Annotated in this window: 47 protein-coding genes and 1 pseudogene (2 of these 48 only partly in view); 10 read left to right on the forward strand and 38 right to left on the reverse strand. The window is 51.8% G+C overall.

Going from position 1 to position 57,671, the window contains the following annotated elements; all coding sequences use genetic code 11:
- The 5 genes from FRY98_RS26455 to azlC all read right to left on the reverse strand — a co-directional run.
- Nucleotides 1–379, reverse strand: partial view of a helix-turn-helix domain-containing GNAT family N-acetyltransferase gene (locus tag FRY98_RS26455; RefSeq protein ID WP_148457704.1) — the start only. The gene continues 557 nt to the left of window position 1, outside the view; 379 of the gene's 936 nt are visible here — the first part of the coding sequence; the start codon lies at nt 377–379; the stop codon falls past the left edge of the window.
- Between the two features lie 747 nt (nt 380–1,126).
- Complete coding sequence (gene tnpA, locus FRY98_RS26460) at nt 1,127–1,600, reverse strand: IS200/IS605 family transposase (protein ID WP_148450401.1); 474 nt, start codon at nt 1,598–1,600, stop codon at nt 1,127–1,129.
- A gap of 173 nt (nt 1,601–1,773) precedes the next feature.
- A complete protein-coding gene (locus FRY98_RS26465) occupies nt 1,774–2,304 on the reverse strand; it encodes a hypothetical protein (RefSeq protein ID WP_148457705.1) in 531 nt (176 codons plus the stop codon).
- Nucleotides 2,305–2,364: 60 nt separating this feature from the next.
- A complete protein-coding gene (locus tag FRY98_RS26470; protein ID WP_148457706.1) occupies nt 2,365–2,697 on the reverse strand; it encodes a branched-chain amino acid transporter permease in 333 nt (110 codons plus the stop codon).
- Nucleotides 2,694–3,407 (reverse strand): azaleucine resistance protein AzlC, encoded by a 714-nt coding sequence (azlC, locus tag FRY98_RS26475; RefSeq protein WP_148457707.1) that lies wholly within the window; start codon nt 3,405–3,407, stop codon nt 2,694–2,696. The genes FRY98_RS26470 and azlC overlap by 4 nt, the downstream gene beginning before the upstream one ends.
- 112 nt (nt 3,408–3,519) lie before the next feature.
- Between azlC and FRY98_RS26480 the strand changes: the two genes are divergently transcribed.
- Nucleotides 3,520–4,911: an aminotransferase-like domain-containing protein gene (locus FRY98_RS26480; RefSeq protein ID WP_148457708.1), complete on the forward strand. Its 1,392-nt coding sequence runs from the start codon at nt 3,520–3,522 to the stop codon at nt 4,909–4,911.
- A 31-nt stretch (nt 4,912–4,942) separates the two neighbouring features.
- Here FRY98_RS26480 and FRY98_RS26485 read toward each other — a convergent pair.
- From FRY98_RS26485 to FRY98_RS26500, 4 genes and pseudogenes are all read right to left on the reverse strand, one after another.
- Nucleotides 4,943–5,736, reverse strand: a pseudogene (locus FRY98_RS26485) (SDR family NAD(P)-dependent oxidoreductase).
- A gap of 115 nt (nt 5,737–5,851) precedes the next feature.
- The gene (locus FRY98_RS26490; protein WP_148457710.1) at nt 5,852–6,862 is read right to left on the reverse strand and encodes a helix-turn-helix transcriptional regulator; all 1,011 of its coding nucleotides are present in this window, start codon (nt 6,860–6,862) and stop codon (nt 5,852–5,854) included.
- Between the two features lie 21 nt (nt 6,863–6,883).
- Nucleotides 6,884–8,239, reverse strand: a complete 1,356-nt coding sequence (locus tag FRY98_RS26495) for a sensor histidine kinase (protein ID WP_148457711.1) — start codon at nt 8,237–8,239, stop codon at nt 6,884–6,886.
- 1 nt (nt 8,240) lies between these two features.
- Complete coding sequence (locus FRY98_RS26500) at nt 8,241–8,930, reverse strand: response regulator transcription factor (RefSeq protein WP_148457712.1); 690 nt, start codon at nt 8,928–8,930, stop codon at nt 8,241–8,243.
- A 187-nt stretch (nt 8,931–9,117) separates the two neighbouring features.
- Here FRY98_RS26500 and FRY98_RS26505 point away from each other — a divergent pair, with 187 nt between their 5' ends.
- Together FRY98_RS26505 and FRY98_RS26510 are read left to right on the forward strand one after the other, a co-directional pair.
- On the forward strand, nt 9,118–10,161 hold the full coding sequence (locus FRY98_RS26505) for a DJ-1/PfpI family protein (protein WP_148457713.1): 1,044 nt from the start codon (nt 9,118–9,120) through the stop codon (nt 10,159–10,161).
- Nucleotides 10,158–10,838 (forward strand): DUF2306 domain-containing protein, encoded by a 681-nt coding sequence (locus FRY98_RS26510; protein WP_148457714.1) that lies wholly within the window; start codon nt 10,158–10,160, stop codon nt 10,836–10,838. Before FRY98_RS26505 ends, FRY98_RS26510 begins: the two co-directional genes overlap by 4 nt.
- A gap of 211 nt (nt 10,839–11,049) precedes the next feature.
- On the opposite strand, the gene FRY98_RS26515 is transcribed toward FRY98_RS26510, so the two are convergent.
- From FRY98_RS26515 to FRY98_RS26540, 6 genes are all read right to left on the reverse strand, one after another.
- Nucleotides 11,050–12,297, reverse strand: coding sequence for a cytochrome P450 family protein (locus FRY98_RS26515; protein WP_148457715.1), 1,248 nt, complete (start codon nt 12,295–12,297; stop codon nt 11,050–11,052).
- Nucleotides 12,298–12,339: 42 nt separating this feature from the next.
- A complete protein-coding gene (locus FRY98_RS26520; protein ID WP_148457716.1) occupies nt 12,340–13,101 on the reverse strand; it encodes an SDR family oxidoreductase in 762 nt (253 codons plus the stop codon).
- A 177-nt stretch (nt 13,102–13,278) separates the two neighbouring features.
- Nucleotides 13,279–14,193 (reverse strand): TetR/AcrR family transcriptional regulator, encoded by a 915-nt coding sequence (locus tag FRY98_RS26525; protein ID WP_148457717.1) that lies wholly within the window; start codon nt 14,191–14,193, stop codon nt 13,279–13,281.
- A gap of 120 nt (nt 14,194–14,313) precedes the next feature.
- Nucleotides 14,314–14,781 (reverse strand): cupin domain-containing protein, encoded by a 468-nt coding sequence (locus FRY98_RS26530; RefSeq protein WP_148457718.1) that lies wholly within the window; start codon nt 14,779–14,781, stop codon nt 14,314–14,316.
- A 206-nt stretch (nt 14,782–14,987) separates the two neighbouring features.
- Nucleotides 14,988–15,458, reverse strand: coding sequence for an IS200/IS605 family transposase (gene tnpA, locus FRY98_RS26535; RefSeq protein WP_148457719.1), 471 nt, complete (start codon nt 15,456–15,458; stop codon nt 14,988–14,990).
- Nucleotides 15,459–15,645: 187 nt separating this feature from the next.
- The gene (locus tag FRY98_RS26540) at nt 15,646–17,340 is read right to left on the reverse strand and encodes a M3 family oligoendopeptidase (RefSeq protein WP_148457720.1); all 1,695 of its coding nucleotides are present in this window, start codon (nt 17,338–17,340) and stop codon (nt 15,646–15,648) included.
- Between the two features lie 384 nt (nt 17,341–17,724).
- On the opposite strand from FRY98_RS26540, the gene FRY98_RS26545 reads away from it, so the two are divergent.
- Both FRY98_RS26545 and FRY98_RS26550 read left to right on the forward strand, forming a co-directional pair.
- Nucleotides 17,725–18,021, forward strand: coding sequence for an ArsR/SmtB family transcription factor (locus FRY98_RS26545; protein ID WP_148457721.1), 297 nt, complete (start codon nt 17,725–17,727; stop codon nt 18,019–18,021).
- Nucleotides 18,014–20,494, forward strand: coding sequence for a DsrE/DsrF/DrsH-like family protein (locus FRY98_RS26550; RefSeq protein ID WP_148457722.1), 2,481 nt, complete (start codon nt 18,014–18,016; stop codon nt 20,492–20,494). The genes FRY98_RS26545 and FRY98_RS26550 overlap by 8 nt, the downstream gene beginning before the upstream one ends.
- Nucleotides 20,495–20,623: 129 nt before the next feature.
- On the opposite strand, the gene FRY98_RS26555 is transcribed toward FRY98_RS26550, so the two are convergent.
- The 5 genes from FRY98_RS26555 to FRY98_RS26580 form a co-directional block, all read right to left on the reverse strand.
- Nucleotides 20,624–21,643, reverse strand: a complete 1,020-nt coding sequence (locus FRY98_RS26555; RefSeq protein ID WP_148457723.1) for a cytochrome d ubiquinol oxidase subunit II — start codon at nt 21,641–21,643, stop codon at nt 20,624–20,626.
- A gap of 22 nt (nt 21,644–21,665) precedes the next feature.
- The gene (locus FRY98_RS26560) at nt 21,666–22,991 is read right to left on the reverse strand and encodes a cytochrome ubiquinol oxidase subunit I (protein WP_148457724.1); all 1,326 of its coding nucleotides are present in this window, start codon (nt 22,989–22,991) and stop codon (nt 21,666–21,668) included.
- Between the two features lie 126 nt (nt 22,992–23,117).
- Complete coding sequence (locus FRY98_RS26565) at nt 23,118–24,020, reverse strand: alpha/beta fold hydrolase (protein ID WP_148457725.1); 903 nt, start codon at nt 24,018–24,020, stop codon at nt 23,118–23,120.
- A 301-nt stretch (nt 24,021–24,321) separates the two neighbouring features.
- Nucleotides 24,322–25,203, reverse strand: a complete 882-nt coding sequence (locus FRY98_RS26575; RefSeq protein ID WP_148457727.1) for a choline/ethanolamine kinase family protein — start codon at nt 25,201–25,203, stop codon at nt 24,322–24,324.
- A gap of 927 nt (nt 25,204–26,130) precedes the next feature.
- Nucleotides 26,131–26,868: an SDR family oxidoreductase gene (locus tag FRY98_RS26580; RefSeq protein ID WP_148457728.1), complete on the reverse strand. Its 738-nt coding sequence runs from the start codon at nt 26,866–26,868 to the stop codon at nt 26,131–26,133.
- 180 nt (nt 26,869–27,048) lie between these two features.
- Here FRY98_RS26580 and FRY98_RS26585 point away from each other — a divergent pair, with 180 nt between their 5' ends.
- Entirely contained in the window at nt 27,049–27,972 is a 924-nt protein-coding gene (locus FRY98_RS26585) for an AraC family transcriptional regulator (RefSeq protein WP_148457729.1), read from the forward strand.
- Nucleotides 27,973–28,115: 143 nt separating this feature from the next.
- On the opposite strand, the gene FRY98_RS26590 is transcribed toward FRY98_RS26585, so the two are convergent.
- Complete coding sequence (locus tag FRY98_RS26590; protein ID WP_148457730.1) at nt 28,116–29,042, reverse strand: GNAT family N-acetyltransferase; 927 nt, start codon at nt 29,040–29,042, stop codon at nt 28,116–28,118.
- 250 nt (nt 29,043–29,292) lie between these two features.
- Between FRY98_RS26590 and FRY98_RS26595 the strand changes: the two genes are divergently transcribed.
- Nucleotides 29,293–31,185, forward strand: coding sequence for an Ig-like domain-containing protein (locus FRY98_RS26595; RefSeq protein WP_170287198.1), 1,893 nt, complete (start codon nt 29,293–29,295; stop codon nt 31,183–31,185).
- Between the two features lie 62 nt (nt 31,186–31,247).
- Here FRY98_RS26595 and FRY98_RS26600 read toward each other — a convergent pair whose 3' ends face one another.
- The 7 genes from FRY98_RS26600 to FRY98_RS26630 all read right to left on the reverse strand — a co-directional run bounded on the left by FRY98_RS26600 (nt 31,248) and on the right by FRY98_RS26630 (nt 37,357).
- On the reverse strand, nt 31,248–31,844 hold the full coding sequence (locus FRY98_RS26600) for a DUF1349 domain-containing protein (RefSeq protein ID WP_148457732.1): 597 nt from the start codon (nt 31,842–31,844) through the stop codon (nt 31,248–31,250).
- A gap of 136 nt (nt 31,845–31,980) precedes the next feature.
- A complete protein-coding gene (locus FRY98_RS26605) occupies nt 31,981–32,739 on the reverse strand; it encodes a lantibiotic immunity ABC transporter MutG family permease subunit (protein WP_148457733.1) in 759 nt (252 codons plus the stop codon).
- Between the two features lies 1 nt (nt 32,740).
- Nucleotides 32,741–33,481: a lantibiotic immunity ABC transporter MutE/EpiE family permease subunit gene (locus tag FRY98_RS26610; protein ID WP_148457734.1), complete on the reverse strand. Its 741-nt coding sequence runs from the start codon at nt 33,479–33,481 to the stop codon at nt 32,741–32,743.
- A 3-nt stretch (nt 33,482–33,484) separates the two neighbouring features.
- Nucleotides 33,485–34,192: a lantibiotic protection ABC transporter ATP-binding protein gene (locus FRY98_RS26615; RefSeq protein WP_148457735.1), complete on the reverse strand. Its 708-nt coding sequence runs from the start codon at nt 34,190–34,192 to the stop codon at nt 33,485–33,487.
- Between the two features lie 266 nt (nt 34,193–34,458).
- Nucleotides 34,459–34,842 carry a winged helix-turn-helix transcriptional regulator gene (locus tag FRY98_RS26620; protein WP_148457736.1) on the reverse strand — a complete coding sequence of 128 codons (384 nt, stop codon included), beginning with the start codon at nt 34,840–34,842 and terminating at the stop codon, nt 34,459–34,461.
- Nucleotides 34,843–34,867: 25 nt separating this feature from the next.
- Nucleotides 34,868–35,899, reverse strand: a complete 1,032-nt coding sequence (locus FRY98_RS26625) for a zinc-binding alcohol dehydrogenase family protein (protein ID WP_148457737.1) — start codon at nt 35,897–35,899, stop codon at nt 34,868–34,870.
- 723 nt (nt 35,900–36,622) lie between these two features.
- Complete coding sequence (locus FRY98_RS26630) at nt 36,623–37,357, reverse strand: carbonic anhydrase (protein WP_148457738.1); 735 nt, start codon at nt 37,355–37,357, stop codon at nt 36,623–36,625.
- A gap of 225 nt (nt 37,358–37,582) precedes the next feature.
- On the opposite strand from FRY98_RS26630, the gene FRY98_RS26635 reads away from it, so the two are divergent.
- A complete protein-coding gene (locus FRY98_RS26635; protein ID WP_148457739.1) occupies nt 37,583–38,554 on the forward strand; it encodes an aldo/keto reductase in 972 nt (323 codons plus the stop codon).
- Nucleotides 38,555–38,565: 11 nt separating this feature from the next.
- Here the strand turns inward: FRY98_RS26635 and FRY98_RS26640 are convergent, their stop codons facing one another.
- Nucleotides 38,566–39,519 (reverse strand): DMT family transporter, encoded by a 954-nt coding sequence (locus FRY98_RS26640; RefSeq protein WP_148457740.1) that lies wholly within the window; start codon nt 39,517–39,519, stop codon nt 38,566–38,568.
- Nucleotides 39,516–40,370, reverse strand: coding sequence for an AraC family ligand binding domain-containing protein (locus tag FRY98_RS26645; protein WP_148457978.1), 855 nt, complete (start codon nt 40,368–40,370; stop codon nt 39,516–39,518). The genes FRY98_RS26640 and FRY98_RS26645 overlap by 4 nt, the downstream gene beginning before the upstream one ends.
- A 269-nt stretch (nt 40,371–40,639) precedes the next feature.
- On the opposite strand from FRY98_RS26645, the gene FRY98_RS26650 reads away from it, so the two are divergent.
- Nucleotides 40,640–42,922: a metallophosphoesterase gene (locus FRY98_RS26650; protein ID WP_170287199.1), complete on the forward strand. Its 2,283-nt coding sequence runs from the start codon at nt 40,640–40,642 to the stop codon at nt 42,920–42,922.
- Between the two features lie 80 nt (nt 42,923–43,002).
- Here the strand turns inward: FRY98_RS26650 and FRY98_RS26655 are convergent, their stop codons facing one another.
- Nucleotides 43,003–44,139: an NAD(P)/FAD-dependent oxidoreductase gene (locus FRY98_RS26655; RefSeq protein ID WP_148457980.1), complete on the reverse strand. Its 1,137-nt coding sequence runs from the start codon at nt 44,137–44,139 to the stop codon at nt 43,003–43,005.
- A 152-nt stretch (nt 44,140–44,291) separates the two neighbouring features.
- Here FRY98_RS26655 and FRY98_RS26660 point away from each other — a divergent pair, with 152 nt between their 5' ends.
- Nucleotides 44,292–44,471, forward strand: coding sequence for a small acid-soluble spore protein H (locus FRY98_RS26660; protein ID WP_148457741.1), 180 nt, complete (start codon nt 44,292–44,294; stop codon nt 44,469–44,471).
- A 77-nt stretch (nt 44,472–44,548) separates the two neighbouring features.
- Here the strand turns inward: FRY98_RS26660 and FRY98_RS26665 are convergent, their stop codons facing one another.
- The 7 genes from FRY98_RS26665 to FRY98_RS26695 all read right to left on the reverse strand — a co-directional run.
- The gene (locus tag FRY98_RS26665) at nt 44,549–45,772 is read right to left on the reverse strand and encodes a VWA domain-containing protein (protein WP_148457742.1); all 1,224 of its coding nucleotides are present in this window, start codon (nt 45,770–45,772) and stop codon (nt 44,549–44,551) included.
- A gap of 3 nt (nt 45,773–45,775) precedes the next feature.
- A complete protein-coding gene (locus FRY98_RS26670) occupies nt 45,776–48,169 on the reverse strand; it encodes a DUF5682 family protein (RefSeq protein WP_148457743.1) in 2,394 nt (797 codons plus the stop codon).
- Complete coding sequence (locus FRY98_RS26675) at nt 48,166–49,269, reverse strand: ATP-binding protein (RefSeq protein WP_148457744.1); 1,104 nt, start codon at nt 49,267–49,269, stop codon at nt 48,166–48,168. The genes FRY98_RS26670 and FRY98_RS26675 overlap by 4 nt, the downstream gene beginning before the upstream one ends.
- Nucleotides 49,270–49,313: 44 nt before the next feature.
- The gene (locus tag FRY98_RS26680) at nt 49,314–51,158 is read right to left on the reverse strand and encodes a HEAT repeat domain-containing protein (RefSeq protein ID WP_148457745.1); all 1,845 of its coding nucleotides are present in this window, start codon (nt 51,156–51,158) and stop codon (nt 49,314–49,316) included.
- A 27-nt stretch (nt 51,159–51,185) separates the two neighbouring features.
- Nucleotides 51,186–52,619 (reverse strand): SWIM zinc finger family protein, encoded by a 1,434-nt coding sequence (locus FRY98_RS26685; RefSeq protein WP_148457746.1) that lies wholly within the window; start codon nt 52,617–52,619, stop codon nt 51,186–51,188.
- Between the two features lie 933 nt (nt 52,620–53,552).
- Nucleotides 53,553–54,188: a copper amine oxidase N-terminal domain-containing protein gene (locus tag FRY98_RS26690; RefSeq protein ID WP_148457747.1), complete on the reverse strand. Its 636-nt coding sequence runs from the start codon at nt 54,186–54,188 to the stop codon at nt 53,553–53,555.
- Nucleotides 54,189–54,448: 260 nt separating this feature from the next.
- Nucleotides 54,449–57,671, reverse strand: the final stretch of a protein-coding gene (locus FRY98_RS26695; RefSeq protein ID WP_148457748.1) for an invasin domain 3-containing protein. Its footprint extends 3,605 nt past the window's final position; the window shows 3,223 of its 6,828 coding nt (coding positions 3,606–6,828); the start codon falls outside the window, past its right edge; it ends in the stop codon at nt 54,449–54,451.

Below are 57,671 nucleotides of genomic sequence, written 5' to 3' on the forward strand. Positions count from 1 at the left end.
CCTGCATCGGCAGGCCGCTGATGAGCTGATGAATCTGGCCGTCGGACAGCGCGTCCAAACGGACCAGCGTCTCTTCTCCCTTATCGGTCAGATATAAGTAGAACAGACGCCCATCCTCTTCGGACTGTTCCCTGCGGGTCAGGCCCTTTTTCTCAAAACGTTTGATCATCCGACTCAGGTATCCCGGATCAATACTCAGTTCCTCAATCAGCCGTTTGGCAGTACATAACTCCGTATGTCCGATTTCATACAGCACGCGGGCTTCCGATAAGGAAAATTCGCTGTTCAGCATATGCTGGTCCAGCAAACCGAGGATATTCGTATAAAATCGGTTAAACCTGCGGACGGCATGGATGGTAGGTTTATAAACGGAATTCATAAGTTTCTCCTCCAGAAAAACAACGATAATTTTTCTTAAATGATATTCCATTTACTTGACTTAGTCAACTAATTGAGGGCTTAATCAAAACCACACGTGTGAACGGGTAGTTTGCTCTGCGGCTGAAAGCCTTTATTACCGGCTCGCGTCTAAAGGCGCTAGCTTTCATTTCGTTCAAGCTACTAAGTTTGCCTACCCTGAAAGGGTGCGTTTATTACTAGTACCCCTTTAGACAACCTTGATAATACAGAATTCCTGCATATCTGCATGCTTTTATCCTGTTTGGACTCAAAATTTCAAAATTCCTGCAAATCTGCAGGAATTTTTGACGAAACCGGCCCGTTTCTCAAAAATCGCTGGAAATTCCTGCAGATTTGCATCTTTTTTCGCAATCCCCTCGGGGATCGGCCTAAATACCTGCAGATTTGCATCTTTTTGGAGTTGGAAGTTTGGAAGCACTCTAGGCGCCTCTTTGTATGTGATAAATCACTTCGATTAGCCATTAACCCCCTTTAGCTTTCGTAATATGAACACTCCTATGATCACGACCCCATTAGCTGGTTTTTTGTTTCACACGCTTCGCGTGCTCAACTGGCTAAATCCACTAATCATAACCACCCGTCCAACGGGTGGTTTGCTCTTGGGGTATAACCCCCTGTTGCCAAACTGCGCCTAAAGACGCTAGCCTGACAATAAAATTGTTCAGGCTCAGTGTTTTTGTCACTTTCACTTACCAGTTAAACTGGTTTACTTCTTTTTGCTACTGTTTCTGCTGAATGGATCTTCATACTCTTTTACGCTCAGTTTATCAATTGCTTGGTCATGTGCTTCCTGCTCACGTATATATTTAGCGACGGTGGCCTCATTTAAGCCCACAGTGCTGACGTAGTACCCCTCCGCCCAAAATTTCCGATTTCCATACTTATACTTCAAGCTGGCATGCTTCTCAAATATCATTAGCGAACTCTTTCCCTTTAGATATCCCATAAACGATGATACAGAGATTTTTGGAGGTATCGCCACTAACATGTGTACATGATCTGGCATCATGTGACCTTCTATGATCTCCACTCCCTTGTATTTACATAACCGCTTGAATATTTCGATTAAGTCTTTCCTCACTTGATTATAGATCTCTTTCCGTCTATACTTCGGGGTGAACACGATGTGGTATTTGCACATCCATTTCGTGTGGGCTAGACTATAGCTCTTGTTTGCCATCTAAGACCATTCCTTTCATTATTGAGCCTGAACATCTCAATTTTATGGGAATGGTCTTGTTGGTCAAACCCTAGATCCCTCCACCCGCATAGCGGGTGGTTTTTTGTTTCGCGCGTTTCACGCACTCAACTGGCTAAAGCCGTAATAAAAAAGCCGCGTCATTTCGCGGCTTCTTAAGCGTGTACATCCAGTGATCGAAGTTGCTGACTCAACTCACAGGTCAGGCCTGTGATCTTAAACAGATCACTTAGTAAATTCGAGTTCACTTTTTGTTTATTCGATTTTAAATAGTTTAGCAGCATATGCGCCTTTGCTTGCCGGCCCATAAGATCATAAGCTATATACCACACTTCGGGACTCGATACCCGGATCCCGTCCCAATTTTCCATGGGACTCACGGGCAAATGGACGACACCGGCTTCCGAACGCAAAGCAAAGCAACCTATAAAGTCTATTTTTAGAGAACGTAAACTTATTCGATACTCGCTGGCAAACAGGCCGTCCCCGCTTGGCTGTTCAATCCATTCATACTCCGAAATAGCCTTAAGCAAAGCTTCTTTTGGACAATCGACCGTGATGTCCCAGTCATTCACCGAATCCGTCAAGCCGAGAAAATACAGTAATCCGCTGCCGCCTAGCGCATATTTGATCCGATGTTCCTCTAACTTCTCTACAATTGGGAAAAGCTCTTGGTGGTTTATCATAAATCCCCCCCATTTATCCCCTGACTCTTCACGTTGGCCCCTCTCCGTTCTAACAATACCTCAAAAAACAAACTGAATCAAAAACATATACAACACGGTCCCGCTAGCGATCGACAACAGCATGTTTCTTTTCCATAAATGCAGGAAAGCCACGATAGCCATGGCCAGGAGTTCAGGAACTCCATGGCTGCCCGCCGTAAAGTTTACGTCTTTAACACTGAAGATGACCAGTAGCCCCAAGGTCGCCGAGGGCAGCACTTTACCCAGGTACTGTATGTAACGGGGAGTGGGGCGGCCCGGAGGAAAAACGATAAACGGAATATACCGGGTCAGCATCGTTCCGGCCACGATCACGCCAATCGTGATTACTTGTTCAACTATACTCATGGTCATGCCGTTTCACCCGCTTTCTTTTCCAATGGCTTTCTGGTCAACGTGAGTACGAAAAGAATCAATGCCATGGCGGGAATAATAAAGTTGCCCTTCCCGAAGAGGATCAGACATACGATGGACGCCGCCAAGCCTATGATAGCGCTGTAATGAACCGGCTCGTTCTTCCACTGCTCCAAAAAGATGACGATAAAAAGAGCGGTCATTACAAACTCAAGGCCCTCCATATTGATTTGTACGATGGAGCCGAACAGCCCGCCGATCGAAGCCCCTATTACCCAGTAGCTGTGATTCAGCAAGGTTACGAAGAACATATACCACCCTTTGTCCACGCCCTGCGGGATCTTAGCCGTGTAGTTGATGGTAAAGGATTCATCGCACAAACCGAAGATAAGATATAACTTTTTAAGCCCCGTCCCCTTGTACTTTTCGAGCATGGAGATCCCGTAGAAAAGATGGCGCGCGTTGACCATCAAAGTCAGGAACAAAGCGCCGAGCGGATTAAACCCGCCGAGTAAAAGATTGACCGCCACAAACTCCATCGAACCGGCAAAAATAAGCAGGCTCATTAAAATCGCGTACACGGGACCAAAACCCGAGACGTTCATAAAAATCCCGTAGGCGATCCCGAGAAATAAAAAACCGGCAAGGATCGGAAGGGTAACGGGAAAGGCGGCGCGAAACGCCGTCGCAACCTCGTTTCTGTCGTTCATGGTGCTTGCAACTCCTTGGTAGATGACTTATCCAGGTCATTTTAACAGCTAAAATCCATACAATCAATGTTATAATTGTATGGATTACAATTTTAAGAGGTGTCTCTATCCTATGCCGATCAATTCATTTACCGATTATCCTATGTCTTGGAAACCGGAGCGAACAGCGCTTTCACGCCCGCTTTACCTGTCGCTTGCCTCTTTACTGGAACACGATATTACGAACGGCTTGCTGGCCCCAGGCACAAGACTCCCGCCCCAAAGGGAACTGGCGGATTTTTTGGACGTCAACTTTACGACGATTACGCGCGCGTACAAACTATGCGAATTGAAAGGTTTAATTTATGCCGTTACCGGAAGCGGTACGTTTGTCTCCCCCAATGCCGCACGCTCCATCACCATTTCCAAAGAGATGTCACATGAGTGCATCGAATTGGGTTTTGTCGAATCGTTTGAACTAACCAACAGCTTTGTTGCCGAAGCCGCCAAAAAAGTGATGGAGAAAGGTTATTTGGAGCAGCTTTTCAATTATAATCACCCTACGGGAATGCCGCACCAAAAAGCGGCCGCGCTGAATTGGATGAAGAGCTTTGGTATGGAGGCGGACATCGAACAGGTGTGCATTGTATCCGGAGCGCAGAACGCTTTGGCCGTCACGTTGTTGGGTCTGTTTGAACCCGGACAAAGAGTCGCGGTAGACATGTACACCTATGCGAACTTTATCGAAATTTCGAAATCGCTGCGTGTCAAGCTGGTTCCGATTCCCGGAGATGAGCACGGCATGCTGCCTCACGCCCTGGAATATCAGTGTCAACAATCGGATATCCACGGCGTGTTTGTCATGCCTTCCTGTAGTAACCCGACAGCGGTTGTGATGCCGGAATACCGGAAGAAGGAATTGGCCGCTTTGATTCGGAAACATCATTTGATCGTGATCGAGGATGATCCCCACGCCTTTTTGTCGGTTCAAACTCCCGACCTCTATAGTCCGCCGATCTATCGGCATGTCCCGGAACAAACGATTTATATTTGCAGCACCTCCAAGTCCATTTGTTCGGGGCTGAGAGTGGCTTATCTTGTTTTCGGCGATGTTTTTCAAAAGAGGATACACGAGGCGATTTTTAGTATGAATGTTAAAACCTCATCCCTGGATGCCGAAATCGTGACCGAGCTGATTTTATCCGGAAAGGCCAGCGCCATGGCGGATAAGAAAAAACAGTTGGCTCTATCCGCCAACCGTTTATTCGACGAGCTGTTCCCCCACTCTCCGCGCACGGGCCACCCGCTAAGTTATTATAGATGGCTGCCCATATCCGACCCTGCAGACGGAAACCGCCTGGAGAGTTTCTTTTTGAGTAAGGGGATTCGTGTTTATCATTCGGACCGATTTTGGACCGGAGGCAAAACGCAGGGCAGCTATTTAAGAGTCGCGCTTTCTTCGACAACTTCTCTGGATGAACTTCGGAAAGGTCTGGAAATTTTAAAGGAACATCTCGAAACCTAACCGAAAGCGGCATTCTTCCCGCCTTACACATTTAAAAAATGGTCGGCACCATCCTCCATCCATGCGGATGGGGGATCCTTTAAAAGCGGAGCTGTAGGGGCTGCAGAGGAACACAGCCAATCTCCCGATTTCCATCGGTTTGATAAATCGCTGAAGCTCGGACTGAGGCAGGTTCGCCGCCATAAAACGTTTTTCTTTTTCGGAAAAAGACAGTTCTTCCTCTGGATACGCCCCCTCGATGATTTGAAGCACTTTCTCGGAGAGGGTGGGTCCCGGCATCAACGTATTGACGGTGACTTCGGTACCTTTTGTCAGCTTCGACAAGCTTTTTGCCAAGGATAGCAGCATCGATTTGGTTACCCCGTACTGCGGCATCAGACCGGAAGGCATCACAGCCTCTTCGCTGGCAATAAAGATAATCCGGCCCTCGTTCTTTTTCAACATGGCAGGCAGATAAAATCGAGATAATCCGTCAGCGGTTAAAAAATTGGTACGGAAATAATTGTTCCATACTTCATCGTCGATATCCCCATACTGCATAATTTTATAAATCCCGATATTGTTCACCAGAATATCCACGTGGGGGTATTTTTGAAACAAAGCTTCCCTCTGCCCTCTATCTGTTAAATCGGCTGCTGCATTTTGCGGTGAGGTAGCCGGATAGGCTGACTTGATTTCACGGACCGTCCGCTCCACCTCTTCATGATCTCGGCCGTTTATTAGTAAATGAACCCCTTCTTTAGCAAGTTCAATGGCAATGGCTTTGCCGATCCCCTTCGTTGATCCCGTAACCAAAGCTGTTTTCCCGTATAATCCCATGTCCATCTTCAACTTCTCCTTGTCTTTTACTTATCCGGAACGTGATTATCATACCTTGTCGGGAGAGGTCGGTAACTAGTTTGTTACGCCAAAGTCCTTGCATCCTGCGCCAAATGAAAATTCAATACATCCCCCATTGTCGGTTACGCCAGTTCAAAGGCGTCTCCCCTTCCCAGAGGCGGAAGGCCCGATAGAACGAGTTCTGGTCTTCATATCCTACCAAAAGAGCCACCTCTTTGATCTCGAGTTCCGGATCCGCCAAATAATCGCGCGCCTGCTCATGCCTGGCTTGTACGAGCAATTGCTTGAAATTTGTATTCTCTTCCGCTAGCCGGCGCTGCAACGTACGTTCGCTCATGTTCAGTTCCTTCGCGATTACACGAATGTCGGGGCGTCCCCCTGTGAGGGAACGTTTCATCATCCGTATGACCGTTTCGGTGAAGGAACGGCTGCGCCGGTGTTCAGCCAGGGTGCGGTCCAAGGCGGGGGTGAGGAGTTCCAGCAATTCTTCATTGTAGGTGACAAAGGGAAGATCCAGATCTTTGCGCTGCAGCGTCATTCGATTGACGCCTGCGCCCACCCGGATAGGGCAGCCAAAATAAGCTTCCAAAGCCCGGATATCGCCCATATCGTCCGAAAATTCGACGAGCTTCGCCGTCAAAGGGTGCCCTGTACCCCGGCGTCCAAGCTCGAGAAGAAAGGCCAGCGTGATCCCAATCAGGATCTGCGGACCGGGTTGCCCGGGTTCTAGCCAGTCCAATTCGATCATACAATGCTCGCCGTCCTCGATGATATGCAGGCATTCGGGAGGACAAAGCGGTTTGTACCGCGTCATTCGGTTCAGGGCCTCACGATAATCGCGGGCGTGGTATGTCGCCAAAACGCTTGGCGGGTATTTTGCCGCTTCAAAGGCTGTGGCCAACTGGATGATCCCCACCGCCGGGCCGTTCTTAAGCTCGGAATAGGCCTGCCATATCGCGAAATATTGAGCTCTAGTGACGGCGGACTCGGTAATTACCGTAACCGGCAGTCCCGCTGTTCGAGCTACATCTTGGGCGGCAATCCCCAACCTGTGCATTCCGGCCCAAAATCCCGGCGGAAATTTAATGCGATCTAAGTTCTGTGACTTCATATAATGTTCTCCTCCAGCGGCTTAGGTGTAATTCTCCGGATCATGAGCCACGGCGGACTTTAACCTGATCCAACCTGTGACTATCGCTCCCCCCTCCGAATGATTGCCGACGGCAAGTTGACCTCCATGCCGCCTAATGATCCTTTGGGAGATGGTTAAGCCTAGACCGCTGCCTCCGGTCGAACGGCTTCTGGAGGCTTCTCCGCGATAAAGCGGTTCGAAGACGCGCTCCATTTCCTCCGCATTGAAGCCTGCTCCCGTATCGCGGACCGAAAACCTTGCTTGATCGCCCTCTTTAGTATATTGGACGTTAACTTCACCGCCCGAAGGCGTATATCTGACCGCATTCTCCAAAATATTGTTCATGGCCCGCTCCAACAGGTGGGCATCCCCTGAAATCATGCACTCGTCCGTGCCGTGCATCGTTATGGAGATCCGCTTTTCACGGGCCAGAGGAGCCAAACTCTCCATCGATTTTCGGAGAACCGCTCCTAAATCGATCGTCTCCTCTTGAAGATCCGTCCCCAAATACTCCATCTTCGTATATGTAAACAGATCCTCTACCAGCCGGTCCAATTGTGCCGATTTTTCTTGGCAAACCGCCAAATATCGGCTTATTTTCTCCGGCGATTGGGCAATGCCCCGCTCCAAACCGTCCAAATACCCCCGCAGGGCGAAGAGCGGAGTTCGCAAATCATGCGCAACGGCGGCAATGACGAATCGGCGTTCTTCTTCCAGCTCCAACTGCTTTCGATGGGAGCTTTGAAGCCCCTGTACCATCACTTCAAAGCCGTCGCGGACCTCGGCAATTTCCGCGATCCCGGACCCGGGCAGCTGCACATTCCAGTCCCCCGAAGCGATTTGCCTGGCTGCTGTACTCATTTTCTCGAGCGGCTTAAGCAGAAATCTGCGCATGGCAAGCCCGATCATCAACAAAGCCAAGCCAAAACCGAAAATAGCCGACATCAATTGGACCGTATAGGTTTTGGGCAGATAAATCACCACTCTCCCAACCAACCGGCCATCCTCCATAATAGAATACCGAACTGTTGACGACAAGGAGCCCCTGAGCTGCGGATTGGACCGGTAAACATCAACCCCGGAGGAGGACTGGATAGCCGCGTCGATCTTCGCTTTTTGAAGCTCCCCCAGCAATTGGTTTTGCCAAAGGGGATCCGTCCAGCGTTCCGCACCCGATTCAATCATGCGGAGCGCCGTATCCCATCGGGTTTGCCCGGTTTCATTCCGCAATTGGCTTTTGGTGAAGCTGACGGTTCCTGTCTCCACATAGTGAGCCGTGACAAAGAAGATCCACGGCAGGAACAAGATAAGAAGAAAGCAAAGCAATGTAAACGTACGGATCCGAAGTGTCCTCATCTCAACCTACCTCGAAGCGATATCCGACGCCCCATACATTGACCAGAACCCGAGGTTGGTCCGGATCGCTTTCGATTTTCTCGCGGAGCCGGCTGAGATGGACCCGGACGGTATGTTTATCGCCTACCCCGTCCCAAAATTTTTCAAGTAATTGTTCGTAGGAAAAAACCTGCCTCGGATGCTCGGCAAACAAACGCAATAGATCGTATTCCCGCCGGGTGAGCTCCACGTTCTTCCCTTCCACGACGACTTTTCGAGCGGATAAATGGATTTGGAAACGGCCATAATCCAAAATTTTTTCCTCGATCGGCTTTGGACCGGATGCGGAGCGACGAAGTACCGCTTTGATACGCGCCACAATCTCCCCGGGAGAAGCGGTTTTGACAATGTAGTCATCGCCGCCGAGCGTCAGCCCCCGAATTTTGTCCACATCATCGCTGCGGGCACTCAAGAACAAAATCGGGACGTCGCTCACCGCCCGGATTCGGCGGCACAGTTCAAAACCGTCTTGTCCAGGCATCATAATATCAAGAACGATGCAATGGATGACGCTCTGCTCAAATAAAGCCCATGCTTCAGCGGTGTTATACGCGGTGACAACCCGGAAATGCTCGTACTCCAAAAAATCTCTCAATAAATCAACGATACTTGGATCATCGTCAACGACAAGTACTGTCTTTAATTCATCCATAACAATCCCACCTTCATGCCAAGTTTATCATTTTTTCGGCCGGAACAGATGTCCTGGTATGTTTTGTGATGCTTTGTTTATAGTTTTGTGATTTTTTTACCACTTCGTTTGAGATATTTCCTTGTTACGATGTTCTTGGAATGAGGACCCATTGATCAAGTAAGAAGGAAAAAAAGGGGATTGATGTATGCTAAACGTACAAATCGTTTTGTTTGATGGCTTCGACCTGCTGGACGCTATTGCGCCCTATGAGGTTTTCTGCGCGGCCTCTATGTATGCCGAAAACAAGCTGGCCGTCGAACTCGTGACGGCGGAAGGAGCGCGGTCAGTACCAAGCGGCACAAACGGCTTGGTAATCCAAGCGAGCGGAAGGTTAAACCCGGACAGAGCGGGAATCCTGCTCGTTCCCGGTGCGTCGGGAGACGTCAAAGACGCCGAGGGGCCTGCTTCCATCCCTGCGATTCTTAGCCGGGCCATGAAAACAGAAATAACGGGTTTGATCGGGAAGGCTCTTGAGCGGGGAGAAATTACCGTAGCCACGGTATGCGGAGGCTCTTTGCTGCTTGCCATGGGAGGTTTGCTGGACGGCAGGCCGGCGGTCACGAACCAAATGGGCATGGAATTCCTCGGCGCGACCGGAGCCGTCCCCATTCACGCCCGTATCGTGGACGACGGCAATCTGGTTTCCGGCGGCGGCGTCACTTCCGGGCTCGATGTAGCGCTGTATCTGGTGGAGCGTGAGCTCGGGCCCCGCATCGCACATGCGGTGGAACAGCTCTTCGAATTTGAACGGCGGGGCACGGTCTGGAAAGACAAGGGCTTAGCGCCTGAGGGTCGGACATTAGGTGATGACGACGAACCCTCCCACTCTCCAGCGGCCCGAATTCCTTTCGAAAACCCTGTTGCTGCCGCTTCCATGTTTGAAGGGATTTGGGACGCGACCCTCGCCACACCCGTCGGGAAGCTGCAAGTCAGACTAATGATATCCACGAGCGATGGAATGGTCTTCGGCAAGGCTACTCAAGGAGATGAGACGCTGGATTTTTTAAACCCCGTTTTAAAAGAGGGGACGCTTACTTGGTCGCTCCGAATTACGAAACCGATGCGTTTAAACCTCAAATTTGAAGTCGTCGCCGATGGAAATCAGATGACCGGAACGGCTAAAGCCGGTATGCTTCCGGCCTCAAAATTAACCGGCAAGCGGCTTTCCCCGTCAGGAGGGATCTCATGATCAAACGCAATCCCTTTTATGCGCTTTTGGTTGCGGTCACTTTTCTTTTTATCATTCATACTTTGGTAAAAAATTACCTGGTAGATCCCGGCGCGACCGATTTCTTAAGCCATAAAACGGGACTTTCGCGCGAGCTCCATCTTCCGGTCTGGTTGAACGTAATGTACGTCCACGTGGCCTTTGCCTGTATCGCCATGGCGGCGGGGCTGCTTAATTTCTCCAATCGTATTCTGAAAAACAAACGCATGTTTCATCGCGTAAACGGCTACGTTTACATGGTGTCCGTACTGATTGTCGTACTGACGTCCGGATATATGGCGCCCTACGCGACGGGAGGAAAAATCAGCGGCATAGGCTTCAACGCGCTAAATTTACTCTGGCTGTTCATCACCATCATGGCCTTCGTACAAATTAAAAAGAAAAACGTGTCCAGGCATCGAAACTGGATGATCCGCAGCTATGCCTTTTGCTTTACGAACATGTTCATTCACCTGATCTCCACCCTGTTTCATCAGGGGTTCGGTCTCTCTTATATCGCCAGCTACACGGTTGGCGTCTATGGCTCTATCGTACTTCTGCTGATTATTCCCCAAGTTATTATCGGAATGCTCGGCCCCTACCACAATAGTACGGCTGGTAAGGCGCTTGAAAGAACAAAGATCGCCGACCTCGATTAGTGACTAGAAATATCAATAAACCCCTCGCCAAAAACGTCGAAAACTTCTTGTTTTCAAACCGTTAACCTCCAAATAAAGCTGAACTCACAAAGAAAAGCGATTAAAGGAAAAACATCCTTTAATCGCTTTAGGCACCATAGGTCGCTCAGCTCTTTTAAGTCCTTCGCGTTATAGCGGGCGGTTCGCCCCTTGTAAACTCATTTTCTTCCAGTTAAAAGGAAACCGGCAATGATTTCAAGCTCTGCGAGGATAAAGTTGTCTCCCAGCTTATGTCTTCTACAGGAAGGCTCAGTCGAAGATGAGGGATACGTTTAAGAAGCGTGGTAAAAGCAATATCTCCTTCCACTCGGGCGAGCGGCGCACCCAAACACATATGGACTCCATGACCGAAGGCAAGATGCCGCTTGATGTTCCGGGTAATCTCCAGTTCCTCCGGCTGGTTGAATTGAAGCTCATCGCGATTGGCCGACTTGACTAAAGGGATAACGACATCCCCTCTTTTAATTTGCTGTCCGGCGAATTCGATATCTTCGGTGGCAAAACGCGGGCCGGTAGCTGTAGCCGGTCCATGAAACCGCAGCAGTTCTTCGACCGCGGAAGGAACCAGACCGAGATCGGCTTTAAGTTTATTCCACTGCTCGGGATGGCTCAATAACAGGAAGGTGCCGGTAGCAATAAGGTTCGAGGTCGTCTCGTGCCCCGCAAAAATCAGCAAGGTGACCATAGAAATCAGTTCCTCTTCGCTTAACCGATCCCCTTCTTCTTCGATGGCAATCAATTGGCTGATTAAATCGTCGGAAGGCGACTTCCGCTTGGCTGCCACAAGCTGTGAAGTATAATGCCCGAACGCTTTCAAATGCTCCGCTACCTCGGGATCTTGTTTGCCGAAGCCCAGCCCCCGAGCGATCGCGCCCGACCAGATTCGGATTTGTTCCCGGTCCTCCCGGGGAACCCCGAGCATTTCGGAAATGACATGGATGGGCAGCGGATAAGCGTAATCTTTTACAATATCCATACTGCCTTGGGCTTGTACCCTGTCCAGCAATTCGTCGGCGATTTCTTGAACGCGCGGACGCAAACTCTCCATATATCTCGGTGTAAAAGCTTTGGATACCAAGGCCCGTAATCTTTTATGGTCGGGCTCGTCGACAAAGAGCATGGACTTGCCTGTGAAAAAAGTTTGCGGAGCCGTGGAATCCGTCTGCGGCCTGATATCGGACATGCCCGGTATGGCACTCGGATCCACGGTAAATCGGGCGTGGTCCCTAAGGACCTGCATAGCTTCTTCCATGCGGGTCACGATCCAGGCTTGTCCCCGTTCACCCAGCGGGTTCGGCACGGGAATCACCGGTCCCATCCCCCGTAGCCGGGCGAATAAAGGAAACGGGTCTTTCACGTCCTCCCCGCCGAAGAATGGCAATCCTGTTTTTTCCGGCATGTCGTGATTTGCGGTATTCATGACAACCATCCCTTCACAGGTTGATTTTTGAATAAACCTCGGTTAGAAAGCGGCCGTCCAACCGCCATCAGCGGCGATAACGGCGCCGTTGATAAAGCTGGATTCGTCCGAAGCAAGGAATAGAGCCACTTCGGCGATTTCCTCCGCCTGTCCGATACGAGGAATAACCCCTTGCGTCAGTTTGGTGCGGGAAGCTCCAAACTCGTTCACGTTCTTCATTGTGGAACTGATATTGGTCATCGTCGCTCCGGGCGCAATGGCATTGCAGCGAATGCCTTGTTGAGCATACATGAACCCGGTGTTTTTCGTCAGGCCGATTACCGCGTGCTTGGAAGCGATATACGCGGCGCCTGCATGCGCACCGCTAAAGCCCCCCGTCGATGCCGTGTTTATAATGACACCGCTACCTTTCTCCAAGAAGATCGGGACCGCTTTGCGAATCGCGCGCATCACGGCTTTCGTGTTGATGTCGAAGATCAGATCCCATTTTTCGTCTTCCACATCCCCTACAGGGGCCATGTTATCCATAATTCCCGCATTGTTAACCAGGATATCCAACGTACCGAATTGGTTGACAGCCGTATCGATCATCTTGTTGATCTCGTTAAGATCGGCTACATCGGTTCTTAAAGCCACAGCCGTTCCGCCGCTGGCCTGAATGGCATCGGCCACCGCCTGTGCGCCATCCGGATTCACGTCGCTAACAATAACGCTCGCCCCTTCGCGAGCAAATAACTCGGCTATGGCTTTTCCCATACCGGAAGCGGAACCTGTGACGACGGCTACTTTACCTTTCAAACGCATAACCTATTCCCTCCAAATATCTTAGTCGGTAGTAACTTGAAAAGCGTCTAGTCCTCCTCCCGCACAATTTAAATTTAAATAATTTAACTAAATTCAATTTTATACGCCTCGTATATTTAATGTCAAATTCTACATCTTAATCTATCGTATTCAATTTAAATTTAGCACTAAATTATACTATTCGTATATTTTTGTGACTATATCAGATTCCGTAGAATCCCCCGTTTCCCCCATGTACCTCCAGATCTTATCTTCGATCCTTCTGGCCACCGGGCGGAACGGTGTGGCCTCAAATCGCTTGCGGAATTCCTTCAATACGACTTCAATAAGCGACTTGTTCAACCTTTCCTCTTGAAGAAGCATGAAAAGCCCTTGCGTAATTTCCTTAGTTCTGACGGATTCCTCAGATGCTTGTATAGTTGAATCGAATTTGCGAAGCTCTTGAACTAGCGCGGCCTTATCTATGGCGCTATCATTCCCGCCGGAACTAAACTGCACAAGAACTTGTATGTTCAGGATATGTTCATTTTGTTCATGCATGATGTTCATGATCGCTTCTATGTAACTTAAAACCCGGGGCACGACCTCTTTCCAGTTGGGCTGCTGATCCTGAAATCCCCTTGAAATATTCGCGATTTGGTGAAGCATACCGTAACAGAGCATGGCTCCTTCTGTAGCATACGGTCTGATTTCGTCTCCAAATAATCCCGTCAACCGTTCAGCCAACCACTGCAACTGCGTGCGGATCAAGGAAGTGGAATCGAATTCACCCGAGTAAAACCCCGTCCAGAATAGTTCCAGTACACGCTGCTTGTCGGATAAAGTCATCGGTATGGCTAGTTGGTCCACCAACAAATCAAATTCGGAAGCGTAATCCCGCTTCTCCAAGTTGCTGAGCAGCACCAGATCTTCCCGCAAGCGCTGCTCAAATATGGCCGCAATGCATGCTTCCTTGGAGTCAAAATATTTATAAAAGGTCCCTTTGGATACTCCCGATTGATCCAGAATCATTTGAATGGTTGTATCGGAATAGCCATGCTCTATAAATAAAGCCAATGCGGCGTCTAACAAAGTCTGCCTGCGATTGCTCACGATTGTGAAATCTCCTTTTGGACAGCACCGGTTTTTACTATGATTGTACCATTAGGTAAAAGTCCAGGGAATGATGGTGGTTTTATCCGGAGAGATTTACTACATCGCCGCCCGTTCGATTCAATTATGTTTTTCCGCAGCCATCGCCGCGGCTTTGGTCTCATGGACCGTGCCGAAGGGATGCTGGGGTGGAGCATAAATCACATATACTTTGAGCGGTTTATTCCCCGTGTTGGTAATGTTATGCCATTTCCCGGCGGGAATAATAACGGCATATCCTTCTCGGGCCATTGCTTGGAAATTGAGATTCTCCCTGCTGTCCCCCATTTGCACAAGCCCCTGCCCTTCTTCAATACGTATGAATTGGTCCGTTTCGGGATGAACTTCCAATCCGATATCCTCACCGACGTTAATATTCATCAAAGTGACTTGAAAGTGATTTCCGGTCCATAAAGCGGTGCGAAACGTACGGTTTTGTTCGACGGCCTGCTCTAGGTCAATCACTAAAGGTTTTAAGCCATAATCCAAAATGGGAATGTACCCTTGTTCCGGATCGCGGTATGGATATCGAAGGTTCGTACGGTACATATTCATTCTCCTTATCGTTTTTTATATACTATGCAACCGCCCAGCTTATGGGTAGAAATATAGGCCGCAACCCAGTCATAACCACCGGCTTAGCCGGTGGCTTCCATCAGCCCTATAAGGGCATGGTACTAGCAAGCGCCTAAGAAGGCGCACTGAAAGTCTGCCAACCGCGAGCGGTCTCGGGCATGCCCCTTAAAGGGGCTTTTTTACTTGCCCTTTCCTACCGACTCACCCGTAAACGGGTCGAACAGTTCTTTCATCGTGAGTTGTTCGTAGTTCTTATCTTCTGTTAGCTGATTCCGAATGTATTCGGCGATCGCTTTCCTGTTACGTCCTACCTTATCCACAAAGTATCCTCTACACCAAAACTGTCGATTTCCGTACCGATACTTTAGATTCGCAAACTTATCGAAGATCATCAGCGAACTTTTTCCCTTCAAGTATCCCATAAATTCCGACACACTTAACTTAGGAGGGATACTTACCAGCATGTGAATATGGTCTGGGCATGCCTCCGCCTCATGAATCTCCACACCTTTTCTCTCACATAGCTCTCGAATGATTTTTCCGATTTCTCTTTTTAATTTCCCATAGATCACTTGTCGTCTGTACTTTGGCGCAAATACGATATGGTATTTGCAGTTCCAGCGTGTATGTGCTAGACTGCTCTTATCCATTTCCCTTGTCCTCCTTGATTTCATGATGCGGTTGGCAGACCGGCTATCATTTTATCATAAAGGTCAAGGGATTTTTACTCATAGCTATAAGCTTTCCTGAACCCCCAGTCAAACTGGGGGTTTTCTTCGACAAAAAAAAACACCGGTTAGATTGCTAACCGGTGTTTTCGTACCTTGTTGTTTAGTTCTATAACGCCGCGTCGTCCACGCCATCAAGCCACTCTTCGATCCGGCCGATAACCGATGTCACGCAGCCTTCCTCGAACGGAGAAATCAATCCCGCCACCTTGACCAACTCCGTGAACGATTGACTTCCGCCCTGACGGCAAAGCTTCAGATAATCCGCCCATGCGGCCTGACGATCCTCATGCATCTTCTTCCAGAACTGGAACGCGCAGATTTGAGCCAAAGTGTAATCGATATAATAGAACGGGGTATTGAAAATATGGCCCTGCTTCTGCCAGAAACCGCCCCGCTCCAAATAGGCGTTATCCGCGTAATCGCGGTGAGGCAAATATTTCCGCTCGATCTCCCGCCAAGCTTGCTTGCGTTCCGCCGGCGTCGCTTCCGGATTCTCGTAGACGAAATGCTGAAATTCATCGACGGTAACCCCGTAAGGAATAAACAGGAGCGCGCTGGCCAAATGTTCGAAACGATATTTGTCGGCATCCTCCTTAAAGAACAATTCCATCCAGGGCCACGTGAAAAATTCCATGCTCATGGAATGGATTTCGCAAGCTTCATAAGTCGGGAACCCGTACTCCGGCACTTCAAAGCCCCGGCTTTCATATACTTGAAAAGCATGTCCGGCTTCATGAGTAAGCACATCGATGTCTCCGGACGTGCCGTTGAAATTCGAGAAAATAAACGGGGCTTTGTACTCGCTGAGATAGGTACAGTACCCTCCGCTCTGCTTGCCTTTTTTTGCGACGAGGTCCATCAATCCATTCTCCAGCATAAAGGTGAAGAATTCGTTTGTCTCCGGAGACAATTCCGCATACATCTTCGCCCCGTTGCTTACGATCCACTCGGGATCGCCTTTCGGTGTGGCGTTCCCCGATTTGAAGACAAAATTCTCATCATAATAAAGCAGTTGATCCACACCGATCCGGTTTCTCTGACGCTCCTTCAGCTTTGTGGCGATAGGAACAATATGCTCCAGCACCTGGTTTCGGAAATTCGCCACCATCTCGGCATTGTAATCCGTGCGGGCCATCCGGGCGTACCCGAGTTCCACGAAGTTGTTGAATCCGAGCTTCTTGGCGATTCTCGTTCTCACCTTAACGAGGTCGTCATAAATGCGGTCGAACGTCTGCTCATGCTCGGCCATAAAACCGCTGGAAGCCTCCATGGCGCGCTTCCGCATATCCCGATCCGTGGACTCCTGAAAGGGGATCAACTGCGGCAGCGTACGTTCCTCGCCTTCGAACGGGATTTTCGCGGAGGCGATCAGCTTCGCATACTCCGTCGTCAGCTTGTTCTCCTGCTGCAAATCCTCAATAACCTCCGGGCTGAACGTTTTAAGCGACATCTCGGCGAGGCGGAACAGCTGATGTCCCCATTTCCCCTCCAGTTCCCCGCGAAATTTGGAATTTACCAGTTCCCGGTAGTAATCGGTTATATACTCTTCTACGACAGGGCCGTTCTCATCGAAGAAATCCTGCTCCGCTTTATAGAATTCATCGTTCGTGTCCACCGAATGCCGAATACTGGCCAACTGCTGAAACGTGCCGAATTGACTGCGGAGCTTGTTGATTTCGGTCATCGCCCGATCCTGCTCTTCATAAGTACCTGCAGATTTAAATTCGTTCAGAAGTTCCTTGAACTTTTGCTCGAAAGCCTTCACATCAGGCCGCTCATACTGGTAATCGCTAAACTTCATGACATGCACCTACCCTCTCACATAAAAAGTACAAAAATAAACAGCACGTTCACAAGCATGATGTGTAAAGCTCCTAAAGTCATTAATCCCGTTGCAGGTTAGACTTTGGTTTCCCTCCCTCCCGGCATTTATTTTTGGCTGGCCCGTTTGTCTGGTTTCCGGTGACTAATCCCTCTAAGGAAATCTTTGTAAGCAATTACTAATCATTATACTAAATTCCCTTTTTTGATGACAATTGCGTAACAGGACATGTTTATATAAAATTGGAACGCATCATTGAGAAGTCCTTAACAATTTTCATTTCCCTGAAAGGCGAGTTTGACTTTTATGAATTTATATCGTAATATTTGAATATATTAATTTAGTGATATATGGAGTGATCATATGGATAGCAACTTTAAAGCTTACAATCAAACCGCCGAGCTATTAAAAGCCATTGCCCACCCTGTTCGACTGTGTATTCTCCGCGGCTTGATGCAGAAAGGGAGCTGCAACGTCTCCTACATGCAGGACTGCCTGGAGCTACCCCAATCTACGGTATCGCAGCATCTGCAGAAGCTTCGGTCGCTCGGTATTGTAGAGAGCGAACGGAATGGCTTAGAAATCAATTACTCCGTCAAGAACGAGAAGATTAAACAACTAATTCATTTATTTTTGGGAGAGATAAGCAACCATGAGTAAAAAGATACTAATCGTCGGCGGTGTAGCCGGAGGCGCATCTGCGGCCGCCAGACTCCGCCGGCTGGATGAAGAAGCGCATATTGTCATGTTCGAACGCGACCCCTATATTTCGTTTGCGAACTGTGGGCTTCCTTATTATATAGGCGGTTCCATTCAAGACCGCTCCAAGCTGCTTGTGCAAACCCCTGAAGCTATGCATAAGCGTTTCAACGTGGATGTGCGAACGCATAGCGAAGTGATTTCCATTGATCCCGCGAATAAAAAAGTAAAAGTAAATAGCCAGGAACGTGGCGTGTATGAAGAAGAATTCGATGCATTGATTCTGTCACCCGGTGCGAAGCCGATCCGTCCGGAATGGCCGGGAATCAACAGCAGCAGAATTCATACGCTCCGCAACATACCGGATACGGACCGGATTAAAGCCAGGGTGAAAGAAGAAGGCACGCGCTCGGCGATCGTGATCGGCGGAGGATTTATCGGCGTCGAAATGGTGGAAAATCTCCGTGAAGCGGGGCTGAGCGTTACACTGATTCAGTCGGGTACGCAAATTTTAACTCCTTTTGACTTTGAGATGGCCTCCGTATTGGCCAAGGAACTGGAGAGCCGCGGCGTACAACTGGTGTTCTCCGATCCGGTTACGGGCTTCCAAGAGCAAGGCAATCGGATCAACGTGAACCTGGCCAGCGGCAAAACCTTGGAAAGCGAAATAGTATTGCTTGCGATTGGCGTCGAGCCGGATACGGGTTTTCTTCAGAACAGCGGTTTGGAGTTCGGACCCAAAGGGCATATTGTGGTTAATGAACGGATGGAGACCGCCATTCCGGATATTTATGCCGTCGGGGACGCGGTGGAGGTTGTGGAGTTCGTGCACGGACAAAAAACCGCGATTCCGCTTGCCGGACCGGCCAACAAGCAGGGTAGAATTGCGGCGGACAACGTGTGCGGACTAAATACGTCGTATAAGGGCACTCAAGGAACATCCATTATAAAAGTCTTCGGATTAACCGGCGCGATCACCGGGAGCAGCGAAAAAATATTGAATCAACTAAATATTCCTTACCATGTCGTATATGTGCACCCAAGCTCTCATGCCTCTTATTACCCGAATGCCACACCTATCTCATTAAAGCTGTTGTTCAGCCCCGATGGAACGGTGCTTGGCGCACAGGCGGTCGGGTATGACGGGGTAGACAAACGGATCGACGATATTTCCACCGTAATTCGCTTTAGAGGAACGGTTACCGATCTGACAGAGTTGGAATTGGCTTATGCTCCTCCCTATTCTTCCGCTAAAGACCCGGTTAACATGGCAGGATATGCGGCGGAAAACGTACTTCGAGGATTGACAGAGGTCGTACTCCCAGCGGATTTGACTGGCCGTGATATCGGCAATATAGTGTTAGTGGACGTCCGGACAGCGATCGAATATGCTAACGGCCACATTGAGGGTGCGGTCAACATACCGGTGGATGAACTCCGCCACCGCTTGGGTGAATTGGATCATTCAAAGGAAATATGGGTATACTGTCAAGTTGGCTTACGCGGTTATACGGCTTCCCGGATTCTGAAACAAAAGGGCTACTGGGTTAAAAATTTGACCGGAGGCTACAAAACCTATCAAATGAGCCGTTACAGCCCTAAACTTTTGGAAATAAGATCTGAGTCATTGAATCTTCCTTCCGCTCATCGGGAAACGGCTGCCACAGTACATTCCTCCGCTGTTCCTCCGACTGTGGACATGGTGTTGGATGCATGCGGGCTTGCTTGCCCGGGTCCGCTGCTCCAGGTGAAGCAGCATATGGATCGACTGCAGGAGGGTCAGGTCCTGAAGATAACGGCTTCCGATCCGGGTTTTTATGAAGATATCAAATCGTGGAGCAAAATGTCGCGGAACGAGCTGTTGCAGCTGGATAGACGACAGGACGGCGTCATTGAGGCATACCTTAGTAAAGGCGGTAAGGAAATGCAGCCCATTTCCCCTCCTTCATCGAAAACTATGTCTAACGATCGAAGCACGATGGTGATCTTCAGCGGGGACTTGGACAAAGCCATCGCTTCCTTCATCATCGCGAACGGTGCCGCAGCCAGCGGCAAAAAAGTCACTATGTTCTTCACGTTCTGGGGTCTGAACATCATACGAAAACATGAGAGGGTTCCTGTCGCAAAGAGTTTTGTCGGCAGAATGTTCGGGGCCATGATGCCAAGAGGAAGCCGAAGGCTATCCATGTCCAAAATGAATATGCTCGGCATGGGTCCACAGATGATCCGATCCCTCATGAAGCGCAATAATGTTCCTTCGTTGGAAGAGCTTATCCGTACAGCGTTAGACCAGGGTGTTGAGATTATCGCGTGTCAAATGTCGATGGACTTAATGGGCATTGACCGGACCGAGCTGATTGATGGGATTGGTTATGGCGGGGTAGGCGCCTACCTGGGCAAAGCGGAAGAGACCGGGCATAACCTGTTTATCTAATCACTGTTTCGAAACAAAGCACAACGGAAATGGAGGCAAACGGCAACTGCTGCAATCTTTGCGATAGTAAATACAAAAGGAGTTCGCCAATGGTGAACTCCTTTTAGTATGAAATGACCACAGTGACAACTACTCCGCCTGCAAGTACCGTTTATCCTTCAGGAACAGCCACCAGAACAACACGAACACCGGCAGTAAAATTACGGTCCCTACGGCGTACCCCCAAAGCAGGGAAATAAACATCGGGTGGTTGGTAATTCCTTCGTCCACGGTCAGATACGGATATACGATGTACGGCATATGCGCTTTGCCATAAGCATAACTCGCCAGCGCAAACTGAATCACCACGAAAATAAACGCTAGACGAGGCCACCCAAGCCGACCTTTCCGCTTGATCCAGAGAGAGACATAACCGGCGAGAAAAGCGGCGGCCGACAGCATGAACCAGCCCCCCTGCTCTCTCATCCGATTCACCATCCACCTTGCTTCCTCATTCATGGTGAAGGTCGCCACGACGGCGAGCAGCATCGCAAGCGGTCCCGCGTACACGGCGAGCGTCCGGTAATGCCGGTAAGTCGACTCATCCCCGGCTTGCCGGGAGAAGTCGGAAAGGAACAGCGCGGACAAGAACAGCTCGGTCGCGATGCCAAAGCCCAAATAAGCGTACAGGGAAGGACTCGCCAGCAGTTCGGCATATCTAAGCTGCGGATAACCGCCCTCGCTATGAATAAAGCCCCCTAGCGTGATCGGCAGAACGCTGACGAGCAGTCCCGGAATCAGTACCCCGGTAATCCCCGATACGAGCCGCAAGCTCCGAACCTTCCGCTGCACGGAGTAAGCGTAAACCATAAACGAACTGCGGAACAGCAGCAGCACCAGCACAAGGCTGACGGGGACCAGCAGCAGCGTTCCGAGCAAATAGGCGGCCCGCGGGAAAAAGCCGACCAAAGCCACGACCAGCAGCACCAGAAATACGTTGGTCACTTCCCAGGACGGCGACAAAAAGCGATTGGCGAGGCTCGCGGCCTGCGGATTTTTTTTGCTGAAGACCATCGACCAGAATCCGGCGCCGAAATCGATGGAACCCATAATCGAATAAATGAACAGAAATCCCCATAGGATGGAAATCGCTATCGTGGAATCGTGCATACCTTCTTCAACCCCTTCCTCCCTAGCCGGCTTCCAGCATCTCCGGGGTCACCGGATGACGCCTGAAATGATAACGCAGCACCAAAGCGGTGACGACCAGCATAAACACAAAGAGCCCGATAAAAAGAACAAATAGGATGCCGAGATTCTCCGACTGGGTGGCCGCGGACGCGGTCGACTGGATATGGTAAATCGTCCAGGGCTGGCGCCCCGTGCAACTGAATATCCAACCGGTCTCGATCCCGATCAAAGCGAGCGGCCCGGTGCATATCAGTCCTCCCAGCAGCCAGCGCGGAAACTCCTTCTTCTTAACGAACCGGAAGACGAGCGAACCGATCGAAACCAAGATGAGCAGAGAACCGATACCTACCATCAGATTAAAAAGCGTGTGAACGAACAGAGGCGGCCACTCTTCCACGGGAAAGTCGTTTAACCCTTTGACCACGGTGTCAAACCGGTTCCCCGCCAGGAAGCTAAGCGCCCACGGAATTTCGATCGCCCCCCGGATCGTCCGGCTCTCCTTATCGGTGAAACCGCCGATCGCCAGCGGAGCGAACGCCTGCGTTTCGAATAAACCTTCGGCGGCGGCCAGCTTTTCCGGCTGGTAATGGTGCAGCATTTGCGCGGTTTCATGCCCGTTAAGCGCCGTCAGCAGAGACATAACGCCTCCGATGGCCAGCGATAGGACCAGGCCTTTGCGATGGTACTGCCGTTCTCGCTCCGGGCGTTTGCGTCCGAGCAGCTTGGCGGCCGCCACGGATACGACCGCGAACGCGCCCAGTACGTAAGCCGAGACCAGCACGTGCGTCGCCGTCGTAGGCAGGCTGGGGTTAAAAACCGCAGCCCACGGGTCGATATCGACCACCTTTCCGTTCTCCAACCGGAAGCCTTGCGGGGTGTTCATCCAGGCGTGAGCATCGGTGATCAGCACGGCCGACGCGCTGGCCCCCAATGCGACGAACGTCACGCTAGCAATCCTTAGCGCCGGGGGAAGACGGTCTGCGGCATAGACGTAAATCGACATGAATAGGGCTTCCAGCAAAAAAGCCCAGATTTCGATTTGGAAGGGCAGCGCGATCACCTGGCCGACGATCTCCATAAAACCCGGCCATAAAAGCGATAGCATGACGCCGACCATCGTCCCGGACGGAATCCCCACCCCCAGCAAAATGGCCTGGCATTTCGTCCAGCGCTTCGCCATGATGGCGTAGTCGCGGTCTTTTTTGATTTGATAAACGATTTCCGCCATGACGATCATGAAAGGCAGCCCTACCCCCAGAGTGGCAAAAATAATATGAAAGGCCATCGATGATCCGAACAAGGATCGGGCCAGCATCACGCTATCCATCAACCATTCCTCCATCTTTTGGATTAACGTGAGTATTATGCGATATTTTTCCAGCAAAAATGCGCCTTAACAAAATGAAAAATGCATCCCAATAAAGGAACTTCTCCTTCAGGGATGCATGTCATATCAATAGGGATCGCTATCGGAACATATGTAGTCGATGACCACATTCTTATACAATTCGGGGCGTTCCTTGTGCGGCGTATGCCCGCAGTCTTCGAAAATTTTGATTTTTCCTCGAGGAGCCGCACGATATGCACGAACATGGCGCTCACAAGTGACCGGATCGTTTTCACCCAAAATGAGGAGCGACGGTACGGTCAACCGGGAAATCAGGGGCACAACGGAATCGAAAATCTTCCCTTCCTCCCGCAGGCGGCTAAGATGGATTTCCGTATTCTCGTCAAATTGATCCCATTCGTTCTCGGTGTATAGCGAATAATCCGTCGACACCTCCTGTTCGGAATAAATGAGCTCTTTTTGCTCGCCAAGGTCATCCCCCAATTGAAGATATTGGTCAAAAAGTTCCTTTGCAGGGAGAGACCCCGCAGCCAATTGCAGACATCGGACGCTGCGCGCCTCATCGCCCATTTTTTCGAAAAGCGCGGCCGCTTTCGTTAACAGGCTCTTTGCGGTCCAACCAAAATCGAATGTCGGACATTCAAAAATCACTTTCGCAACGGATTCCGGGTAGGTAATTGCGTAGATTAAAGCCAAATAACCGCCGAAGGAATGGCCGAGCACCGACCATCTCGCGATACCGAGTTGCTCCCTGAGTTCTACGCAATCATCGATAAGATCCTTCAAGCCAAAAGGCTCGTCGTCCCCTATTCTTTCCGAGCGGCACACTCCCCGTTGATCGATGGCGACGACGAAGAGTTCGGATGCCAGTTTTTCGGCTTGGTGATAGACAAACTCGTAACAGCTTTCTCCGGGACCTCCGTGCAAAAACAGCACCGCCGGCGAATGCCGTTTGCCAAATAGCTCCACATGCAGTTTTTTTCCTCGAATAAGATACGATTCCGCCATTTCGTTTCCCCTGTCATGTTAATATGCAGAAATAATATCGGAGATTATCTCGTAAAACGTTCTATGTCATCTATCTGGGATGAGTTCCGTCGCATTTGATCCATATGGCTGTTCACATCGTTTTTTGATTTTACAACGGCCCCCCACCCCGAAAATACAAGGATGAGTACACCTATTAATGCATAAGCGATGGTAAAATAATTTAAATAGAAATTTAGCACAATTCCACCTAAAATGGCCGCCAATGTTATCCATATAAACCACTTTAAGCCTCTCTTCAATCGACCCTCACTCCTTAGATTTAAAGATGATAAATCCCCTCTTCAATTCGTTGAATGCAAGATTCGGCAAATTTGTAATAATCAAAATTACGGTCAGGATCATCTTTGGTGAGCCCGCTGTAAAAAAGACCCCAAGCCACTTCACGGACCATCGCCACAAATTTCATTTCCTGAAAAATACGGAAAGTCTCTCCCTCAAAAAAACCGAAATAAAGCGCAAGCCACTCACGCTCTTCCGCCTCGCTAAATTGATTCGAAAACGGAATCAGGGTCAATTCAAAAAATATATCACCGATGCCCGACAATTCCCAATCAATAATTTGGAGCTGTTCTCCCGTAAGAATCATATTACATAGAAAAGAATCGTTATGACAGAACTTGTTATTATATGTTTTGTCATTACTGCGCATATGGGCTATCTTTTCAATGCGATCGAGAATTTGCAGCAGTCCGCTCGGATATTTGACCCCCAATAGATCTGCACCCTTCAGATAGCCAAAAATCAGGTCGTATGGCGTACAAGTCCGATCCACCCCTTCCATGCTATGTATAATCTTTAAACGATCCATAATCATGTTCTTGATCGCGTTGTTATTAAGATCACTCTTCTCGAGCATTCGGCCGTCGATGTAGTTGGTGACTACAAAGCGCTGCGGGTCATCAGCGAATATCACTTCGGGGGCTATCCCCTTCCGGCAGGCCTTCCGCATGACTTCTACTTCGGAATGGCGCGTGAGATTCAAATATTCGTTCTGCCGGCTGTTCAATCGTAACACATACGTGCGTTGTTTCGTATACACCTTAAATGTTTGGTTGCAAAGCCCTCCGCTAAGTTCCTGATAATGAGTAAAATTTCGGTTTAACTCCGGAACAGCGTAAATCATCTCATCAACGACGTTCATGTCTGCAAACCTCCTTCTCAGCTAGTGCCCTACTAGACAACCAACCTGGACATTGTACGTATCGAGCACCACCCGGTTTCCACAATATTCCTGGTTCTTAATCTAGATTAACACCTTGATTTACATATGTCAAAAAGTTGTGTTCATTTGTTTTATATAATATTTACATATGTAAAATCAAATGGTTACAAATGAACAAATCACACACTAAGAAAAGACCGCCATTCGTTAACGGGTTGCCATTCCTTTGTACATAGCGGGCAGTTACGAGGTTCATTACTAATTGTTCCAGCAACAAAAACCACCCGTGTGAACGGGTGGTTTGCTCTAAGGCTATAAGCCTTTATTACCGGCTCGCGTCTAAAGGCGCTTGCTTTCACTACGTTCAAGCTACTATGCCGTTGCTGCATTTGCCTACCCCTGAAGGGGTGCATTATTACTAGTCCCTCCGTCAGACAACCTTGATAACATAAAATTCCTGCATATCTGCATGCTTTTTTCCTGTTTGGACTCGAAATTTCCAAATACCTGCAAATCTGCAGGAATTTTCGACGAAAACGGCTCGTTTCTCTAAAAACGCTGGAAATGCCTGCAGATTTGCATCTTTTTTCGCATTCCCTCGGGAATCGGCTTAAATACCTGCAGATCTGCATCTTTTTGTAGTTCGAAGCCTAGAAGCACACTAGGCGCCCCTTTGTAGGTGACATATCACTTCGATTAGCCATTAAGCTACCTTTTCCTTTCGTTATACATCATAGCTTGAACACCCTATAACCGACCCCATCAGTTGGTTTCTGGCTATAAGCATCACTATACCACCCGCATAGCAGGTGGTTTCGCACGCTTCGCCAGTCCAACTGGCTAAAGCCGTAACAAAAAAAGGGCTTAAAAATAAGCCCTTTCTTCCCGACAACTTGCCCTTCCAGTTTAGTTAAATCCGCCGTTAACCCTGATCGTCTGCCCGGTAATCCAGCGGGCGTTGCCGCTGACGAGCATTTCGACCGCATTCGCGATGTCCTGCGGTTCGCCAAGCCGTCCGAAGGCGTTCATTCGGCGGTACGAATCGATCAGTTCCTCCGATTTGCCGTTCAGGAACAACTCGGTGGCCACTTGACCGGGAGCAAGGCAATTTATGATGATATCTTTGGGACCGAACTCTTTGGCCAACTGGCGGGTTAACTGTTCGACGGCCCCTTTCGTTGCCGCGTATACGCTGTACTCCGGGAGCATCGCTCCCGACACGGAAGTTGAGAAATTAATGATCGAGCCGCCTCTCGCCATATGTTTCATGGCTTGTTGGCAAGCGAAATACGTTCCTTTTACATTAACCGAAAAGTGCTGGTCAAACATCTCTTCCGTGACGTCCTCAATCGATCTGCGCTCCATGATGCCAGCGTTATTGATCAGAATATCCACACGGCCGAAACGCTCGAGTGTCCTCGTAAACAAATCCTCCACTTCCATCACCTTGCTCACATCGGCGCGTACAGCCAAGGCTTCTCCACCGGCTTGCACAATCGTATCCACCACCTCGTTCGCTTGAGCCGGGCTGGAGGAATAATGGACAATCACTTTTGCCCCGGCTTGGGCCAATTGGATGGCCACCTGGCACCCAATGCCCCTAGAGGCCCCTGTGACGATTGCAACTTTTTCATTCAAACTCATATGGTTTGCTCCTTTATAATGAATTGGCCGATCCGATCCTAAAGTTCGACCTCGTAAGTTCATTATAAGAAGCTATGGCTTCAACCCGTTAGAACATTGCTGTCCAATCCTTGCCTAATTCTCTTCCGAGACGATAATATAATAATAAATGACATGTTTCCCGGAAAGGAGGTTGTCGACATGGTTGAAGTTATGCGCATGGAGCAAACGCTGCACCAAATGGCTTCCTTGATAAGTCGGCACGCTTCGTCGACCGGAACGCATCGCACTGCCGTCCCCTCATTGATGCTCATGCACGCCACGCAACCGTCGGATCAGCCGTTGGAATCGGTGTATAAACCGTCCATTTGCGTCGTGGCCCAAGGAGCGAAAACGGCCCTACTGGCCGATGAGATTTACCGTTACGATGCTTCTTCCTATCTCGTTACGTCCGTTGAATTGCCGATTGTGGGCCGAATTGTCGAAGCATCCCCCGAAACCCCTTATTTAAGCCTCAAGCTCAGCTTTGATGTCGACGTTATTTTGGATATTGTGAAAAACATGAATCCACCGGTGTCCATTCCTGCGGCATCCCGCGGCATTACCGTGAATCAACCCTCTCCCGGCCTGCTGGAAGCGCTTGTGCGTCTCTTGCAGTTATTGGATACGCCACAGGATATCCCTGTTCTAGCCCCGCTGATTACCCGTGAAATTCTGTATCGGGTGCTGCAAAGCGAGCAAGGCGCTCTCATCCAACAATTTGCGGTCATCGGCAGTCATGCGTATCATATCGCTCAAGCGATTCAAGTGATTAATCGGGAATTCAACCGCCCGCTCATGATCGAGCAGCTGGCAAAGTCCGTCAACATGAGCCCCTCGGCGTTCCATAAACATTTTAAACGCGTCACGGCGATGAGTCCGTTGCAATATCAGAAAACGGTACGCCTGCAGGAAGCTCGGCGTCTCATGCTGACGGAAAACGTGCAAGCCTCCGACGCGGCTTTTCGTGTCGGCTACGAGAGTCCTTCCCAGTTCAGCCGGGAATACGCCCGAATGTACGGACGGCCGCCTATGCTGGATGTCCAGGAACTCCGCGGCTCGATCACGAATTCCGGCATGTTTTAGCCGATATTTTTACTTTGTCTATGGTTTTTCGGCCCATTCGTCCACAATCTTAAAGCTCTTCGCCGACGACAGACAGTTCATGCACTTGATGGTTATCGTCGCGAAGCTCGTAAACAAACCAAAATTTTCCGGTACCGGTTTGTCTAGCTCAGAGTCTTTTCGTAGATGCTGATTTCATGTTCCGGTTTCATGCCGGCCTTTTCATAGAGACGATAGGCTCCCGAAGGATTGGCGGCATCCACGCCTAGCGAGACAAGCGGCTGGCCCGCGCGGTAGGAGGCCGCAAACACGGTGTGCAGCAGCGCGAGCGCAAGACCGCGGCCGCGGAACGGGCGGCGAACGCCGATCTTCTCAATGAATAACAAGTCATCGCGCATACGGGCGAGCGCAAATCCCGCTACGCTTCCCTCCGAATCCCGAGCGATCATCCACCACTGTTCGTTGAAGGTCGGCAGCTGTGTCTTCTCCACCCATTTCTCAAAAGACGGTTCCGCAAAGTCCCAATGATCCGCGAAAGATTCGATATAAGCTTCGTAGACCGCTCGTTCGTCGGCCCCCTTCACGTATGGCCCGACGGTGAATCCGTCCGGGAAGTTCGCCGGCGCCGGTTCGGCGTCAAGCCGGATCCCCATCCGTTTAAAGTACCGTACCGGTGCGAACCCCCTGCTCTCAAATAACCGGACGGCATCCCCGCATAGCGTGGGAATCATGCTTTGCAGACGCTTGGGAACCCCGGATTCCCTCCGTAGTTCGGCAGCATGCGATTCAAGCGCCTCCACAAGCATCGAACCGATTCCGCGGCCGCGTACGGAGGGCCTCACGCAGCCGTAGCTGAACAGCTTCTCTTCGCTGTCTTCCTCGAGAAAAGCGTATCCGGTCAGCTTGGATTCCGTATCCTCGACAACCCAAACCTGCTTGTCGAGATCAAATCCGGACCACATGTCCAAAACATCGGCAAGTACGATGTCGGGGGCCCCCAGGTCTTCGGTATCGCAGGCGGCCACCAGATCGCAAACGGCCTGGGCGTCATCCATGGTAGGACGACGCAGGCGATAGGTCGTTTTTTTCATTATAGAAATCTCCTTAAATTTATTTTAGACAGTTTAACATAAAAGCCACTTTTTTCCTATTCCCAAATCGCCGATCCCCACTCTTCCGTCCCCCTCCCTTTGATGCATTGAAACTCGATTTCTACCACTTAATAACCATTTCATAGCATGATAGAATTAGGGAGTTTAGCGGGTGTTTTCTCCCTCCGCCTTCCTGGATAATAGAAGGGTAAGTTCCTTGACAACCCCATTTGAGAGAGGAGAAATGCGAATGTCGTCATTGACGAAAAGATTTGCGGCAGTAATGCTATGCTCCGCTCTGTCTTGGACCGGTTGGGCCGGGTCAAGCAGCGCGGCCGCATCTCCCGATCAGCCGCTCACACCGAAAGTAGAATGGAGTTCGACGTATGGCCATAGCTTCGCACGATCCACAGGCAATGCGGTCGCGGCAACTTCGGACGGAGGTTACGTCGCCGTTGGGGATATCGACGAAGTTAGGTCCTCCGACTCCGAAGCCGTACAAAAAGGATATGTTGTAAAAGTGGATGAAAATGGCAACCAGCAGTGGGAGCAAACCGTGTGGATTGACGAAGAGGATTCGTATGTATATGACTTCTCGCTGAAAGAAGTGATCCCTACGCAAGACGGCGGTTACTTCGTCGGCGGATCAGCGACGGACCGCAGTTCCCGGCCGCACAATGTTCCGGTTTTGGCAAAGTTGGACGATCAAGGGAACCTCGAATGGGTAAATCACTATCGAGTCTCCGGATATGTGGATAGCGTCGTGGAAACCCCGGATCACGGGTTTGTTGTTACCGGCTATAATATCAACCCATCGGCAGCGGCGTGGGCCTATTTAATGAAAGTCGATGAACATGGGAATGAAGTTTGGATAAAACAACACCATTTCTCCGACGTGGAGTACCCGATGGGCGATTTTCAATACTTTAATGATCTGTTGATCACACCTGACGGAGGAATTCTTGCGGTCGGGCAAATGGAGGAGTTTATCTCCGAACAACACCCCGACGCTTCCCTCATTGTGAAGCTTGACAGCGAGGGCGAGATTGAATGGACCCGCAAGCAGACCTTGCCGGGGAGCGGCATTTCGGCCAATGCCGTCCAATTGGCGCCGGACGGGACTTATCTCGTGGGAGGGTCGAAGCGGCTAGACGATAAAATGACCGTGTTCGTTCTTAATATAGCAACCAATGGTGAAGTTCTTTGGGAGAAGTCTTTTACTGTTGATGAGGGAAGCTTTGCTCTGGGAGAACTCGCCTCCACCTCCGACGGGTTCGCGTTATTGGGTCAATATACTACAGGGAATTACCCGAATTACCACCGTCAATTTCAAGTCTATCAATTGGATGCGGCTGGAGAATTCACAGGAAGTTTGCGATTAGAGGTACCGGGACTTCTCGGCTCGGGTACAGGAACGATGACCGATGACGGCGGTTTTATGCTCTCGGGCAAAGTTACCGAAAACAATAAACAACGGATGCTGCTGGTTAAATTATCGGGTCAAACGGAGGAGCCGTCTGCGGAAGTAAAAGAAATCCGGTTTGCGAATCCGGAACTGACTCTGCAAATCGGCGAACGTAAGCCGAGTGTCGTACAGGCCGTATATGCCGACGGAAACGCTGCGGATATCACCGGTACGGCCACCCTTACTTCGCTCAACCCGGAAATTGCCTCCGTCGACCCCGATGGCTTCGTTACCGGTCTATCGGTCGGGACCACGGAAATTGTAGCCGAATTCGGCGGTTACACAACAACGCTGCCGGTGACCGTCTCCGAGACCCCGGGTCAAACCGCCGGGCGTTTCTATCTGGATTCGGAGGATTATTCTCTGGAGATCGACAGTGAATTGGACGTCCTTGCTTTATTTACCGATGATACGGGCCATACGTCCATCGTGAACGGTGAAACCCGGTTTACGATCGGCAATCCCGATATCGCTCAAGTTGACGAGCGCGGATATCTCATCGGCATCAAGCCGGGGCTGACTTCCGTGACGGCCACTTACGGGGAGCATACCTTCACCGCAAGCGTGCTGGTTGTCAAACCTTACATTCCGCCGGGACAGCTTGACCAGCAGCCGGAACAACCCCCGGTGACGGAAAGCGATATAGAAAGCGAAGCGCCTGAATTGCCGGGCCAATAGTAGCATCATCGGATTAAAGCCAAAAAGCCGCCTTCATTGGCGGCTTATCTTTTTTCAAATGTCTAAAATCTGCTGTCGGTGTCCGGCTTGGTCATGCTGAGATATTTGAAGCAGGCCCGGCACCCCGTTCCCATCGGGGACTGGGCTACGACCCCCGCCTTAAACCCGCCCGGGGCTTTCATCCCGAAGTAACGGATGAGTTTCCAGTCTTCCCCATTCGCCGAATAGAAAAAGGAAACCGTATTCTCCCTTTTCGTGATTCTTAATAAGGGGTTCTCTACCGTCACCCGTTCCGAATTGCAATCATCGGAGCATCCGTTTTGGGTTACGACGGAAACGATGGTGGCATGTTCACCGTTGAATTCGTAACAAAGCTTGGCCCAATTGTCCTCGTCGACCATTAACATCAGACATCCCGAATCATAAATATGATGCATCTCCACCTGCAGTTGTGTCGTAAGCTGAAAGGACGTTTCGGCCGGTACATGCAAAAACGGAGCTGAATGAACCACGTGTTTTCCCGCGGGATCCTTGAAAAAATCGGCTTTGGCCGGTGCATGAACACACAACCCGCCATCTGCGGTATACTCCCAACTTGTCGGTTCGTTCATCCATGTTAAACGGTCCCTCTCCCCAACCCGGAACAAATTATGACTCATGTTCATCCTCCAGAAAAAGAATAGGCATATTTTCGAATGATGAAATATCCCTCTTCCAAGTATACTAGGAACGCATTCCGTTCTTATATATAACATTCCCGCTGTCGGATGTAATAATATGGAACTGCGATACGACCTACTCCAGCGAACGTTTCCCTTCCCAGCGGTAAAGCCAAACGCCAAACAAAATCGCGATGATGGCTGTCCCGGCGATGATGTGGATGACCCCTCTGTTCAACAGCATTTCCGGGGGAATCTCTTGAAGCCGGGCATAAGGATATTGCGCCCAAATCGTGATCCATCGAGCTGACCAGGCGCAAGGTACATAAATCCAATTGAAATCGCCCAACCCCGTCAGGAGCAGGGCCGCCACCAGACTTTCCACGATCCCCAGCCCCATGGATGCCCCGCGCCCATAGCGAAGGCTAATTATTAAATGAAGAATGTACAGGAAAATACTGCCTATAAAAAGAATCCCACCCGCGCAAACATAGAATGTCAAATCATATAAGGTTGAACCGAGGATATAGATGTAGCCGAAACCGAAACCGACGGCAGCGAGCATTACACTTGCGAGCCCCAACAGAAGAAGCAGACTGATCTTGCTAACGAACGGCAGCGGTTTGACGGGCGAGGTCAGGAGCATCTGAAAATTCCCCGCATTCGCCTCCTGGTCGGCGGCAAAGGCACACACGATCCCGATCATCGTGGGAAGCGAAATGGCTACGACCTGTAGGTAGGCTTCAACCTTGGATTGTGAAGCCCAGGGACTGAACGCATAATAGGACAGAAACACGGCGATTCCAACCAGAGGCATGACCAGATGTATCCACAATAAGGGCTGCCTGCGCAGTTTGATCAGGTCGGAACGCAGATAACGCAAATATAATCTCATGTTACCTCGTCTCCTTGGCGTCGAAAGCCTTTGCCGTAATAAAGGACAGCAGAACAAACAACCCCACCGAGATTAGCAATCCGGGCAAAATGACGCTGCCGTCCATCAGCGGATCCCCCTCCGGAACCGGCAAGCCGTTAGGCAATACCTGGATGATCGGGCACATCAGCCTGGCGGGAATCGTAAAAGGAACCAGCCACCACATATCGGAAGTCGCCAACATAATTCCCAATCCCACATTACCGACCATGCTGAGGATGAACGTGACGAATACGCCGATCCGGTCAACAAGATAAAGCCAAAGCGGAATCTGCCAAAGAAACGTGACGAAAATGACGAGACAGGCGATCAAGCTGGTGATTGCCGACAGCGTCCCGGGAAATACCATGCTCCCCGCCGTAAGAATCAACCAAAGGAACAGTGAAGACATCAGAAACAGCCTGGAGACCTCCACGATTTTTCCCAACCAGGTTAAAGAAGGTGACAACGGCAGGGCTAGAATCGAACGATATCGCAGTTTCCGGGCATCCTTTTGCAGCACGCCGATACACAGGAGAGCCAAAGTTCCCGGCAGCATCATGGCGTACCACCAATTGAAGCTTCCGCTTTGAAAGAAATGCCCCCCCATCAGTACGACGCATAACATCAGGGTAACCAACGGTGCGATGTAGACCAGTTTCCGAGTAAACGTTCGTTTGACCTTTAAATGCTCGGCCCGAACAACAGCTGTAAAATGATGCATCCTTTACACCCCTTCCTTGCGGTGTTTTCTGGCAATCTCCATAAACAGATCCTCCAGATGCTGGCCGGGTACAACCGGTTCCTGATAGGCCAGTACGCCCCCCGCCATGATCGCGATATCGTCGGCAATCTGTTCTACTTCAGAGAGGATGTGACTTGAAAGAATGACCGTAATTCCGCGTTCGGGAAAAGAACGGATCAGCTCCCGCTGTTCCTGGATTCCTATGGGATCCAGCCCGTTCGTCGGTTCATCCAGGATGAGCAGCTTCGGATGGTTCAGCAAGGCGATCGCGATACCCAAGCGCTGCTTCATTCCCATGGAGAACTGGCCGGACCGTTTGCGTCCGGTGTTTGTCAAATCGACCATATCCAAGACCTCATCGATCCGGGAATCCGGAAGACCTAGGAGTGTGGTCCGTACCTTCAGATTCTCCCTCGCCGTCAAATTTTCATAAAGCGGAGGCGCCTCGATCAGCGCTCCAATCCGGTGCAGAACTTTGCGGTCCCAAGGTTTTCCCTCGAACAGAATTTCGCCCGATCCGGGTTTAAGCATTCCCGTCAACATTTTAAGCGTAGTCGACTTTCCCGCCCCATTCGGACCCAACAGGCCGTAAACGGTATTACGCCGAATCGTCAGGGATACGTTGTGAACCGCTCTTTGTCCTTTGAAGTTTTTACATAATCGGTTGGTTTGTAAAATAATGTCATTCATGCTTCTCCATCCTTTTCCTTTGTTCTCTGGAGACCAGCATATGACCTATTTCTAACAAATTTATAAAGCGGAATAAAAAAACGTGCATTTGAAAAAAAAGCCGCCAGACATGGCGGCCTTTGCGGTATTGAACTTTGATAGGATCTCTCAAATGTTGGCGAGCAGGTCATTCAGCGTCTCAGCCATCGAAGGATGGGCAAAGATCGTATCGCGCAGACAGGTATAAGGCTGCTCCCGCCATGGCATGCCCCGCCTTTACTTCAAAATCATTCGTTTGCATTGGCTGGTTCAAGGTCCGCCGAGCTGCGAACCGAATTTTTGTAGATCTCTCCCCAGTCCCTCATTGCTGCAATGATCGGAGTCAGGGTCCGGCCGAAATTCGTTAAAGAATACTCCACCTTGGGCGGGACCTGATGATAGACCTCGCGATGCACGATACCGTCTTCCTCCAACTCCCTAAGCTGCAGGGTAAGCATGCGCTGAGTAATGGACGGGCAAATTTTGCGAAATTCATTAAATCGCTTCGGGCCGGACATCAAATGATACAGCAGCACACCCTTCCATTTGCCGCCGATCACGTCCAACGTGAATTCCACCGGGCAGCCTTCATCATTGGGGCAAAATCCGTATCCGCTCTTTCGGTCTCTCATGATTTCTTTCGCTCCTAAAACATATTTAAAAACCTTCCAGAACCACCTTGCCGACGGTTCTGCCCGTTTCCAGCATGGCATGCGCTTTGCGAAGATTCGCGGCGTTAATCGGCGTCAGCGTTTCGTTCGTCGTCGTCCGAAGCACTCCATCGTCCACAAGCCGGGCGATCTCATTTAACAAGTTATGCTGTTCTATCATATCCGGGGTTTGATACGTAGACCGGGTGAACATCAATTCCCAAACAAACGTAACGCTTTTGTTCTTTAACAAGGTCAGGTTCAATAATTCATCCGTTTCGACGATGGAACAAATCTTCCCTTGCGGTGCGATCGCTTCCGCCATATTCGACCAGTGTTTCTCGGTGCTGTTCAGGCAGAGAATATAGTCGACCTGCTCCCATCCCGCCGCCTTTAACTGCGGAAGGAAGGCCTCAAAATGGTTAATGACATGGTCCGCGCCAAGTCCTGTTACCCAGTCTGCCGATTCGGGCCGGGAAGCGGTGCCGATGACCGTTAAACCGGAATATTTCGCCAACTGCGTCGCAATCGATCCGACACCGCCGGCGGCACCGATGATCAAAATCGTCTTCCCTTCATTATCGCCTTTGTTGCGGGAAATGCCAAGCCGGTCGTACAAACTTTCCCAAGCGGTGATCGACGTTAACGGCAATGCAGCAGCCTGGGCAAAATCCAGTTTGGACGGCTTCATGCCGACAATCCGTTCATCCACCAGATGGAACTCACTGTTCCCTCCGGGCCGGGTAATGCTGCCGGCATAAAAGACTTCGTCACCCGGACGGAACAACGTCACTTCCGGACCGACCTGCTCCACCACGCCCGCGACATCCCAGCCCAAAATTTTGGGCTCGCTCTCCTCGCGGTTCTTCGGGGAACGCACCTTGTAGTCGACCGGGTTAACGGAGATCGCCCTTACCTTAACGAGCAAATCTCTCCCCGCCGGCACGGGCTTCTCCACTTCCACGTCCAACAGGCTTTCCGGATCCTCAATCGGCAAGTACTTATAAAGACCTACGGCTTTCATTGTCTCTTTCGTCATGTTTTTTCTCTCCTTTGCGTTTACAGCAGTTTTTGTTGTTATCGGCAGTATAATCTATAGGTTCGCAAGTGAACAGTACGCACATTTATGTGATATAGTATCAATTTGTATACTATTGGCGGCGGACAAGCCAAAAAATCCGACCCTCCTTTATTGAGGAAGTCGAATTTTTATGTCGGGGTCATTCTTCGTTTAAACGCAGTGAATATTGATGGGGAGCCCAAGGCAACCCCTGAAACCTGAGGACACGATCGCTGACCAATTTCCAGATACGATACGTGATATGCCGAATCCTTCGCCCTAAATCATAACCACAGAATAAGGGCCATTTGCGGCGTTATTTTGTCGAATTCGTCCCTTCGGTGGGAAATAGCGGTCTTTTGAGGCCTTATTTTAGGCAAAAGCGGGCTGAAACCTGATTTTTGGACTCGCATCAGTGAAATAAGATCCTTTTTGGCCGCTATTTTTCCCGAAAAGGCAAATTGGCTCGAAATAACGGCCCAAAACGCCGCTATTATAACAGGCAGCAAGAAAGATTGCGGATAGGCAGCACCATAATAGTTTAATGCAACGCTAGTGCAAATCTGCAGGAATTTGCTTGAACACTCTTATGATAACGAACCCATCAGCTGGTTTTTTATTTCGCCCGCTTCTCGGGCTCAAAGCGCTAAAACCCCAAAGAAAAAAGATGCACATCACGTGCATCCTTCCCCAAGGCTTGATTTACGATTTTATGAAAACGGTCCGGCCGTTGAGTTCCTGAAGGTTGCGGTGATTGTCGTCGTAGTATTGATAGAACTCATCCAGTTGCTTCTGGGATAGTTCCACCGGCTGTTTCAGGATATACCATTCCACATTTTCGGTTAAAGGCGGCGTCGTTAAAGACCCCAAATAATGATAGTACCCCAGGTTGGCGGGGAGTAATTTTTGAATGTCCAATTTATCGATCTTTATCCCCTTTTCCCCACTCGCATTGGACTTGGCCGCATCCAAAATTTGTTGAAACGCTGTGTTCGCCTTCCCAGCCTTAAACATCACTCCGATCACCGCTTTTCGGCCGTCTTGCGCTTCATGGACGAAGTGACCTTCCAGCGGAAAGTGTTTGCCGTTGATCGTATGCTCGCTTACGGCATGAAAATGAACTTGCTTAAGGGAGAACGTGCGATCATCGATTTCCGCGGTACCGCGCAAGCCAACTTGGATGCTGTGTCCGTCATCAACGACCGAAGTTCCTACCTTATCATACTTCAACGTCAAATCGGAACCTTTATACTTAACGGCTTGGGACGTAACAATATTGATTGGAGATTGCATCTTGCCTGACACAAATTCCCATTCGTCCTGATGATCATACGAGAAATGGGTTGGTTCCGTTACATTTGTTGCCGCATAACTTGACGAAAAACCCGCCAGCAATAAAAAGGCCGTTAATCCTAATACGATATAATTCTTCTTCATCCTACATCCTCTTTCAAATAAAATATCAGGGGTCGACACCATAAATTACAGGAATTTCCTGCTGATCATTATACTCCTTCCATTTATACATGCAATGAATCTTACAAACTAAATTCGCAAGAAGCTGGGTAGTTCTTAAGGAATACGGCGTTCCGTTGCATTACTCCCCTAGCCTTTGCGATAATGGATACAATCTTAATTGTGATAAAAAGAGGAGGAATCACCATGAACTATCGTCATCTCGGCAGCAGCGGGCTGCAAGTCTCGGCACTGGGCCTGGGTACGAATGCGTTCGGCAAACGCGCCGACGAACCCACCTCCATTCGAATTGTCCATTACGCACTGGACAGCGGGATTAATTTCATCGATACGGCCAACATCTACGCGGGAACGGAATCCGAGCGAATCATCGGACTAGCGCTTAAAGGTAGAAGACAACAGGCTGTTCTTGCGACCAAAGCCGGACTTCCCACCGGCCAAGGCCCCAACCAAAGGGGCTCCTCCCGTTATCACCTGCAGCAGGAGTTGGAAGGAAGTCTTCGCCGGCTGAGGACCGATTATGTCGACCTTTACCAGATACATACCTTCGATCCGTTCACACCGTTGGAGGAAACCCTTCGTGCTCTGGACGATATGATTACCTCGGGTAAAGTCCGCTACATCGGGGCATCCAATTATGCAGCCTGGGAACTGATGAAGGCGCTAAGTGTCAGCGAGCAGCTGCGGTTATCGAAATACATTTCCCTCCAATGCAGCTATTCCCTCGCCGACCGTACCCCGGAAAAAGAATGGGTTCCCCTTTGTTTGGACCAAGGAATCGGCATCATTCCTTATTTCCCTTTGGCAGGAGGAATTTTGACCGGTAAGTACGCTGCGGATCGGGCGCCTGCCGGATCAAGAGCGGATACAGACCCCAATTTTGCGAGATTTCTAACGGATGAACGAATCCAACTCGGCAACGAAATCGGAAAGATCGCTAAAGAAGTAGAGATCAGCCCGACCGCTTTGTCTTTAGCCTGGTTGATGAACCGCCCGGCAGTATCCACCGTGATTGTCGGAGCCACCCGGGTGGAACAATTGCAGGACAGCCTGCAAAGCGTGTCCATTCCTTATGATACGGATTTGGAGCGCAAGCTGAATGATATAAGCAGCCGATTCGTCCACAGCGAACCGTTTGCCGAATATAGATTGAAATAGTATCGGAACTCCTATCCAAGCTCGTCCAAAGATCGGTGTGCCTCCCGGGATTTCGCTTTATAACGCTTGAACCCGAACGGATGGATCGATCGGTCGGATAAGAGCAAGCCTGCCAGCGTAAGGATCATCCCTAAAGCCGTGATCACCGATATCGGCTCATGCAGAATGGAAAATGACGCAATCACGGTTACCGCCGGCACCAGAAAAATGTAGGTGCTCGTGCGCACTGCCCCAAGTACGCCGACGCTCCAGTTCCAGGTAACAAAACACAGTGCCGAAGCTCCCAAGCCGAGAAACAACAGGTTAAATAGCTGGGTACTGTCTTGAAACCTCGAAAGGCCGAGATGAAATCCGGGCGAGAAGCACACCGGCAGCATGAAAACCAACCCGTAAAAAAAGACCCGGCGTGTACAGCCAATGGCCGGAATACCCAACGAGCTGATTTTGCGCATCAGAATCGAGTATATCCCCCAAATGACGCTGGAAAGAAAGGCCAGTACATCACCCAACGGATTGAGCGCCAATTGGCTGGCTCCGTTAAAGGAGATCATCACAATTCCCGCCATAGCCACCGCAAAACCGGCCAAAAAGCGTAGATGCAGCGACTTCTCCCCCAACAGAAAATGGGCTAGAACGGCCGTAATTAACGGCGCTGCGGACACGATGATGCCGACATTGGAAGCCAACGTGTAAGTTAATGCGATATTTTCCAGTAGGAAATAGAGGGTAACCCCGGTGAGCCCGGCTGCCGCGAAAAGCAGCTCCTCCCGGATCGGCCTCAATGAGATCACCTTCGGGTAAATCGCCCAGAGGACGGCATACCCGATCAAAAAGCGAAACAGCAGGATTTCCTGCGGCAAAAAATCCCCCAGCATCAGCTTGGTCGAAATAAATGTAGTGCCCCATATCAAAATGGTCAAAAGAGCGGCCGTATGCGCGGTTGTGGTACGACGCCGGCCGCTCATACGTTATCCTTCCGCTTTAAAGGGACAGATGCGGCTTCCTCACGGAAGATTTTCATATATTGGCCGGGAGTTAGACCTATATACCGTTTGAAAAAGTGAGTCAAATGGCTCTGGTCGCTGAATCCGGTCTTCAAGGCGGCTAACGAGGGAGCGATCCCTTGTTCCAGGAGTTTCTTGGCGGCGCCGATTCGAATCGTCTCCAGGTAGTTGTACGGCGATATTCCCTGATCACGGGTAAATGAACGAATAAAATGATATTTGCTAAGCCCGGCAAGGCCGCAAAGCTTATCCAGTGTTATTTTCTCCGGGTAATGGCTCTCCATATATTCGCACACCCTGCGAAATTCGGCCGTCCTCCCGCTGCGCGCAGGCTCTGCCCGAACCTCCGAATACTCCTGGACGATCTGTCCCATTAATACAAAGAACAATTCCTCCTTGATGAAATCCGTTTCGCCCTCACTGATTAGTTGGTGCAGTTCCTTAAGCAAAGGAGCCAACTCGGTTCCGCGCAGCACAGGTCCGGCAAACACCGGCGTCTCCTCCCTTCCCGATATATCGAGGGACAGTTCCCGCATGCGGTCAACCTTTATATTGATGCAGCGATAGTCAAGCACATCCCCATCAACCTGCATACAGGTGTGGACATCCTTCGGATTAAACATAATCATATCTCCGGGATGGATAATATACTCCCGTTGGTTACATTCCAGGTAACGCTGTCCTTTCTCTATAATCCCAAAGACGTAATAGTCATGAAAATGATGCGGAAACTTCTGCATGATCCCCTCAAACCGGTAGGCTTCCACGTTCAATTCAGCGTCGTAACAGACCGTTCGGATCTCCTTCGTCATCATGTAACCTCCTCGTATGTACTCCACCTTATCCACTATACCAGAAAGTTTTTATCCCCTATTGTAAAATGTTGCTCTCGCATTAACCCCAATCTCCGATTGCCCCCATGCATCATTAATGTTATTTCAGTCCTGATTCGCCCCGAGTTTTTTCTTGTTCTGATTTCCTCCCCATTTCCATATATTTATCAGCGAATGGCCGGCCGACCTTTCATAGTGTTCCGTTCAAAAGTTAAAGCGCTTTAAATATCTAACGAGGGGAGATTGGCATGTTGACCTACTCAATTCATCGAAAAACCGGTGCCCGCCTATTATGCGCTCTGTTGGCCGCCTTGATGATCATCGTTTCGAGCCAAGGCGTTTCCCGGGCGGCTGAAACAGAAACCGCACTGGCGGAGGCGCTGCTTTCGGAATGGATTTTTTCAGGTGAAGATCAGGATGGCGTTTTTCCGGCAACAGGCGGCATCTATCAAGAATCCTCCAGCTTCCGGAATGTGGGCGGATATTTCGAGTATTATGACAGCGACCAGCACTCGATAAGCTATCAAGGTTGGGACAACGGCAAAAACAAAAAATACTGGCTCGTCAGTCTTTCGACTAAAGGTTACCGGGATATCGCCCTTTCCTCCCAGCAAACTTCATCGGGTACGGGACCGCGGGATTTCAAGGTTCAGTACAGCACCGATAACAAGAACTGGACGGATGTGCCGGGGTTGTCTTTAAAGATGACGCAATCCAGCTTTAACTGCCCCGGGGGTTCCTGCAAACTGGCAAACGCCCCGCTGCCGGCGGGCGCCGAGAATCAAGATAACCTATATATCCGTTGGATCGTGAATTCGAATACGAATACCAAAGGGAGCCAAGGTATCGGGGATACCGGTTCCAGCCTGATTAAGGATATCCGCGTAACTGGCACGGCAACGGGAACGCAGGAACCGCAAACGGAGCCCAAGCTGATCACCATGACGCTGTTTGGAGACACGAAAACGACCCGTCAATTCGCATGGTATACGGATGTACCGTCGCCTTCCGCCCTGCAAGTGGTCGAAGCGGCCAAAGCAACCGGGAGCGATTTCCCCGAGAATGACGCCTTAACCTTTCAAGGAACGACCGAAGAAATTACCACTTACGTGACGAAGGCGGACCGGAAGGCCAATAAGAAAAAGAAGTTTTACAGCCACAAAGTCACGGCAAGCGGATTAACTCCTGGGACGACATATCGATATCGCGTCGGCAGCGGAGCCGCGAACAGTTGGAGCCGGACCGGCAGTTTTACGACCGATACGGCCCAGGCCGAACCCTTCCGCTTCATCGCTGGCGCGGATTCGCAAGCCTCCAGCAAGGCGGATTTCGAACCTTGGGCCGACACGTTCCGAAAAGCGGTGCAAACGGTCGGCGATCCCAAATTCATCATCAATGCGGGAGATCTCGTGGATAACGGGGACCTGGAAGAACAGTGGCAATGGATGCTGGGGCTTCCCCAGGAACAGCTTTTGAATGTTCCGATCGTGCCCGTCCTCGGCGGACATGAAGTTCAGGACTATGACGGCGACGAAACGACGCCGAATTCGAACTTTTACTACCATTTCAATCTGCCGAAACAAGTTGTGGCCGATACGCATGACGGCTCCGTGTATTCTTTTGAATACGGCAACGCCCTCTTTCTGATTTTCAACACGCAATATGCCGGAGAGTTGTCGAGCGGCGGCGGAATTAAGGAGCAAGACCCGCAGTTCCAGGACCAGGTCGAATGGATGAAATATATCGTGGCCAAAAGCGATGCCAAATGGAAGTTCGTAGCCCTTCATAAAGGCCCCTATTCCGCCGGGGACAATGCGGGAGAATGGGAGGATGACCGCGTTCAATTTTACAAAAAAGTCCTCGTCCCGGCCTTGGACCAAATGGGCGTCGACCTCGTTTTCGAAGCCCACGATCACATGTATATGAGATCGTACCAAATGCTGAACGACAAGGTGGTCCCTCCCGCCCAGACTACGTTCGACACGCAAGGAAACGCCGTTAACCCCAAGGGCACGGTCTATCTGATGTCGAACGCCTTCGGGGACAAATTTTATACCAAGTATCCGGGGTACGATGATTATTTTGCCGCGATCAATACCCAGCCTTTCAAAAAGATGTTTACCGAGGTTTCCGTTTCCGAAGAGGTTCTGAAGATCAAGGCTTATACCGCCGCCAAGAAGGATGAATCCTCCGGTAATAACGGTGTCAAGAAATACGACGAGTACGGGATCAAGCGGACGGACCGCAAACCGGACCCTGTCGGCGACCCCAAAATCCGGTTGAACGCCGGGAAAGCCACCCTTTCCTGGAAGCTTCCCGCGTCCGGCGCCGAACCCGTGAAAGGCTTCCGAATCTATGAAGCAAACGGAAAGATCAAACCTTACTGGAACGCGTATGTAAGCGTCGAGTCAGGCAAGACAGATTACAGCTTGACCGTCAGCAATATCAAAGCCGCGGAGAACTACCGATTTGTAATTCGCGCGGCAGGCAGCCGGTTGAACTCCGATCCGGTGGAACTCCATCTCGAATAAAATAACCCGTTTAAAAAAGAGCTCGGGATATGGTCCCCGAGCTCTTCCCGTTTATATTAGGGCAAAGCCTCTCCGTTATTCTACCCCGACCGCGGATCGTCAAGAGCCAGGCTTACATCATAGTCGGAGAAATCGATATCCGTCGGCTGGTCCAGCGCCATTTTGGCCAGCTGGCTTCCGATGAACGGTCCTGTGGTCAATCCGGACGCGCCCAAACCGTTTGCGGCAAACAATCCATCCCAGCCGGGAATCTTGCCCACAACCGGAAGAAACCCGGGCGTAAACGGCCGGAAACCGACTCTCATTTCTTGAAAAGTACTGTTGGCCAGCCCAGGCGCCGCGGCTAAACCTTTATTGAGAATTTCCTGCATGCCGCCCGGTGTAATCCGCGTGTCGTACCCGTCCACTTCGTTTTCGTGCGTCGCTCCGATAACGATTTTCCGCTGGTCGAAAGCCAGCAAATATTGATCGGAAGGGGGCATCACCACGGGCCAAATCCCCGTATCTTGATCCCCCTCCACACGCAAATGCATGATCTGCGCCTTTTGGAACCGGACGAGAAAGCGGAGACCTAACGGCTTAAACAAGGCATCGGCCCAAGCTCCCGCGCAAATGATAACACCGTCGCCTGCATAGCTCTTCTCTCCTACTCTAACGCCGGTCACGCGGTTATCCTCATAGATTAACGAGGCATCCCCGTTGACAACGACCGCGCCTTTCCGCTGCGCCGAACGGATTAACGCGTCGCGCAGCGCCCGCCCGTCGATCCGGGCTGCGCCGCCGATGTGCAGGGATGGATAGCCGGCTTCCAGGAGCGGAAATCGGGCCTTGGTTTCGTGCTCCCCAAGGCGGGTGATTTCCCCGATTTCCGGCGCGTCCTCACGCCGCTGCCGAGCGCGTTCCTCCAGCTTATCGAGTTTCTCCGCCTCCGTATGAATAAGCAGTGCCCCGACCCGGGCATACCCGGTTTCCGTCTCGCCTTCCCGTCTTAATTCTTCGATGAAGTCGCTATAGAAGCGGGCCCCTGCTCTGGCCAGCCGATACCAGGCCTGGTTGCGGCGCTGGGACACCCAGGGGCAGAGAATTCCCGCGGCGGCGTCCGTAGCCTGCCCGGCGTCTTTACGGTCGATCAAGGTGACATCGGCGCCCATTTTGGCCAAATGATAAGCTGTGGACGCTCCAAGAATGCCCGCCCCAATGACGATCATTTTCTTCATGTTTACATTCCTCTCCATTCGCTCGCTTCCTCCATTATAGCGGAATCGGCCTGCATGTACGACGCCCCGCCTTGATCACGCATATTTCCCGAAAAAATGGGACAACGTATTACGGAACCATTCGAGTATACTCACCCCAGGAGGGACAAGCGATGAACAGCCAACGCGCTAAGGAAATCGTGGAATCGCCTACGATGGTAAACGTTACGTGTAACGGCGTACCCATCTATATTCAGCATGTGGACGAACGCAGCGAAACCGCCCGGATTTACCCCCTCGATCAGCCGGAACAAGAGCGAGAGGTGGCCTTGTCCGAGTTGAACGAACGATAAAAAAAACGCCTTGTCGGCGTAATTTTACAGGAAACAGACCGGAAGAGGTGCCGCCATTGCGGCACCTCTTCCGGTCTTCAAGCCTGGGTTCTCCCCCGGCCCTCCAACCTTTTCACCAGTTCGGCCAAATCCTTGCCCTGCAGCGCGCCTTCCACCAATTCCGGCAGCATGGCGGGCGTACAAGCGAACGAAGGCGTTCCGTCCCGGGCAAAGGCTCTGGCCAACTGCTCATCGTAAAACGGCTTGCCCTCATCCGACAAGGCGAGCAGACATAAGGTTTTTACGCCGGCTTCTTTCATCTCCCGCATTCGCCGAATCAAGCGGGACTGATTGCCGCCTTCGTACAAATCGGAAATGAGAATAAACAGCGTTTTTTTCGGTTCCGTAATAAACTGCTCGCAGTACGCGACGGATTTGTCGATATTCGTGCCTCCGCCGAGCTGGATCCCGAACAGCATATCCACCGGATCGTTGGCGCATTGCTCAGTCAAATCGACCACTTCGGTATCGAAGACGACCACCCGGGTATCCAAAGCGGGCATACTCGCAAAGATGGACCCGACGACAGACGCCCAGATGACCGATTCCGCCATGGATCCGCTCTGGTCGATATCGACGATGACCGTCCATTCCTTGCTTCTCTTCGCCCGGTCGAAGTAATAGAAACGTTCGGGAATAATCCGTTGGCGCTCGGCATCATAATGCTTCAAATTCCGCTGGATGGTACGTTTCCAGTCAATCCCGCTCAACGAAGGAAGCGGTGTATGCCGCCTGCGGTTAAGGGCCCCCGTTACGGCTCTTTGAAGCTCATGGCTCATGCGCTTGACCAATTCATCCACCACGGCCTGCACAAGCATGCGCGCGGTATCCTTCGTCTTCTCCGGGATTTTTCCTTTTAGGGACAACAAGGTTCCGACGAGATGAATATCCGGCTTCACACTGGCCAGCACCTCCGGCTCGAACAACAGCTGCTTCCAGCCTTTACGCTCCATCGCATCGTGTTGAATGACCGAGACCACATCTTCCGGAAAAAAAGTCCTCACATCGCCAAGCCATTGCGCGAGCCGAGGGGCGGATTTCCCCTGGCCGGCGCCGCGCGCGCCCGAACCGCTTCCGGATGCCCCTGCTTCACCAGGGGCCGTCTGGTCATAGATGGCGGCAAGCGCCCGGTCCATAATCCGCTCATCGTCCGTAAGCCCGATCTCTCCCTGACCGGCGTAGCGGCCGAGATCCCCTTCGGCGGCCTCGCCCAGAATGAGCCGCCAACGGGACAGAGCCTCACGGTTTACCGCTCCGACCATCGTCTAAAAGTCCTCAAAATCAAAATCATTCAATTCATCCAGCATCCGGGCTTCTTCCTCCTTCAGTTCTTCCGTAATCATTTCGGCGGCCCGCTCCGGTTCCACGCCCCACAATTCTCCGAGCAGTTCGGCAACCATCGTCTTTTCGCGCTGGCTGAATACGCTGAACGCCCGGCGCAAAAAGACCAGGGACCGCACAAATTCGTCATCCTCCAGCGAGCAGATATAGGCGTTGAGCTGATCCCATAAGCTCATCCGCGATAAAAGGGCATAGCGGTTGCGCATCGCTAGTCCCTCGAACCAGCCGGCGCCCAGGTCCGCCGGAATGCCCGGCGAGAGCCGGCGCGAAACCTCCGCCGAACACGCCTCAGCCGACAATTCCCCCCGTTCGAGCAGAATGGCGCAGGCCAACCCGGATAATCTCGGGTGCGCGTCATCCCTGTCCGACAACACGGACAGTTCCCGAATCCACAGCGCCTCGTCGACTTCGTCGCTATGTTCCGCGGCGATATGGTTCAACTCGTTCATCGCCTCCGCCATCGCCTGAGCCGCTTCATCGTTGCATTGGCACGCCTCCTGCAAGAACAGGCACGCGCGCAAAAACAGCTGCTCCAGGAGCGGAACAAGCGGAGTCGTCTCGATTCTTCGGATGCCGCCAAAACGGATCAACTGCGACAGCCTTCTCGCCGCGGCCGCGATTTCCGCCACATTCTGGCTTTGCACCGCCAGCTTTTGCAAAGCCGATCTCGCCGCCTCCATTTGATGAATCATCCCGCACTCGTAGGCGGCCGAAATCAGCTCGGAAGCCTCCTTGAGGGTGGAGCATTCCTCCAGCCGCTGCTGAAGCACGAAGCCCGCGGCGGTTTCCACGGTTTCCCCGAGGAGATTCGACTCCACCACTTCAATCTCCACTTCCGGAGACCATTGGATAACCCAATGTTCCGACCAAACGGCCTGCTCCGCCGTTCTTCTCTGTTCCTTGACAAAATGAATGCCCAGCAGCTTCAAACGGTGGAACCAGAAGGAGCGATTCAAATCGAGAAAAGCCGCTTCCTCCGAAGAGACTCTCCGGTTTTCCCGCAAGTCGAGAGCGAGATCTTGCGCTACGGCGGTTTTGTACTTCTCCAGTTTCAGCCGTTTTAGTTGGCGGGCCACGTCATCCTGAATCGGCGTTTGACTGACGCCTTCGGCCAGCGCGCCGATCGCCGTGCCTACCTCCGTTCGCGCCAGCGCTTCGGCGACTACGGACAGCTCCCCGCGCCCCAAAAGGGTTTTGGCGGCATCCCTTAGATCCATCAGCGTCGGAGCGCTTCCGCCATGCAAAGCCGACAGCGCTTCAGCAAGTCGGACCGCCTCGATCACTTCCGCCGTGGACCGATGCGTCCCCGTTCTCCTCAAATCGGCAGCGACGGAAGCGAGATAACGATGGGACAGTTCGGCTACGTCACCCCGCCGCATTTGCTCCCACATCATTTCAAAATAATAAGGCGCCCGATTTCCCGCCCCGTATCCGGTCAGTGAAGACAATCGCAAATAGGAATACGGCATGAGCGTCAGCTTCGTCTTGCGGGCCGGAAGCTGCGACAGCGCCTCGTCGCTCATGGCCAGCGCCGGATTTTGCAGGGCCGAAGCGTGATACGCCCCGCATACGACCACGATCTGTTCCGGCTTATGTCCCGCCGCGAGCGCCTCCGCGATTTTTCGGCACATGTAAGCTTCACGAACGGCGTTATAAGCGTATTCCAGCCGGTCGTCCCGCCTTTCCTTCTCCTCCGTCAGCTCCCGCATTTGGCCGGAATAGGCCAGAATCGCTTGCCGGTACGCCTCCGGACGCAAATTGTGCTCAAAGTTCCGCTCCCAATAGGTGTCATAATCGGGCTCGCCCGCGATTCCGGCAATTTTGTCGTACAGCGACGCGGACAAATCCGGGTCATCCGCCATTCCGCCCGGAGCCCCCGTTTCCTCCGCCGTTTGTCCGGCGACGGGTGACTGGGGGGCCTGCTCATCGGGGCCGTTCAGCAGCTCCTTGTCGCGGGCGGCGCCGCGGATATCCTGCAAACAAACCGCGGAAGAGGAGGGCAAATCAATAAACGCGCAGTAAGCTCCATGGTTTTGCGCCCAGAGCATGGCCTGATACTCCGGGGAGTACACGGCGAAAGGCCAAAGTACGGTCCGCACCGGCAGCTCTTCGGTGAAAGCCAATAGAGCGACGGGGGGCCGGGTAGAAGCGTTCGTCAAATGCGCAATTTCCGCAGAAGCGTCGGAAGGCCCTTCGATCAGGACGGCCGTGGGACGGATCCGATCCAGAAATTGGCCCACATGATAAGCGCCGGCCGGCGACAGATGCCGGACGCCGAAAATCTGCACCCCAGCGCCGCTAGCCGCCTCCGTCTTCATTGATTCATCTCCTTGCAGGCCGTGTAAAGACCGCGCCAGCCGGCCCCGCGCTTTTTCATCACATTGTCCAGATATTCCTTCCACACGAGACGATCCTTGTCGTCATCCTTTACGATGGCGCCCTGCAGGCCGGCGGCCAAATCCTCATCCGTCATCTCCCCGCCGCCAAAGCTGGCCGCAAGCGCCATACTGTTGGTGAGCAGCGAGATCGCTTCGGCCGTGGAAATGACCCCGGCCGGGGACTTCACCTTCTCCTTTTTGTCCAGCGTCATACCGCTGCGCAGTTCCCTGAAGATAGTTACGACTTTTTGCAGCGCCTCGTCGGAAGGAGCCGCCGCTTGCAGATCATAGGAAGAAGCGATTTCGGCAACCCGTTTCTTTACAATCTCCACTTCGGTTTCCAGGTCGGCGGGCGCGGGCAGAACGATCATATTAAAGCGGCGTTTCAGCGCCGTGGACATCTCGTTTACCCCCCTGTCACGGGTATTGGCCGTAGCGATAATGCTAAAGCCTTTACGCGCATTCACCTCTTTGCCGAGCTCCGGAACGGAGATCGTCTTCTCCGACAAAATCGAGATCAGCGCGTCCTGCACTTCGGAGGCGCAGCGGGAGATTTCCTCGAACCGGGCGATGCCGCCCGCTTCCATGGCCCGCATGATCGGACTCTTGACCAAAGCCTCCGGGGTCGGTCCTTGGGCGAGAAGCATGGCGTAATTCCAGGAATAGCGGACCTGCTCCTCCGTCGTTCCCGCCGTACCTTGGACAACCAGCCCGGAGTTCCCGTAGATGGCCGCGGAGAGATTCTCCGACAGCCAGGATTTGGCCGTCCCCGGCTCGCCGATCAACAGCAGCGCCCGGTCGGTCACCAGCGTGGCGATCGCCATCTCCACGAGGCGAGCGTTCCCGATATATTTCGGCGTTATGGTCCGGCCTCCGGCTTGCCCGCCGACGATAAACTTAAGCACCGATTGCGGGGACATTTGCCATCCCGTCGGAACTTTGCCTTGATCCTCGCGGATCAATGCCTGTAATTCTTCCTGATACAACACCTCCGCGGGCTTGCGCATAATATCCTGCATTACGGGTTCCGTCTTGCTCATCAATGGATCTCTCCTTTAGAAATGAATGGATGCTAATGGATGACTTACGATTCCATGGTCTTCAAAATATAGCCGAGCTGCAGGACCGCATCGGAGGCGAATTTCGGCGTAGCCGCCCGAATCCGGCCCGCATAGGACGCCGGTAAACGGGAGAGCTGCTCGAACAGAAACGGCTCGATTTCGCGGCATTCCGTATTCCGCTCGTCCTCCAGCGCACGGACCAGCGCTTCATGGAGCTCCCCCTCCGGGATGCCCGCGCGAACCAGCCCCATGACGGCCAGATTGGCGAAACGGTTGCGAAACTCCGGAGATTTGCTCAGTTTGTCAAGCAGGTAGGAAGAGACCCCTTCATGTCCCGGCCGGGCAAAAGCACTGACCAGCGCCAAATGATCGAGCGCGATAAAATGATCCAGCCAACGGGAATCCCACGTAGCTGCAACTTCCTCCGGCGGAAGCATTTCGACCGTGAACATATAGCTCTTCTTCTCATCCGCCCAAACCGGTTGGTCCTCCCGGTATTTACGCTGGATCACCAGATCTTCCAACGTATCCAGCAGCTGTTTGCAGGTGGTGGCGATCTTGCTCAACGGGGAAGCGTTCAAACGGTCTTTGAGGATCCCCGCATAGGCTTCGTAAAGCCGATCCGGAGGCAGCACGGGCTGCGCCTTGACTAGAGTTTCACGAACAAAGGCGCTGGTTCCCGCGGTCTTTTCCATTTCGGTATCCACCGCAGCCCGGATAAGCTGCCGTCCTTCTTCGGAATTCACCCCGTTTATGTACTGCAACGCTGCATCCGTCAAAAAAGTCCAGCCTAACGTGTGCGCGTAGAAAGAATAATTCCGCAAAACCCGCAGGTACATCGGCTCCATCTCGGGGCCGGTCTTGCCGTGCACTGCCCAGAAATACCGTCTGCTTTGCAGCGAGACCTCTTTGTCGATCTCTTTCTCGGGATACGCGCTTTCGACCGATTGAAGCAATTCCGCATAATCCCGTACCAACCAATTGATCAGCAGCTCTGACCGGCTTCGGTTAAGCGCCGGACTCACGAGTTCGCTGTCCTTCCCTTTGGACGCCTCATAAAGACGCTCGGCAGCGCTCGCCCAGTCGCTGTCGGCCAAGGCCTGATACGCCGCTTCGCGGATGCTCTTCTTCTTGTCGCGGCTGAAGTCCAGCAGGGTCTCTTCGTAATCGGCATGCCCCGCCAACAGGCGAATCGCCGTCGTGCGCACTTCATCGGACCCCGAAGCGGCCGCTTCACAGATCGCTGAAAGCACCTCGTCGCCGCCGCATCGCGCGATAACGGTCAGCTTGCGGGCTTCAACCCTCCCCCCGCCCGGTTGAAAGCTTTCAAGCAAGTGGGGTACGATTTCGGGACCGTAAGACGGTAAAATATCGTTCATGGCAAAATCGGCGATCTCCGCGTATGGATCGTTTAACGCTTCGATGGCTAGCGGAAGCAGGCGCAGGTCTTGAAACAACCCTTCGCGGAAAGCTTCGACGATGATTTCATGCCGCCCGCCGCCTCGCGTCGTCAGGGCCTGCCGGACCGCCGACAATTTCCGGTACGACCGGATCGTCTTCAACGAGACGGGCTTGCTGTTCAACAAAGCCGTTTCCCCTTCGGCGGAGCCTTTTCCCTGGGTACGAAGCACCGACTGAAGCAAAAGATTGACATCCTGGAGCCGCCGGGCCGATTCCGCTCCGCCGCCTTCGCCGATCAAGGACTCCACCCCTTCGGCCAGCTTTTTAAACACCGGAGCGCGTTCCCCCAGCTGTTGAAAAGACGGAAGCAGCCTTTTTAACCGGAAATCCCCGGCCGCCAGATCGCTCCCCGCCATATAAAGACGCCGGATTTCATCGTTCAGCTCCATTAGTAAGGCTTGACTCATATGTAAACGTTCCTCCAATTCGCGTTGTTAGTAGAGCAACCGGACCCGTTCTTCCCGGGTTAAAATCGTCAGCGGCTGCACGGCAAGTCGACCGCTGAGAGAATCATGATGAAACATCGCTAGCATCGCAATCTCACTTAGAGCGTCTTCCGGCAGAAACTTCAATAAATGGACGGTGCCGTTATCCAGGATGTCGCGAAGCTCCAGGGTGTCTCCCTGCCGATCCGCGGCAAACAGCCTTCCCTCTCCATCGGCGACCACCTTGTCAACAGACAGCAGTGCGACCGGATTGGGATCGGCCAACGGGTTTTTAAGCTGGGTTTTCACGCTTTTTACGATCTCCGCAAAAGATTCCGCCGCATGCTCGCGTATCCGGTTTAGATCGCTCTTCTCCAACGCTCTCGATGTCATGGATTCGTAACGGACGCGCCGGTTCAGACCTCCGGGATACCGGTACAGCTCGGGAACGATAGCGACCTCAAAGAAGCTGTCTTCCTCCCTCATTAATTTCGCGGCTTTATAGGGGCGATATTGAACGGTATAGTGAATCTCCCCGCTGTCCGGCTGAATCCAGTAGCCGCAGTCGACATACTCCTGCCGGGCGGTATCATCATAGCTGGTAAAAGCCAGCTGAATCAGTTCGGCAGCCGGCGCGACCAGCCCCGCCTCTTTCAGTTCGGTCAACTGCCAGGCGTGTCCGAGCCATTCTTCGATCGAGGATTCATGATCCAGTGCAAGCTCGGGATCCTCCAGCTTAGCGGTTAAATGGGCCCGGCCTTTTTTGATAAAAGCGTGAATGATCGCAAGCTGATCCGCGGCCAAGGAATAAGCCTGCTCTTTGCCGTCCTTTTGCGACAGGAGGAGGAACAGCTTACCAAGCTGAATTTGCGCTCCGTTCAAATAATGGCTTTTCATTTGCTTCATATGTTCCTGAATCACTTTGAGCTCTTTGGCATCCAGCGTGCCGAGACCGCGCCGAATCAAGGAACGCGTTAATTTCTCAAGCAGTTCCAATCCCTCGAGTTGCGCCGTGATCTTCTTCTTAAGCGCCGATTTATTGACTTTTTTCGGCTTGGCTTCGGCGGCCGTCACCGCTTCCTTCGCTTTCTTCTCTTCCCGTTTCCCGGCTTTCTCCCGTTTGGCCGCCAGATCTTCCGGCACCTCCGCCGGCGTAAACGGTCTTCCCTCCGCATAAGCGTACAGGAGGCCCAAGACATGCTTGCACGGGAACTGCCGGCTCGGACAGCTACAGCGCATGACCGGTTTGTCCGGAATCGCGAAATCCGCGGATGGCGCATACGGTGTTTTTCCGCTTCCCGCACACAGTCCAAACAGGACTTGACCGTCTTCGGACCGGTGCAGTTCTATGTATTTTCCCTTTTTGTTCAAGTCTCGACCGTTCTTGATCGCTGCGCTGTTGGGCGCCAGTGAGTCGATCCAAGTCTCCGTAATCTCCATCAAAATGCCGTTCCCCTCCACCATCGTAAGTTGACAGAACTATTAAAATTATCATATAAGCCCATCATCTATATCATACCTAAAATTGGCAGGCAGCCCTACCTACTAAAGTCCCAACAAGAACATATATTCGGTATGATGAAAAGAGAACCCGTATATACGGGTTTGCACCATTGATTTACATATGGTTTACATAATATATTTTATGGAACTTCTTCTTGAATTCATATAACTATATAGTTTGAACTATGGATTGCAGACTAGGAGCCCGTCAGACAACCTTAACTAACAAGAATTCCTGCATATCTGCATGTTTTTTCTCGTTCGGAGCATAAATTTCAAAATTCCTGCAATTCCGCAGGAATTTTCAACTAAACCGGCTTGTTTCTCTAAAATCGCTAGAAATACCTGCGGATTTGCATCTTTTTTCGCATACCCTCGTGGATCGACCCTAAATACCTGCAGATTTGCATCTTTTAGAGTTGTAAGAGCACTAGGCACCTCGATCACAGCGGGCTTAATACGGATTAGGATGTCTGCGGCAGGCTTGATGTCTCATAGGGTGTCGCTATACAGCAGTGGAGAGGGTTCTTTTCACATTCTTCACCTGCAGCTCATCGAATTAAAAGGAATTCTTCCCGTTAATTTGGTGCACAGGCGGCTGTAAAGGCGAATTAGCTGGAGAATCTCCCGCTAATTCGCCTGAAATTGCGCCAATTGGCAATAGGGCGGCGAAATAGATGGAGTTTTTCCAGCTAAATCCGATAAAAGAGCCGAGATCGGTACATTAGCGGGAAGTTTTCCCGTTAAAGATGTGAACTCCGATATATCTCCAATTGTGGATTGTCGATGACGTATTTTTGACGTATTTGCGAAACTGTTTATATCCTTCCCCAACGCCAATGCATTGGTTCAACCTAATATAGCGAAATTGCTTTAGGGCAAAGTGATCTTTAGCGAATGGTTGTCGCTGTCAAATTCCAGACTAGCGCCCAGGCCTCTGGCCAGCACTTGCGCCGGCACATAGGTCACGCCTTTTATCACTTTCGGCGCTGCCGACACGGTTTCGGTTTCGCCGTTATAGGTAACCGTTTTGCTGCCGATGGTCATCGTCACGCTGTTCGTATCTTTGCTGACGACAATTGTGCCGCTGTCTTTGTCCAGGTTAACGGCTGCTCCCATCCCTTCGGCCATCTCCCGCAGAGGAACCAGGTTCGTGCTTTGGTAAATTACCGGAGTATTATTAAAAGCTACCGCCTGTCCGTTCACGAAAACTTTAAGCGAAGATGTCGCGTAATCGGCCGAAGGCGTTTTGCGGGTTGAAGTTTTTGTCGTCGTCTTTTTCTTCGACTTGGAAGATGAAGTAGCGCTAGGAACCTTGTTTTTGCTTTGGGAAGAACTTCTTCCCCCGTTGTGATAGTGATATTCTCCATCCTCAAGTCCCCATTTCGCGCAATTGGTCCGGCAGTAATGGCCGCCTTTGGCGTCCGTTCTGCCGGGATGGGCGGATACGCTTGCGCTCGACAATAAAAATAGAATGGCCATCGCACCCAACACTGCTCTTTTTCTCATCTAACGTTTCCCCCTTGGTTCAATTTTCCAATCAATACTAGACTACTGGATTTTAAAAAATTTGTCGATATAGTCAACTCATCAGTTCCATGTACGACAAAAAGAGCCGGTACCGGCTCTCCTTGCAAGCTTATGTTCATTAAACGGACGGAGTACCATTTGGATCGGCTGGCTTTTGAACCGCCGGGAACTGCGACGGGGATATCCTGACCGTCAAAAAAAGGGCCGGTCGGCGAACACGTCGCCCACTGGCCCTTCTCTTATATATCGAGTTGCAGCCATCGCGCAAGAATTGCGGCGGCTTCGGCTCGCGTCGCTGTTTGCAGCGGCTTTACCAGGTTGGAGGGGTTCCCTTTCAGGAGTCCCGCCTCCGTCAGACTTTCGACCGCCGGAGCAGCCCATCCCGCGATGGTCGCATGGTCGGCATAAAGGGCGAATCTTTCCGCGGACAAATGTGTAAAACCGGCTGTCTCCATAGCCCTGGAGATCATGACAAACATCTCCTGCCTTGACACCGCCGCATCCGGGCGGAAATCGCCGTTCTCATCCCCCTTCACCAAACCGGCTCGAAAAGCGGCCGTAATCTCGGCTTCATACCACTTGCCCGAGATGTCGCGGAAGGCGGCCGTCTCCGAAGCGGAGACCAGGCCAAGCATACGAACCAGCATAGCTGCCAGCTCGGCGCGCGTAACGGATTGTTCCGGCTCGAATCTGCCGTCATCCGTTCCCTTCACGATGAGCTTGTTAGCCATCGTCTCCACATCCAGCCGCGCCCAATGCCCATTCAGATCGGAGAAACTTCGATGGTTCTCCAGCACGGTGTAAATGCCGGAACCCGGCAGTTTGAATGCAACCGCGCCCTCGGCTCCGAACCGTGCCGGCACATATCGGAAGGACTCGATGCTTTCATCAAGCGTCGCCGCCGTCAAATGAAGGCTCGGTACCCGAATGTCCCTCGCCGGTTCAAATATTAAGGCGATCGGATGATCGTCGGTTTCCAGGAGCGTGCCGTCGGATTTCAACCCGCTTAGCTGCAGAAGGAACGGCTCGATCCGAAGCTCCGCGTCCATCTTCTTCGCGATCTCCAAAAGTCGCGACTCTCTTTCCGGTCCGAGACTTTCCAGCGACAGACGGATCGAATCCAGGGAAGGTTGCGCTTTGAACCTACGAAGATCGGCCAGATGAAGCTCCAAATCTCCAAGCGGCGTCTGCCATTCAAGCTTCATCCCGCCGTTTTGCTCCAGCAGGCGATCCAGAACGGCCGGCTTCACAAGAAGAGCCCACTCTTTGCTTCCTTCCTTCGTCTCGATGGAGATCACTCCGCTGCGAATTTGCTCGGCATTCAAAACGACGGTCCGGCCGGCCACTCCGTCCAGCAGTAAATCGAAGTTCAACTCCCCCCGGGAACTCGTTCGCGGCGGATTAGTAACTCCGCTGGAAGGCGTGCTTCCGGAACGACCGGGCCCTTCCCCTTCAGACCCGTCATGCTTCACGGAACCCGGTAAAATATGAATCTCGGCCGTAGCGGTTAAACCTTCGTAAGTAGCGCTGACTCGCGTTGTGCCGGCCTTTAGTCCGCGCAATCTTCCGGCGGCGTCCACCGCCGCAATATCTTCGACGCCCAAATGAAATGACGCTTCGCCGGAAACCTCGGCCGAGGTCCCGTCCGAATAGGTCGCGTTAAGTTCCAGTTGGAGTTGTTCTCCTTCCTTCACTTCATAGCCTGCGGCACCGAAAGCAAGCCGGGTAGGCACGGCATAGACCGTAACGGGCGCTCTGGCCGTCAATCTGCCGCCGTCTCCCTCGTAAACCGCCTGAATGACGGTGGTGCCGGTTTGCAGCCCGGTAATGTACCAGTAACCATCCGCGGCCTGACCGATTTGGATCAAACCGTCGTTGTATTCGAAACTTGCTTCCGAAGTCAAATCCGCCGTCATATCGCCATACGTAACTTCCACGACGGTCCGCTGCGACTCTCCGATCTGTAACCGATAGGATGGCGGAGTAAACCAGATTCCGTCGGCAAAAGTAACCCGGACGCCGCCGGGAACCTCCGCCCCGTTGATCCAGGCGCGGATATCCGCAATCCCCGGCTCCGTGGAACGAATTTCAGCCATGTATTCACCGGCCGTTCCGTAGGCGGCTTCCGTTACAGTTCCGAGCGTCGTCTCGAGACGCACTCCTCCCGGAGCCGTCGTCGGGTTGCCATAGGCGTCTTTAACCTTGACGGAAATTAGCGCCGCCGCAGTGCCGTTGGCCGGCAGAGCTTCCCTGTTCACCTTCAGCTCCGAGGCCGGGGCCGAAGCGGGGCCCGGCTGAAGCTCCACCTGGACCGTATCGGCCACAACGGCGTCGTCAATCGAGGCGGTAACGGTAGCTGTCCCGGCCGTGGTCGAAATCAATCGGGCCTTATACCTTCCATCCGCCTCATAAACGGCGGAAGTGACCGTTCCAAGCGTCGAGTCGATCCGGATCACCGCGGGAGCCCCGCTATCCGGCACCGTATTGCCGGAAGCATCCTTCAGTTGGACGGTGATGAGCGCTTCATCGCTGCCGTCCGCGATCAACGTGGTCCGGTCGGCCCCCACCGTGGAGGTCGCCGGGGAAGGTCTCCCCGGCTCAAAGAACACGGTGGCCGAAGAGCCGATCGGTACGCCGCCCAGCGTCCCTGTCACAACGGCCGTTCCGGCCGCTGCGGAAGAGAGTTCCGCCGTATAGCGTCCGCTTGAAGTATATTTCGCGTCCGTCAATATGCCGAGTGTGGTGGACAGCTTCAGTTGAATCGCTCCGCCGTCCGTGCCCAGCTCATTGCCGAACTCGTCCTTCAACTGGATCGTCACCACGGCTTTACTGCTGCCGTCCGCGGTTACGGCGGTCCGGTCCGCCGACAAAGCCGTCCTTTCCGCCGCCGCTCCGCCAGGCCGAAATTCGATCGGGGTTCCGGCCGCTAAGGCGACGCCGTTCACGGTACCGGTCAACTCCGCCAATCCGGCCTTCGTACCGGATGTCAATACGGCCGTGTAGGTCCCATCCGCTTGATCCGTCACGGAACTTAGCGTTCCGGCGCTCGTTTGGATTTCGACCCGATCGCCGCCGGCATTCAGGCTGTTGCCGAAGCGGTCCTTCAGCCGCAGCGTGACCTTGGTCGAGTTGACCCCGTTTGCCGTCAATTCACGCGTATCCGCCTCGAGAACCGAATGAGCGGCTGAAGCGGCTCCGGTAACAAACTCGACCGCGGCGGACCGCTGGAACACTTCGCCGTTGACCGTACCGGACAATTGGGCAAGGCCCGTAACAGTGCCTGCGGTCAGCACGGCCGTATAGGTTCCGTCGCCGTTGTCCTCCACGGCACCGAGGGCGCCGGCCGTTGTGGTCAACACAACGTGATCGCCGCCGCGGTCCAATTCGTTTCCGCTCACGTCAATCAGCCGGACCGTTACTTTGGATGTACTGGTGCCGTCCGCCGTAATGGCCGGAAATTCC

This window comes from Paenibacillus faecis, assembly GCF_008084145.1.
In the GTDB taxonomy this organism is placed as follows: Bacteria; Bacillota; Bacilli; order Paenibacillales; family Paenibacillaceae; genus Fontibacillus; species Fontibacillus faecis.

Excerpts from the sequence above, each read along its gene's own strand:
- FRY98_RS26580 (WP_148457728.1), bottom strand. The coding sequence starts at position 26,868 with ATGAGTTTGAATGAAAAAGTTGCAATCGTCACAGGGGCCTCTAGGGGC.
- FRY98_RS26620 (WP_148457736.1), bottom strand. The coding sequence starts at position 34,842 with ATGAGAGACCGAAAGAGCGGATACGGATTTTGCCCCAATGATGAAGGC.
- FRY98_RS26670 (WP_148457743.1), bottom strand. The coding sequence starts at position 48,169 with ATGAAGACGGAGGCGGCTAGCGGCGCTGGGGTGCAGATTTTCGGCGTC.
- FRY98_RS26680 (WP_148457745.1), bottom strand. The coding sequence starts at position 51,158 with ATGAGTCAAGCCTTACTAATGGAGCTGAACGATGAAATCCGGCGTCTT.
- FRY98_RS26640 (WP_148457740.1), bottom strand. The coding sequence starts at position 39,519 with ATGAGCGGCCGGCGTCGTACCACAACCGCGCATACGGCCGCTCTTTTG.
- FRY98_RS26495 (WP_148457711.1), bottom strand. The coding sequence starts at position 8,239 with ATGAGGACACTTCGGATCCGTACGTTTACATTGCTTTGCTTTCTTCTT.
- FRY98_RS26595 (WP_170287198.1), top strand. The coding sequence starts at position 29,293 with ATGTCGTCATTGACGAAAAGATTTGCGGCAGTAATGCTATGCTCCGCT.
- FRY98_RS26610 (WP_148457734.1), bottom strand. The coding sequence starts at position 33,481 with ATGCATCATTTTACAGCTGTTGTTCGGGCCGAGCATTTAAAGGTCAAA.
- FRY98_RS26520 (WP_148457716.1), bottom strand. The coding sequence starts at position 13,101 with ATGCGTTTGAAAGGTAAAGTAGCCGTCGTCACAGGTTCCGCTTCCGGT.
- FRY98_RS26590 (WP_148457730.1), bottom strand. The coding sequence starts at position 29,042 with ATGAAAAAAACGACCTATCGCCTGCGTCGTCCTACCATGGATGACGCC.
- FRY98_RS26655 (WP_148457980.1), bottom strand. The coding sequence starts at position 44,139 with ATGAAGAAAATGATCGTCATTGGGGCGGGCATTCTTGGAGCGTCCACA.
- FRY98_RS26515 (WP_148457715.1), bottom strand. The coding sequence starts at position 12,297 with ATGAATACCGCAAATCACGACATGCCGGAAAAAACAGGATTGCCATTC.
- FRY98_RS26605 (WP_148457733.1), bottom strand. The coding sequence starts at position 32,739 with ATGAGATTATATTTGCGTTATCTGCGTTCCGACCTGATCAAACTGCGC.
- FRY98_RS26630 (WP_148457738.1), bottom strand. The coding sequence starts at position 37,357 with ATGAAGAAGAATTATATCGTATTAGGATTAACGGCCTTTTTATTGCTG.
- FRY98_RS26665 (WP_148457742.1), bottom strand. The coding sequence starts at position 45,772 with ATGGTCGGAGCGGTAAACCGTGAGGCTCTGTCCCGTTGGCGGCTCATT.
- FRY98_RS26660 (WP_148457741.1), top strand. The coding sequence starts at position 44,292 with ATGAACAGCCAACGCGCTAAGGAAATCGTGGAATCGCCTACGATGGTA.
- FRY98_RS26500 (WP_148457712.1), bottom strand. The coding sequence starts at position 8,930 with ATGGATGAATTAAAGACAGTACTTGTCGTTGACGATGATCCAAGTATC.
- FRY98_RS26635 (WP_148457739.1), top strand. The coding sequence starts at position 37,583 with ATGAACTATCGTCATCTCGGCAGCAGCGGGCTGCAAGTCTCGGCACTG.
- FRY98_RS26540 (WP_148457720.1), bottom strand. The coding sequence starts at position 17,340 with ATGAAGTTTAGCGATTACCAGTATGAGCGGCCTGATGTGAAGGCTTTC.
- FRY98_RS26675 (WP_148457744.1), bottom strand. The coding sequence starts at position 49,269 with ATGAGCAAGACGGAACCCGTAATGCAGGATATTATGCGCAAGCCCGCG.
- FRY98_RS26555 (WP_148457723.1), bottom strand. The coding sequence starts at position 21,643 with ATGCACGATTCCACGATAGCGATTTCCATCCTATGGGGATTTCTGTTC.
- FRY98_RS26645 (WP_148457978.1), bottom strand. The coding sequence starts at position 40,370 with ATGACGAAGGAGATCCGAACGGTCTGTTACGACGCTGAATTGAACGTG.
- FRY98_RS26650 (WP_170287199.1), top strand. The coding sequence starts at position 40,640 with ATGTTGACCTACTCAATTCATCGAAAAACCGGTGCCCGCCTATTATGC.
- FRY98_RS26690 (WP_148457747.1), bottom strand. The coding sequence starts at position 54,188 with ATGAGAAAAAGAGCAGTGTTGGGTGCGATGGCCATTCTATTTTTATTG.
- FRY98_RS26465 (WP_148457705.1), bottom strand. The coding sequence starts at position 2,304 with ATGATAAACCACCAAGAGCTTTTCCCAATTGTAGAGAAGTTAGAGGAA.
- FRY98_RS26490 (WP_148457710.1), bottom strand. The coding sequence starts at position 6,862 with ATGAAGTCACAGAACTTAGATCGCATTAAATTTCCGCCGGGATTTTGG.
- FRY98_RS26470 (WP_148457706.1), bottom strand. The coding sequence starts at position 2,697 with ATGACCATGAGTATAGTTGAACAAGTAATCACGATTGGCGTGATCGTG.
- FRY98_RS26585 (WP_148457729.1), top strand. The coding sequence starts at position 27,049 with ATGGTTGAAGTTATGCGCATGGAGCAAACGCTGCACCAAATGGCTTCC.
- FRY98_RS26530 (WP_148457718.1), bottom strand. The coding sequence starts at position 14,781 with ATGTACCGTACGAACCTTCGATATCCATACCGCGATCCGGAACAAGGG.
- azlC (WP_148457707.1), bottom strand. The coding sequence starts at position 3,407 with ATGAACGACAGAAACGAGGTTGCGACGGCGTTTCGCGCCGCCTTTCCC.
- FRY98_RS26510 (WP_148457714.1), top strand. The coding sequence starts at position 10,158 with ATGATCAAACGCAATCCCTTTTATGCGCTTTTGGTTGCGGTCACTTTT.
- tnpA (WP_148457719.1), bottom strand. The coding sequence starts at position 15,458 with ATGGATAAGAGCAGTCTAGCACATACACGCTGGAACTGCAAATACCAT.
- FRY98_RS26505 (WP_148457713.1), top strand. The coding sequence starts at position 9,118 with ATGCTAAACGTACAAATCGTTTTGTTTGATGGCTTCGACCTGCTGGAC.
- FRY98_RS26480 (WP_148457708.1), top strand. The coding sequence starts at position 3,520 with ATGCCGATCAATTCATTTACCGATTATCCTATGTCTTGGAAACCGGAG.
- FRY98_RS26625 (WP_148457737.1), bottom strand. The coding sequence starts at position 35,899 with ATGACGAAAGAGACAATGAAAGCCGTAGGTCTTTATAAGTACTTGCCG.
- FRY98_RS26560 (WP_148457724.1), bottom strand. The coding sequence starts at position 22,991 with ATGGATAGCGTGATGCTGGCCCGATCCTTGTTCGGATCATCGATGGCC.
- FRY98_RS26545 (WP_148457721.1), top strand. The coding sequence starts at position 17,725 with ATGGATAGCAACTTTAAAGCTTACAATCAAACCGCCGAGCTATTAAAA.
- FRY98_RS26615 (WP_148457735.1), bottom strand. The coding sequence starts at position 34,192 with ATGAATGACATTATTTTACAAACCAACCGATTATGTAAAAACTTCAAA.
- FRY98_RS26600 (WP_148457732.1), bottom strand. The coding sequence starts at position 31,844 with ATGAGTCATAATTTGTTCCGGGTTGGGGAGAGGGACCGTTTAACATGG.
- tnpA (WP_148450401.1), bottom strand. The coding sequence starts at position 1,600 with ATGGCAAACAAGAGCTATAGTCTAGCCCACACGAAATGGATGTGCAAA.
- FRY98_RS26575 (WP_148457727.1), bottom strand. The coding sequence starts at position 25,203 with ATGAACGTCGTTGATGAGATGATTTACGCTGTTCCGGAGTTAAACCGA.
- FRY98_RS26550 (WP_148457722.1), top strand. The coding sequence starts at position 18,014 with ATGAGTAAAAAGATACTAATCGTCGGCGGTGTAGCCGGAGGCGCATCT.
- FRY98_RS26565 (WP_148457725.1), bottom strand. The coding sequence starts at position 24,020 with ATGGCGGAATCGTATCTTATTCGAGGAAAAAAACTGCATGTGGAGCTA.